The sequence below is a fragment of the Variovorax sp. 05L425 genome, from assembly GCF_056397705.1.
The window spans coordinates 1-55165 of record NZ_JBFTNY010000027.1 but is presented as its reverse complement, the minus strand read 5'-3'; the positions used below and the strand labels follow the sequence as shown (position 1 = coordinate 55165).

The window sequence follows — 55165 nt, the reverse complement described above, 5'->3', positions numbered from 1 at the left end:
GTCGGCGGCCCCGAGCTCGGCGTGCCTTCACTCAGCTTTCGCGCATGGTACGAAGCGCAGCACGGTGAAGGCAGCGCGATGTCCGACCAGGGCACGCCCGGCTGGCAGGCGCTGCACAAGATCGGCCGTGTCGACTGGCGCGACTACCTGCTCTGGGTGCGCGACACGGTCGGCCTTCCGGTGGAAAACGGCGTGTCGCTGCGATCCGTCTCGCACACGCAGGACGGGCGGGTGCTGCAAATCGAACTCGAAGACGCCCATGGCCGGCGCGAATCCGTGCGTACGCGCCAATTGGTCCTGGCGCTGGGACGCGACGGCAGCGGCGCGCCGCGCTGGCCCGCGTTTCCTTCGTTACGGCGCGACGATCCGTTTGCGGCCGGGCGCGTATTCCATTCCGCCGACACGATCGACTTCGCGGCCCTTGAAGGGCGACGCATCGGCGTGCTCGGTGCCGGCGCCTCTGCCTTCGACAACGCTGCATGCGCGCTCGAAGCCGGCGCGGCGAACGTCACGCTGTTCGCGCGCCGCGCGCAACTTCCGCAGGTCAACAAGAGCAAGGCCGCGTCCAGCCACGGCTTCCTGCGCGGCTTCGAAGGACTGGACGACGCGCGCAAGTGGCGCGTCTATACCTACATCTTCGACGAACAGGTTCCACCGCCCTGGGAAACCGTGCGCCGTTGCGACGTGCACGACGCCTTCGAACTGCGCCTGGGAACGCCCTGGGATGATGTCGCGCCTGACGAAGACGGCGTGACGATCACCATGCCGAACGGGGGCCTGGAGCGCTTCGACGCGGTGATTTTCGGCACCGGCTTCGACGTCGACCTGCTCGACCGGCCGGAGATCGCCGCCTACACGTCGCAGATCGACACCTGGGCGAGCCACGTTTCGGCGACGGAAGCCGAACATCATCCGGAGCCGGCGCGCTTTCCGTACCTGGGCGCCGGCTTCGAACTGCGCAGCGCCGATCCGGCCGACCCACAGGCCGACGCATTGGCGCGCATGCGTCTCTTCAACTGGGGCGCGACCATGAGCCATGGCGCACTGGCCGGCGACATCCCCGGCCTCGCGATCGGCGCCACGCGGCTCGCGCAGGCGATCGCGCGCGACCTCTTCGTGGAAGACGCCGATCGGCACTGGGAGCGCCTGCAGGCGCACGATGAGCCGGAACTGATCGCGACCCGGTGGTACGTGCCGGGCTCGTCGGACGAATAAGTCAGCCCGGCGCCGAACGGCTTTCGATCAGCTTGACCAGCGCATGCAGCACGCGATTGACCGGCGTCGGCACGCCGAGCAATTCACCCTTGCGCATCACATAGCCGTTGAGATGGTCGATCTCGCTGCGCTTGCCGCGCGCCAAATCCTGCGCGGTGGATGAATACTGCGTCGGCATGGTCTGGACGAGCCCCGCGACGGTCTGCCAGGCATCGCCGGGAAGCGCCACGCCGCTGGCATGCGCCACGGCAATGCATTCCTGCACCACGTCGCGCATCACGCTCTCCACGCCCACGCCCTGCACCACACGGCCATAGGGCAGCTGGGCGATGGCGGACAAGGCGTTGTAGGCGCAGTTCAGGATCAGCTTCATCCACAGCGCGCCGATCACGTTGTCGGAGACCTGCGTCGGCACGCCCGCCTTCTCGAACATCGCTGCGACCTCATTGCTGGTTCTTGAAGGCGCAATGACCAGTTCGCCGCGACCGTGGTGCTTGAGATGGCCGGGCCCCGCCATTTCGGTCGCAACGTAGACGACCGCGGGCGCCACCTCCTGCGGCAGCACCGCCTGGAGCCGCTCGGCGTTGTCGACGCCGTTCTGCAGCGTGAGCACGAACGCAGCGGGCATGAGGTGCGGCTTCAATTCAGCGGCAGCGCTCTCCGTGTCAGTGGACTTGACGCAGAACAACACCAGGTCCGCGCCTTCCACGGCGGCGACGTCCGTGCTGGCATCGATCGGCACATGGGCCTTGAACGTCCGTGTGTCGAGAAGCAACCCGTCGCGACGAATCGCTTCCACATGCTGCGCTCGGCCGATCAGCGTCACCGAATGTCCGGCACGCGCGAGCATGCCCCCGTAGTAGCAGCCGACCGCGCCGGCGCCCATCACTGCAATCTTCATGGCGGGTGTCTGCCTACGCTTGCTCGATCGAATCGACGCGATCCGGATAGAAGGCCAGATGGTCCTTGATCTGCGCAACCGCAGCGTAGGGCGCCTCGTAGGTCCACACGGCATTGACGGCACGCTCGCCGCCCGCGGGGATGCTGTAGTACGCGCAGTCGCCCTTGAACGGGCAGTACGTCGCATGGTCCGTGCGCGCCAGCAGGGACATGTCGACATCCTTGCGCGGAATGTATTGAACCGCCGGATACGACGCCTCGCGCAGCGACAACGCGTGCGTCGTATCGGCGATCACGCGGCCGGCGGCCTTCACGACGACGCGTTTGGGATTCGCCTCAATGGTGATCGGGTGATCGGGTCCGGGGACTTTGATCGGCTTGGCTGTCATGGCTTCTGTCCTCAATCAATCGTGAAATTTGCGCGAGAACCGCTCTTCTTTTCGACGAGATCGGCACCGCGCGCTGTTTATATTTTGAGCCCGGCTCGCGTACGACGCAGGCCGTCTTGAAATCAGAGAGGAATCAAAACGAAACACGCTTCAAGCGGTGGGCAACGCCTGCCCGTCTCATCTCGGCACACGCCAAGGCCAATGCATGCATGGCCACTGCGGCGATGGTCGCCATCTTTCCCCTTCTTCCATTGAAAGCTCTCATGCACAACAACAACTTCAAAGTCTGGTCCGCTGAATTCCTCGGCACGTTCTGGCTCACCTTCGGCGGCTGCGGCAGCGCAGTGCTCGCCGCCGCATTTCCCGAACTGGGCATCGGCTTTCTCGGCGTGTCGCTCGCATTCGGGCTCACGGTGGTCACCGGCGCCTATGCATTCGGTCCGATCTCCGGCGGCCACTTCAATCCCGCGGTCTCGCTCGGCCTGGTGGCGGCGGGCCGCATGCCGGCCAACAAGCTCGCCGGCTACATGATTTCGCAAGTGGCGGGCGCATGCGTTGCTGCGGCCATCCTGTACGTCATCGCCTCCGGCAAGCCCGGCGCGGAGCTCGGTGGTTTTGCGGCCAACGGTTTCGGTGAACACTCACCGGGGCAATACGGCATGAACGCCGCATTGCTCTGCGAGGTGGTGATGACGGCCGTCTTCCTGATCGTGATCCTCTGCGCGACCGCGAAACGCGCCGCCAACAGCTTTGCGGGGCTGGCGATCGGGCTTTGCCTCACGCTCATCCACCTGGTTTCGATTCCCGTGACCAATACGTCGGTCAATCCGGCGCGCAGCACCGGGCCGGCATTGTTCGCGCCGGCATGGGCGATGGATCAGCTCTGGATGTTCTGGGTTGCGCCGCTGGTCGGTGCCGTGCTGGGTGCGCTGATCTACAGGGTGGCACTCGCCGACGAGCAACCGAAGGTGCCTGCAACGCAGACCGCCTGAGGCTGTCTCAGGACTTGCCGGGCCGGCGGCCGTCGGCCCACGCCTCCAGCACGGCCACGGCTTCGCAGTCCAGCCGTTGCTCGGAAGGCGTGGCGCGCCCCGCCGGAGGCGCGCCGGCCTCCGCTCGGAGGTCTTCCACGTCGATCGGATGCCGCGCCGCGGTTGGCACACCGGCAAAGGCTTCGGCCGATTGCGCCAGCGAAGCCGCGTAGTAGAGCTTCCCGATGCCCGCAATCCGCATGGCGGCAACGCACAAGGCACAAGGTTCACAAGACGTGTACAGGTCGCAGCCGCTCAGATCCACGCTCTTCAGATTGCGACAGGCATCGCGGATGGCCTCCACCTCGCCGTGCGAGGTCGGGTCGAAATGAGCGACCGAATGATTGAAGCCCTCGCCCACCACCACGCCGTCTCGCACGACGACCGCGCCGAAGGGCTCGGTTCCGGGCGTGCGCAGCGCTTTGGACGACAAGTCGATGGCGCGCTGCATGAACTGTTCCTGATACATCGTCGTTCCTTTTTCTCGATTCACTTGGCTGCAGCCGAAGCCGGCTGATGTATGGCTGCGCCCCCCGAAGGTCGGCGCGCATCGAAGAGCCCGGCCGTCACTCGCGCGTAACGCCGTGGATCAAAGAACCAGGTCAGCGGCAGCAGAAGCACGACGATGGCCCCCAGATAGATCCACGCCGATCCGAAGCCGCCGCTGGACTCGCGCACCCAGCCTGTCACGAAAGGCGCCAGCGCCGCGATCATGAAGCCGAAGCCCTGCATGAAGGCAGCCAGGGTGCCTGCTTGCCTGGGATCGGGCAAATGGTCGAGCGCCAGCACCATGCACAGCGCGAAGGCGCCGCCCAGCCCGAAGCCAAGCAGCGCGACGACGCCCGAGGCGGGTGCGTTGAGCCACAGGCCCGCGAAGCCGGCCAGCTGGGCCAGCAACATGGCAGCGAGCCAGGGCCGCAGATCGCGGCGACCACGCGCCAGCGCAGGCATCACCAGCGCGGCGATCAATTGCGCCACGGTCATCCATGCCAACGCCGCGCCTGCGCGTTCCGTGCTCCAGCCTTGCTGCGCGTAGAAATGCGGCAGCCAGGCGACGAGGCTGCTGTAGCCGCCGTTGATCAGACCGAAGTACGCCGCCAGCAACCAGGCGCGGCGATTTCCGAAGCATTGGAGCCAGCGCGCATCCTTGTGCCGGCCTCTCGGACGGGCAGCCTCAGCCGGCGTCACGAGAAACCACACCAGCCATGCGAGCGCAGCCGGCAGCGCCCATGCCGCGAGCCCCGCTTGCCAATCGTTGGCGACACGCGCGATCCAGGGACTGCCCACGGCGCCGAGCCCGCCACCCCCCATGAGCGCTGCGGAATACAAACCCATCGCCCATCCCACGCGCGTCGGCCAGGTGCGCTTGATGACGGCAGGCATCAGCGCCTGGACCAGTCCGACGCCGATGCCCGCGAGTGCCGCACTGGCGAGCAACGGGAGCGCCGCGTCGGCGACAAATCGGCTCGCACAGGCCACGGCGATGGTCGCCAACCCCAGCAGAATGCCCGCCCGATCACCCAGGCGCTGCCCCACCGCGACGCCGAGCAAGGACATCGGCCCCATCGCCAGCATCGGCAGCACGGTGAGCATCGCGGCCCAATGAAAACCCAGCCCCGTGGCGGCGCGGATGGCTTCGAGCAGCGGACTCGTCGATGTCAGGAACGCACGCAGATTGAGCGCCACCAGCACGATCGCAAGCGCGAAACCAAATCCGCTTTCGCTTGCGCCCGCTTCTTGCCGGCCCTTTCCGGCCCGGGTCACGCGGACACCACACCCGGCAGCAGTTCGCCGTTGCGCGCGGCGATGCGACCGCCCGCCACGACGAGCCGCCGCGGCGGCCGCGACACGACCGCTTGCGCGACGGTCTGCGCATCGATGAGCACCAGGTCAGCACGGCTGCCGGGTACCAGTCCATACGCTTCGAAGCCACAGCCCCGCGCACCGGCGTGCGTGACGCAGTCGAGCGCGATGTCGAGTTCATCGTCGCGGCGCAGGTTGTAGCGCAGACCGATGAGCATGGCGCGCTCCAGCATGTCCGGATTGCCGTAGGGCGACCACGTGTCGCGGATGCCGTCGTTGCCGCCGAGCATCGTCACGCCGGCCTGCCGGCAGGCCATGAGCGGCGGCACGATGCGCGATGGCGGCGCGCTGGTGATCAGCACCACGTCGAGCTTCGCCATGCGTGCGAGCAACACGTCGCGCTCGCGTTCGGGCAGCTCACCGAGGCAGAAGCCATGGCTGATCGCTACCTTGCCCTGCATGCCGAGCGCGGCCGTGCGCTCCAGGATCAGTTCGAGCGAGAAGGCACCCATCGCGCCCGGCTCGTGCAGATGGATGTCGATCGGGCAGGCATGGCGTTCGGCGATGCCGAAGAGCGTGTCGAGCGAACGCACCGGATCGGCATCGATCGCACAGGGGTCGAGGCCGCCCAGCACATCGGCGCCTTCGGCCATCGCACGGTCGAGCAATTCCGCCGTGCCGGGTCGCTGCAGGAGCCCCGACTGCGGAAAGGCCACGATCTGGATCTGCTGCAGCGCCTGCATCGCGCCGCGCGTGCGAACCACGCCTTCGAGATGGCGCAGGCCGGCCTGCGTGTCGATATCGACATGCGTGCGCAGCCGCGTGGTGCCGAGCGCGAGAAAGGCCTTGGCGAGTGCGAGCGACTGCCGCGCCGCGTCATGACCACTCGCCGCGCGGAAGGCGCGCTCGTTGTCGATCTTGTCGACGAGTCGGGTGCCCACTTCGTTGCGATACCAGTCCATGCCCCACATCGTCTTGTCGAGGTGCGTGTGGCCCTCGACAAGTCCGGGCATCAGCAAAGCGCCCCCACCCTCTTCCACCGCGCAGCCGTCTTCCATCGGCAGCGCCGCACCGATGGCGGCGAGCCTGTCACCGTGCACCAGCACGTCGACCGGGGCGGCCCCCAGCGGGCGCACGTTGCGGATGAGAAGGGAGGAAGACTGGGGCATGGAAAGCTCGATCCGAAGAAAAAGTGGCGAGGGTCAGGCCGGGACAACCGCAGCATCGCGCGCCACCGGACGCCGGCCGAGCAGCGTGACGAGCGTGAACACCAGCGTGTTGGTCGCCAGAGCCACGAGCCCGATGTTCATCGATTTGAAGCCCGCCGGCGCGTTCGGGAACATCTGGCCGATGCTGGTGTTCGCGATCATCACGTAGCCCAGGACGGCGCCGCCCGAGAGGATGCCGGCGAAGGCGGCCTGCTTGTTGCCGAAGGACCGCTTCGGCAGGCTGAACAGAAGCGACGGCAGCAACTGCGTGAGCAGGCTGGACGCGAAGATCGCGATCGACACAATGGTCGTGCCGCCGCGCAGCACGAAGTACACCGCCACCAGCGCGAACAGAGGCAGCACGGCGCGAGCGACCCTCGACACCTGCTGGTCGGTCGCACGCGGCGAGAAGCCTTCCTTGTAGATGTTCTTGCCGATCACGGTGGATGCGGTCAGCAGGATCATCGAGCCGGGCACCAGCGCGGTGAGCACGCCGGTGCCGCCGATGATGCCGACAAACCATGGGTCGAATGTCGCCTTGGCAAGTCCGAACAACGCCAGGTCGATCTCAGCGCCCTTGAGTCCCGGCACCTTCAGGATGGCCGCGAAACCCACCAGGAAAAGGAAGGCGATGACGATCTGGTAGAGCGGCATCAGGATCGTGTTGCGGCGCACCGCGCTCGCGCTCTTCGCCGCATAGACCGAGGTCAGGTTGAAGGGATACAGGTAGTAGCCCAGCGCCGTGAGCAGAATCGTGGAGTTGTACCAGGTGAGGGTCAGGCCCTCTTTCGGGAACTCGAAGAAGGTCGGGTTCGACGCGTGGATGGCGGTGAACATCGGCGCGACGCCACCGTAGTAGTGCCAGGGCAGGTAGACGCCGAGGAAGATCGCCAGCGCGAGGATCAGGATGTCCTTCACGATCGCGATGCTGGCCGAACCGTGGATGCCCGAGAACAGGATGTAGACCACCATCACCGCGGTGCCGATCCAGATCGAGACCTGCGGGGCGATCGTGCCGTACGAGGCCTCCGAGACGATGATGCCCAGCCCGCGCAACTGGATGGTGAGCAACGCCACCATGCCCATCAACGCCACGATGGAAACCAGCACGCCGAGCGCGCGGCTGTCGTACTTGCTCGCGAAGAAGTCGGAGAACGACACCAGCTTGTGCGCCGTCGCATAGCGCCAGATGGCCGGCAGCATCCAGAACGCGATCAAGTACGCGAGGCCGCCGTAGGCCAGGATGTAGAAGGCCGGCGCACCCTTGCTGTAGGACCATCCGCTCGCACCCAGGAAGGTGAAGGTGGAGAACGATTCGCCCGCCATCAGCAGGAACACCATGATGGCGCCGAGGCCGCGTCCGCCCAGCGCCCATTGCTCGAGGCTCATCTTGCGGCCACGGCGCGCCAGCACCGCCAGCGCGAGCGCACCGACGACGAAGAGGGCAATGATCAGCAGTGCGGCGTTCATCGTGCGTCTCCTGCTGCTGCGTCGGGCGCGTCGAGGTCGCCCTCGCTATGGTCAATGACGACCATGATCAGCGAGGTCAGGACCAGCCAGGACACGTTCCACACCATGAGGAAGGGCATCCCGAGGACGAAGGTGGGGGCGAAGGCGGACAGCCATCCGCCGCTGAAAAAGGCAATCACCGGCAGCAAGGCCAGCCATTTGACGGGGTTCACTTGAGGCCTCGCTCTCTGTGAGGGTTGGATTATATGGTTGACTAAACAAAACATGTTTGGTTAACCAAAACTAAATGGTATGGGTGACGATCTGCGGCGTCAATCTCGCGTTAATACCTAGACGCCGGGTCCGACAGGGGCTGCGCGAATCCGCATTGCGCCTCGATTGAGGAGAGATCTTGAAGGCCCGTCACGCGGCCCGGGAGCTGTTGCGCGCAGCGCGGCGGCGGGGGTTAATGCGGTCCATCGCAACCCACACCGCATCGAATGAACCCAGCGCAACTCGGCATCGCCGTCTTTGTCAGCCTCCTGCTTTTCGTGTTATGGCGCATCCTCCAGCAGCGGACTGATGCCGTTCGACGGCCGCCTCGCCCCGTCTTGAAGCCGCACACGGCGGGGCCGCGCAACCAGGCCGACATCCGGCAGTTGCTCAGCCAGATGTCGGAATCCCTGCGTGCCCGCCTGCAAGCCGCCGGAATGGCGCTGGAACTCAGGCTTCCCGCCGATCCCCTGCCCGTCCTCCTCGATCGTTCGGGCATGCAGGAGGTGTTCGGGCAGATCGTCGACCTGGCGTGCCGCGCCATGCACGCCGGCAGCACGCTGCGTGTGCTCGGCCGCATCGAGGGCACGCACGCGGTCGTCAATTTCATGGACACGACACCCGACACCAGCGAGCCGCGACTGGCGCGCTGCTTCGACGCGGCCTCCGCCGGCGTTGCGCGACAGCGCGAAGACACCGACGCCGTAGCAAGCGTGGCGCTCTGCACGCAGATCGTGGCCGAGCACCGCGGTCGCCTCTACGCCGCCCCCTCGCCGCTGGGTGGCCTCGGCATCACCCTGCGGTTGCCGCTGCAGGGCGCCATCGCCAACGTGTATTGACAAAACGGGGACTCCACGTTTTCTCCCAGATCGCCACGCAAAGTCGGCGCTTCGCGCGATTGGCGCTGGAGAGAAATGAACATGGCAAAGACCCATCCCCGGATCGGCCGGCCCGACGTCGCGCGGCGCCACGCGCTGGGCGCCATCGGCTCGCTCGGACTCTGCGCCTTGGCCGGTTGTGGCGGCGGCGGCAGCGGAAGCACGACCTCGTCCGGCGCATCGACGCTGTCGCCGATCCTGGCGACCGGTTCCTCATCGGCGGCGACGACGGCCACGGGCACGACCGCCACCACAGGCAGCGCTGCCACGTCCACGACATCCTCCACATCCGCAAGCACCAGCGGTTCCGGCAATTCGGGCAGTTGCCAGGTCGTGCCTGAAGAGACGGCGGGCCCGTACCCCGCCGACGGCTCCAACGCGAGCAACGCCACTTACAACGTGCTTGCGCTGGACGGCATCGTCCGCTCGGACATCCGCGCCAACATCGGCAGCACGATACAAGTGGCTGGCGCGCCGTTGACGATCACGATCACGCTCACCAACACGACGAGCAGCTGCGCGCCGCTCGCGGGCTACGCCATCTACCTGTGGCATTGCACCCGCGAGGGCACCTACTCCGTCTACACCACGCAAAGCCTGACCGACAATCACCTGCGGGGCGTGCAGGAGACGGACGCGAACGGACGCGTGAGTTTCACCACCGTCGTGCCGGGCTGCTATTCGGGACGCATGCCGCACATGCACCTGGAGATCTATCCGAACCTCTCGACGGCGAAATCGGCGAGCGGCAAGGTCAAGACGACGCAGCTGGCCTTTCCGACCGAGACCCTGCGCGCCATCTACACCGGCACCGCCGGCTATTCGCAAAGCGTGGTCAACCTGAACGCGATCAGTTTCGCCACCGACAACGTCTTCAGCGACGGCACCGCGCTGGAGATGGTGAACTTCAGCGGCGACGCCACGAGCGGCTACAGCGCCGAGATCGCGATCTCGATCGCGGCCTGATCCGGTTGCCGCTTGCGCCGCACGTGCCGCGGCATCCCGCAAAATGCGGCACGCCCGTCCATCGCCCCATGCCCCGTCTGACGCTCTTCCGAAAGATCTTCCTCGCGCTGGCCGTGCTCCTTCTGGCGTTGCTGCTGATCTTTGCGGCCTTCTCGCGCCTCGGCTTGCAGCGCGGACTCGGCCCCTACGTTGCAGAGATCGAGATCCGGCGCATGGACTGGCTCGCCGATCTGTTGAAGAAGCGCCATGCGGCGCACGGCAACTGGGATGACCTGCGCGGTGACGAGGGCGCCTGGCATCGGCTGCAGATGGGCATCTTCGCGCCGCCGCCCGAGCGCGCCTCGGAGATCGGGGGACCGCCCCCCGATGGCGCCTTGCGGCGCGTGCCCCCCTGGCCGCCGCAAGATTTCCGCCCACCGCCGTGGGAGACAGGGCCACCACCCAATGAATCTCCCGGTCCGCCGCCACTGCCGCCCGACCTGCTGCCTCCGCGACGAACTGCATCGTCGCAGCCGGGATCGCGCGACGATCCGCGGAGCAATCCGGATTCGGTCTATCGCCGCCTGGGATTGGTCGACGCCAAGGGTGACTGGGTCGCCGGCGCGAAGGTCGATCCTGAGTCCGCCGCACGCCTTCCATTGCGCGACGGCGAGCACCTGATCGGCACGCTGCTGCTGGCGCCGCTGGAGGGACTGGCGAACGACGCCGACCGCGCATTCGTCGCGCAGCAATCCAGCTTCGTCGTCTGGACCGGCGTCGCGGGCCTCGCCATCGCGCTGCTTCTTTCCTGGCTGCTCGCGCGCCGCTGGTTTGCACCCATCGATGCGTTGACGCAAGGCGCACAACGCATTGCGCAAGGCCGCCTGGATGCGCGCGTGCCGGTGCACGGAAGCGATGAACTTGCGCTGCTGGGCCGCACCTTCAACGACATGGCAGAGAGGCTGGACGGCATCGAGTCGTCGCGCCGCGCCTGGCTCGCCGATGTTGCGCACGAACTGCGTACGCCGCTGGCGGCGATGCGCGCCGAAATCGAGGCCCTGCAGGACGGCGTGCGCAACTTCGACGACAAGACCGCCCTTCGGCTGCACCGGCAGGTGATGCGGCTGGGCCAACTGGTCGACGACCTGCGCAGCAGCATGCGCGAGCAGGACGGAGCCTCGCCGCTCCTGGTCCCGGTGTTTCCGCTGGCCCTGTTGAAAGAAGCTCTCGCGCTGACGCGGGAGCGCTTCGCGCAACGCCGCATCTCGCTGGATGCGACCGAGATCGATGCACTCGCCGCCCAGCGCCAGCCGCAAGCACGCGGCGATACGCGCGGCCTGCATCAGGCCTTCATCAACCTGCTCGAAAACACCCTGTCGTACACCGACGCCGGCGGTCGCCTGCGCATCGGGGCACGGATTGAGAGCGGCAACGAGACGGAACGCCTCGTTCTTCACTTCGACGACAGCCCGCCCGGCGTTTCGCCCGACGAACTGCCTCACCTGTTCGAACGGCTGTTCCGCGGCGAGGCATCGCGCAGCCGGGCACTCGGTGGCTCCGGTCTGGGGCTGGCCATCTGCCGCGTCACCTTCGAAGCGCATGGAGGTTCGATCGACGCAGCGCCGTCGCCGCTCGGCGGCTTGCGGATCATCGTGACCTTGCCATTGGAGAATGCCGCATGACGCGCATCCTGGTCGTCGAGGACGAAGACGACATCGCTTCGGTCCTCGTGGACTATCTGCGGCACGCGGGCTATGAGCCGGAGCGCGTCGCCGATGGCGAGAGCGCACTGGCGCGAATGGTCGCCGATCCGGCGCCCGATCTCACCCTGCTCGATGTGATGCTGCCGCGGCTCGACGGCATGGCCGTTCTGAAGCAGGCGCGGCTGCACACGACGCGCCCGGTCATCATGCTCACGGCCCGCATCGAGGAAGTCGATCGCCTCCTCGGCCTCGAACTCGGCGCGGACGACTATGTGTGCAAGCCTTTCTCGCCGCGCGAAGTCGTCGCGCGGGTCGCTGCGGTACTTCGTCGCAGCACGGCAAACACGGTATCGCCCCCACCCCCGCGACGCCTCCAGTTGGAAGACACCCAATGGCGCGCCACGCTGGACGGCACCCCGCTCGCCCTCACCCGCCTCGAATTCCGCCTTCTCCAGGCGCTGTCGCGACAACCGGGCCGGATCTTCTCGCGCGCGCAGTTGCTGGACCTCGCCTACGACGACACGGCCGACGTGACCGAACGGGCCGTCGACAGCCACGTCAAGAACCTTCGCCGCAAGATGGCCGCCGCCGGGCCGGGGCACGACTGGATTCGTTCCGTCTACGGCGTCGGCTTCGCGTTCGAGGAACCCGCCGACTGAGCGCCGCGCGGGTATCCCGCCCTCCCACATTCCTCCGAAGTTGCGCGCGACCATGACCGCCTCCCGCAACGACAAGGAAACCGACAATGATCCGAACCCGGGGATGGGGCCTGCTTGCCCTCGCCGCGATTCTTCAGGGCTGCATGATGCCGCCGCCACCGCCACCGCCTCCTCCTCGCCCTCACGGCGGCCGGCCGTTGCCGCCCGAGTTCATGCAGGCTTGCGAAGGCCAGGCGGAGGGTGCCGCGCTGCAGATCCCCGGCCGCCACGGCGAAGCGCTGCAGGGGACGTGCCAGCGCACCCCCGACGGACGGCTGGCCTTCATGCCGGGTCACCCGCCACGCTGAACGCCGCCGCCAGACACGCCAGCGCCACGGTTAACATTTCCGGTGACGGTCGGCCTCCGCCGACGCCACCCACCGGATCTCCATGCCCACGTCCGTCCGCCGCCGCACCACCGACCCCGCCACACCACCGAGTCCGGCGGAATCCGCCGACAACGCGAGCGACGACGCATCGACCACCGATGCGAGCGTGGACGAACGCGTCTACGCGGCGGTCTCGAAGGCGCTCCTCAGCGGGAAGCTCCGGCCTGGCACGCCGCTGCGCGAGCGCGCGCTGGCCGAAGCGCTCGGCTGCACGCGCGGCGCGATCCGCAAGGTGCTGGCACGGCTGGGCGCCGAAAAGAAGCTGGACCTCGAATACAACCGTGGCGCTTTCGTGCCGAACCCGTCGATCGACGACATGCGCGGCATCTACCGCGCGCGCCGCATCGTCGAGGCCGGCCTGATCACGACGCTGTTCGGCCAGCTGTCGCGCGAGCAGACCGCGGCGCTTCGCAAGCATGTCCTGGCCGAGCAGCGCGCCTTCAAGGAAGGACGGCGCGAGGACTCGATCCGGCTGGCGGGCGACTTCCATCTCCTGCTCGCGCAAATGGCGGGCAGCGACGAACTGCTCTCCTACATCCAGCGGCTGGTGTCCAACACCGAGCTCTACAAGGCCCTCTACGACTCAGTGGAAGCTGCAAGCTGCGCGCCGAGGGAGCACGAGGAAATCATCGAGGCGCTGACGGGTCCGTCGCTCGAAAGCGCCGTTTCCGCGGCCATGGCGCATCTCGACGAACTGGAGCAGCGCGTGATCGCCGGCGCCGCGGCGGAGCAGGAAGTCGATCTCGCGAGCCTTTTCGCCGAAGGCAACGCGGCGCCGCCTCAGACCCAGCCGGCGCGCCGGAAGCGGTAATACAGATAGCCGCAGAGCGCCACGATGACCACCAGCGCGGCCGGGTAGCCAAAGCGCCAATCCAGTTCCGGCATGTTCTTGAAGTTCATGCCCCAGATGCCCGCGAAGGACGTGCACACCGCGAAGATGGCTGCCCATGCGGCCAGGCGCTTGGTGACTTCGTTGTCCTCGATCGTGACCATCGACAGATTCACGCTGATCGCCGTCCCGATGGTGTCGCGGATGGCGTCGATGGACGCGTTGATGCGCCCCAGATGGTCGACCACGTCGCGAAAATACTCCTGCGAACCCATGCAGATCTGCGGCACGCGACCCCCATGCAGCTTGCCGACGCCTTCGAGCAGCGGCGCGACGGCATGCTTGAGAAGGGTGAGCCGCTGCTTCAGCTCATACAGGCGCCGGACGTTCTCGCGCGCCTCGCCCTTGGTGAAGATGCGCTGCTCGATGGTCTCCAGCTCGACCTCGAACGCATCGATGATCGGGAAGTAGCGGTCGACCACCGCATCCATCAGCGCATACAGCACAAAGCCCGGGCCGTTCCTCAACAGCTCGGGCTCGCGCTCGCAGCGCTCGCGCACTTCAACGAAACCGTGCTCGCTGCGGTTGCGCACCGAAACGACGTAATTGGTGCCGACGAAAACATCGACCTCCCCGACGTTCAGCTCCAACTTGTCGTGCTTATCGGGCTCCAGCAGGTGCATGACGACGAACAGCGAGCCTTCGTACTCCTCCACCTTCGGCCGCTGATGACCGTGCTGGGCGTCCTCGACCGCCAGCGGATGCAGGCCGAATTCGATCTGCACCTCGGCAAGTTCCTCGGGCGTGGCATCGTGCAATGCCACCCATACGAAGCAGCCCGGCAGCGACACGTACTCGCTGATGCTGGAGACGGGAATGTCGGCAAGCTTGATGCCGTTTTCGTAGACGACGCAATTGACCAGCATGCGATGGCACCGGATCGAGACAAAGACGGGGCATCTTGCCACGGCCCGATGCCACCGGGGGTGCCGATCAAAGCTGGCTCATGCCTCCGTCGACCACGATCTCGGTGCCCACGATGAAGGCGGACTCCGGCGCGGCGAGGTGAAGCACGGTGGCGGCGATTTCTTCCGGCGTGCCGAAGCGGCCGAGCGGAATCTGCGCCTGAATCTGCGCCGCGGTGGCTTCCAGCGTGGGGGCGTCCAGGCCGAGCTTGCCGTAGATCGGCGTCCGCACGGGGCCGGGACTGAGGACGTTGACGCGCGCGCCGCGCGGCAGCAGTTCGGCCGACAGCGTCTTGGCGAGCGAGATGACTGCCGCCTTGCTGGCCGCATAGACGGCCGTGCCGGGCATGCCGATGTGTGCGTTGATCGAGCCGTTGATCACGATCGACGCGCCCTGCGCGAGCAGCGGCGTCACGGCCTGGATCTGGAAGAACAGGCCCTTGACGTTGATGTTGAAGATGTCGTCCCAGAAGGCTTCCGTCACATCCGACAGGCCTGCGAATCTCGCGACGCCGGCGTTCAGGAAGACGGCGTCGAGCTTCAGGCCATGGCCGGCAATGGCGGCGGCCAGCTCCTTCGCCGCCGACGGCACCCCGGCGTCATTGCGAATGGCGATGGCCTTCGGCCCGAGTTCGGCTTGCGCCTTTTCGAGCGCCGCGGCGTCGCGGCCCGTGACGACGACGCGCGCGCCCTCCGCCACGAAGGCCTTGGCGGCGGCCAGGCCGATGCCGCTCGTGCCGCCGGTGATCAGTACTGTCTTGTCTTGAAAGCGTTCCATGATGTGCTCCATTGAGTTCCGGTGAAATGACCGTGACTGAATGGTCGGCTTCGGGCGCACTTTTGACGTGCCGGTTTCCGGTGCGGACATGTGCGAAAACTTCGAACGTCTTGGGCCGTCGTGGCATCATTTCGCCGAACTTGTTCGAAGGACTCGACGATGCTCTCAGACGACGAACTCGCGCTCCTGGAGGCCATTCGGGTGAGCGGAAGCCTATCGCGCGCCGCCGCGCGGCTCGGCAAGGCGCCTTCAACCGTTTCGCACGCAGCGCGCCAGCTCGAAGAGAAGTTCGATGCACTGCTGTTCGACCGGCGCCGCTACCGGTTGCAGCTGACGCCCGCCGGGCAGCTCCTTGCCCAGGAGGCCGCTCGGCTGGCAGTGGACGTGTCGCGGCTGTCGCAGCGGGTTCGGCAGGTCGCCAGCGGCTGGGAAGACCGCCTGTGGATCGTGACCGACGAGATCATCGAATTCGAAACGCTGCTCCCGGTGATCGGCGCGTTCGATGCGCTCGAATCGGGCGTTCCGCTGCGCGTGACGCACGAAGTCCTGCGAGGCACCTGGGAGGCCTTGCGCGACGGCCGTGCCGATATCGTCATCGGGGCGACGAACGAGCCGCCGTCGATCGAGGGGCTGCGCTGGTTCGAACTCGGCGTGATGGAGTGGGTCTTCGCCGTCTCGCCGCGTCATCCCCTCGCTTCGGCGAAAGAGCCGCTCGGCCGGGATACGGTCACCGGCCACCGTGCAGTGGTCGTCGCCGACTCATCGCGCACCACCGCGGGCAGCGCCTACGGCATCCATGGCGGCCAGCCCGTGTTGGCGGTGCCGACCATGCGCGCGAAGATTCTTGCGCAGCGCGAGGGCCTCGGCGTCGGCTGGTTGCCTCGCCAACGCGCCGGCGCCCTGCTCAAGCGCGGCGAACTGGTCGAAAAGCAGACCGCCGACCCGCGCGAGCCGAACATCCTCTACGTGGCCTGGCGCGGCGAGCACGAAGGCCGCGCGCTCGAATGGTGGCTGGAGCAGCTCCGGCAGCCCCGCCTGTCGAAGCGGCTGGTGCAGGGCCTGGACGCATTCGGCACCTGAACGACAAGCAGCTATGAACCAGACCCGCCGGGCGGCCCGGGCTTCCGGTCCAGCCACGTCATCAACGGCCCGATCAGTTCGAGTGGCAGCGGAAAGACGATGGTCGAATTCTTGTCGGCCGCGATCACAGTCAATGTTTCAAGGTAGCGCAACTGAATCGCCTGCGGCTGGCGACCCAGGATCTCGGCGGCCTCGGCCAGCTTGACGGAAGCTTGCAGTTCGCCCTCGGCATGGATCACCTTGGCCCGCCGCTCGCGCTCCGCCTCAGCCTGCCGGGCAATCGCGCGCACCATGTTGTCGTTCAGGTCCACGTGCTTGATCTCGACGTTGGTCACCTTGATGCCCCAGAGGAAGGTCTGCGCCTCCAGCGTCTTCTGGATGTCGAGGTTGAGGCGCTCGCGCTCCGCCAGCAGGTCGTCGAGTTCGTGCTTGCCGAGCACCGCGCGCAAGGTTGTCTGCGCCAACTGGCTGGTGGCCTCGAAGTACTTCTCGACCTGGATGATCGCCTTCTCGGGGTCGATGACGCGAAAGTAGAGCACCGCATTCACCTTCACCGACACGTTGTCGCGCGTGATCAGGTCCTGGCTGGGAATGTCGAGCACCATCACGCGAAGCCCCACCCGCACCATCTGCTGGACCCCGGGGATCAGGATCACCAGCCCCGGCCCCTTGACCTTCCAGAAGCGCCCGAGCTGGAACACCACGCCGCGCTCGTACTCGCGCAGGATGCGCAGCGACGCGGCCGCGAGCATCGCCACCAGCAGCACGATGAAGCCGATGAAAAAGAGGCTGAAGTTGATGAACATGGTCAGGCTCCGGCCGGGCTTTCCTTGTCCTCGGCGACCTGCAGCGCCAGGCCCTGCACGCGCGTGACGCGAATGCGCCGTCCGGGGCTCAGGCCCTCCGCGCCGCGCACCTTCCAGTAGTCGCCCTGGATCTGCGCCCAGCCCTCGCCGTCCGCGAACTCGATCAGTTCGCCCGTGGCGCCGACAAGCGTCGAGACACCGACCGCCAACGGCCGTCGTCGCGTTTTCGCCGCGATCCCGCCGACGACGAGGATGAACGCCGCGGACCCGAGCGCCAGCAGCCCCACCAGCCACAGCGGCACGCCGAAGCCCGGCACGTCGTTGTCGATCAAGAGCAGCGCGCCGACACAGAACGCCGCAATGCCGCCCACGCCCAGCACGCCGAAGGTCGGCAGGAAAGCCTCGGCGATGAGGAAGGCCACACCCAGGAAGATCAGCCCCAGCCCCGCGAGATTGATCGGCAGCATCTGCAGGCCGAAGAGCGCGACGATCAGGCTGATGGCGCCCACCACGCCAGGCAACACGAAGCCCGGGTTGGAGAACTCGAACAGCAGGCCATATACGCCGACCATCAGCAGGATCAGCGCCAGGCTGGGTTCGGTGATCACCGACAGCAGACGAGTGCGCCAGTCGGCGTCCACCACGAGCACTTCCGAACGCAGCGTGGCCAGGCGCACCTTGCCCTTGGCCGTTTGCACTTCGCGCCCGTTCACCTGCATCAGCAGGTCGGACACGTCCTGCGCGATCAGGGTGATGACGTTCTTCTCCAGGGCCTCCTGGGCCGACAGGCTCACCGATTCGCGCACCGCCTTTTCACCCCAATCCGCATTGCGCCCGCGCAGTTGCGCCAGGCTGCGGATGTAGGCCGACGCATCGGCAAGGCGCTTGGCGGTCATGGGATCGCCCGCGGCTTCTCCCTTGGCCGGCGACTCGGGCTTCGCGGTCGGCGCAGCCGGGGTCGGCATGCCGATGGCCACCGGCGTCGCGGCACCGAGATTGGAAGCGGGCGTCATGGCCGCGATATGGCTGGCGTAGAGGATGTAGGTGCCGGCACTGGCGGCGCGGGCGCCATTGGGCGCGACAAAGCTTGCGACCGGAACCGGTGACGCGAGGATGTCCTTGATGATGTCGCGCATCGAGGCGTCCAGCCCGCCGGGCGTGTCGATCTGGATCACCACCAGCCGCGCGTTTTCTTTTTCGGCGAGCTTGAGTCCGCGGTGGATGTAGTCGACCGTCGCCGGGCCGATCGCGCCATCGAGTTCCATCAGGACCACCGTCCCGGCATTCGCCGTGGCGGGCGAGGCGTCGTCGGGCACGGCTTGGGCATTGGCCGCTCCCACCACAAGGGCGAGGAGGATCCATACCGTCAACCATGCTCTGGCGGACCTCATCGTCCGATTCTAGGGAGCGCGGAGGACGCTGTCACATTGCGTCGCAGCAGATACCTCCCCGCCCTGTCCCCGTAGGGACGAGCCCGGCCAACTCAGTCGATGTGGATGTTGGCCGCCTTGGTGACCTCGGCCCACTTCACGCGGTTGGCGTGAACGGTCTGCTTGAACTGCGCGGGCGACTCGATGCGGATGGTGTTGCCCTGGTTCTCGAACTTTTCGCGGATCTCGGGCTGTTCGAGCACGGACTGGATGGCGGCATTGAGTTTCTCCACGATGCGCGGGTCGGTGCCCTTTGGCGCGAAGACGCCGAACCAGATCGAGCTGTCGAAGTCCTGGGTGCCGGGCAGTCCGCTCGACGCGATGGTCGGCACCTCCTTGATGGCCGCGACGGGCTTCGCGGTGGTGACCCCCAGCAACCGCACCTTGCCGGCCTTGTACTGCGGCAGCACGGTCTGCACCTGGTTCATGATGCAGCAGGTCTCGCCGCGCACAACCGAGGTGATCGCCTCGGGGCCGCCCTTGTAAGGCACATGCACCATGCTCAGGCCGAGCCGCGAATTGAACTCGGCAAAGGCCATGTGCGTGCCGGCGCCGTTGCCGGTGGACGCGTAGTTGTACTTGCCGGGGTTCGCCTTCACCACGTCGACGAACTCCTTGAGCGTCTTCACGTTGATCACATCAGGATTGATCGTGAGCACGTTCGACACGTCGAGCACCGGCGCCACCGGGACGAAGTCGGCCTCGACGTCGAAGGGCAGCTTCTTGTAGAGCGCTGCGTTGCTGCCGTGCGTGGCAGCGGTGCCGAAGGCCAGCGTGTAGCCGTCGGGCTTGGCATGCGCGACGTATTCGCTGGCGATGTTGCCGGCTGCGCCCGACTTGTAGTCGATCACCACCGTCTGGCCGAGCTTGCGCTGCAGCGGCTCCTGGATGATGCGCGCGACGACGTCGACGCCCGAGCCGGCAGGGAAGCCCATGATCAGCGTGACGGGTTGCTGCGGCCAGTCGGCTTGCGCAAAGGCCGGTGTGGCGGCGCACAGGGCAAGTGTCGAGAGCATCAGGAGACGACGTGCGCGTCCGGTGAAAGATTCGGTCATGAAGGCTTTTTCGTGACAAGTGAGGAAGGGCGGAATTGTGGCGTCTTGCTCATGAAGAATCGCACAGAAGCTTATGCCCCCCGAAACAGCGCCGCACGCGCCGGCGGGCTTCTCCCGATAATCCCGGATCATGGTCCGTCCTACCCAACTGCTTCATCCCCAACGCGAACCGGCTCCGCTGCGCGCCGCCGCCACCGTGCTCCTGCTGCGCGATACACCGGGAGGCATCGAGGTGCTGATGACCCGGCGCTCCGCGACCGCGAGCTTCGCGCCGGGCGCCTACGTCTTCCCGGGAGGACGCATCGACGAAAGCGACACCACCGCCCGCCCCATCGCAACGCGCCGGCGCACCCAGAGCCGCACGCAACTCACGCAGGCCATCGCCGCCGTCCGCGAAAGCTTCGAGGAACTGGGCGTTTTGCTCGCCCATCACCCCGACGGCCGGCCGGTGAGCGCCGAAGAAGTCGCGTCGATGGATCGCAGCACGGCCACGACGACCGTCGCGTTCGCGGACCAGTGCGCCGAACGCGGCCTGCTGCTGTCCACCGACCGCGTCTATACCTTCGCTCACTGGATCACCGATCGCGACCTGCCCAAGCGCTTCGATGTGCCCTTCCTGGTGGCGCGGATGCCCGAGGGCCAGACACCCACGGCTGACGAGACCGAGCAGTTCGAGCCCTGCTGGGTGCGTCCCGAAGACGCACTCGCACGCCACGCGGCGGGCAGTTTCTTCATGATCTTCCCGACGCTGCGCACGCTCGAAAGACTCGCCGCCTACAAGACGGTGGACGCCGTGATCTACGCCTGCGCCAACCGCCACGGCGGCGAGGGCCCGCTATGGACCAGTTGCCCGCGCGCCGGAATGCTCAAGGGACAAGAGGCGCGCTACATGGAGACCGATTCGCCCTTCGGCGAACTCGCGATGGTCAGCCCCGACGGCCAACTCGTGCATGCGCTCGACTGGCAAAGCGAGCACCCTGTGCCGCTTCTGAAGAACGTGCAGCGCCTGACCGCGCCCAACCCGAGCGCCATGACCGGCCCCGGCACCAACACCTACATCGTGGGCGATACCGCGACCGGCTACATCGTGATCGACCCGGGACCGAACGACTTCGACCACATCGGCCGCCTCTGGCGCGCGACGCACGGCGACATCCGCATGATCGTCTGCACGCATTCGCACGCAGACCATTCGCCCGGCGCCCTGCCGCTGCAGAAGCTGTGCAAGACCGCTCCGCCCATCCTCGGATTGGCCTCGGCGCCCACGGCGCGGGCCACGGCCCGCTTCACGCCCGACCGCGTGCTCAAGGACGGGGAGCACATCGTGCTGACCTCGGCGGCCCACACCCACACGCTGCGCGCCATCCACACGCCGGGCCACGCGGCCAACCACGTCTGCCTGGTGCTTGAAGAAGACGGCCTGCTGTTCTCCGGCGACCACGTGCTGAACGGCAGCACGACCGTGATCGACCCCCCCGACGGCAACATGAACGCCTACCTCGCATCGCTCGACAAGCTCGACGCCGCGTGCGCCGAAGGCGGACTCTCATTCATCCTGCCCGCCCACGGCTACGTGCTGGGCGAAGCGCGCGCGGCCCTGGCCTACCTGAAGGCACACCGCCTCAAGCGCGAAGCCAAGATCGCGGCCGCCATGCGCAGGCTTCCCCAGGGCACGCCGGAGGACTGGTTGCCGATCGCCTACGACGACGTGCCACAGCGCATGTGGCCCGTGGCCGCACGCTCGCTGGCCGCGCACGTCGAGCGCATCCGGCACACGGCGAAGGAATGAGGATGCCCACGTGACCGACGCCGAAGACGGCATACGCCTGGCCAAGCGCGTCGCCGCGCTCGCCGGCTGCTCGCGGCGCGAAGCCGAACTCCTGATCGAGAACGGCGCCGTGCGCGTCGACGGCGAACCCGCGCTCCTGCCGCAGTCGCGCGTGCATGCGCACCAGCACGTCGAAATAGAAGCCGGCGCGCGCCCCGAGCCGGTAGTCCCTGTGACCCTTCTCCTGCACAAGCCCGCCGGCATGGCGACCGACCACGCGCACCGCCTGCTGGTGGCCGCCAACCACCAGGAACCCGAACGCGCCGGCCTGCGCTTCCTGCCACGCCACGTGGCCGCACAGCGTTGCATGACGGCCCTGGAGACCGGCGCAAGCGGCCTGCTCGTCTATACCCAGGAATGGCGCATCGAGCGCAAGTTGCAGGAAGACGCCGGAATCCTGGAGCATGAAGTGATGGTCGACGTAGCGGGCCCCGTTGGCCCCGAGACGCTGGGGCGCTTCGAACGCACGCCCGCCCGCGTCAGCGTCAGCCAGCAAGCCGAAGGCCACACCGGCCTGCGCTTCGCCCTCAAGGGTGCCCGCCCAGGCCAGATCGCGCACCTGTGCGACGAAGCGGGCCTGCAAATCCTCTCCATGAAGCGCATCCGCATCGGCCGCGTACCCCTGGCAGGCCTGCTGCCAAACCAGTGGCGCTACCTCTCCCCCCAAGAACGCTTCTGAACGAGGGCCGGCGAAGCCCGGCCAGTTCGTGAAACACCGCGGAACCGGCTTTGCCGGGCCGCCGGTGTTGCCCCCGGTAGGGGGTGGGCGCCCGGACACGAAGTGCCGGGCAACCTGGGGGCGAGCCAAATGAAAATGTGAAGCACACCTATAAGCCGGATTCTGTGCACTGAAGTCCCTTCCGGGCGCTTCAGCGTGACCGCCATTACTCTGGGCCGTTTGTCGCCAAACGGCTCGGTGCCACCTACCCGCCAGCTCTGCGGAACCACATCGACGCTGGCCTACTTGGTGTTGCTGCGCGCAGAGATTGCCCGTTTCACCCGGCCTGGGTTGCCCCCGGCCGACTCGTCTCTGTTGCTCTGATCCTCACCTCGCGGTGGGGAGCCGTTAGCTCCTGCGCTGTCCTGTGCAGTCCGGACGTTCCTCCAGTGCGCTCTTTCGAGACTTGCACCAGCGGCGGTCCAGCGTGCTTCACCTGGCGATTATCGCCACAATGGCGCTCCGATTCATTCATTGGCCCGGTACCAGTCCACCGCTCTTCGCAAGCACGCCAAATCCAGAAATACCGCGGAACCGGCTTCGCCGGGCCGCCGGTATTGCCCCCGGCAGGGGGTCGGCGAAGCGACACGAAGTGCGCGAAGCCTGGGGGCGAGCAACGATCATGAGAGCTGACAACATCCTGCAAACCATCGGCAACACGCCGCACATCCGCATCCAGCGCCTGTTCGGCCACGCCACGCAACAGGTCTGGATCAAATCGGAACGCGCCAACCCCGCCGGCTCCATCAAGGACCGCATCGCGCTGTCGATGGTCGAGGATGCCGAACGCTCCGGCGCGCTCAAGCCCGGCGGCACCATCGTCGAGCCGACCTCGGGCAACACCGGCATCGGCCTCGCGATGGTGGCGGCCGTCAAGGGCTACAAGCTGATCCTGGTCATGCCAGACAGCATGTCCGTCGAGCGCCGCCGGCTCATGCTGGCCTACGGCGCGAGCTTCGATCTCACGCCGCGCGAAAAGGGCATGAAGGGCTCCATCGCCCGTGCGGAAGAGATCGTCGCCGGCACGCCCGGCGCATGGATGCCGCAGCAGTTCAACAATCCGGCGAACGTGGAGGTTCATGAACGCACCACGGCCCGGGAAATCGCGGACGACTTCCCCGAAGGCATCGACGTGCTGATCACCGGCGTGGGCACCGGCGGGCACATCACCGGTTGCGCCAGGATCCTCAAGCAGAAGTGGCCGAAGCTCAAGGTCTTCGCGGTGGAACCGGTGGCCTCGCCGGTGATTTCCGGCGGACAGCCCTCGCCCCACCCCATCCAGGGCATCGGCGCGGGCTTCATCCCCAAGAACCTCGACACCTCGCTGCTCGACGGCGTGCTCCAGGTCGATGCCGAACCCGCGCGCGAGATGGCGCGGCGCTGCGCGCAAGAGGAAGGCATCCTCGTCGGCATCTCTTCCGGCGCGACACTGACCGCCATCGCGCAGAAGCTGCCCTCGCTGCCGCCGAATGCGGTGGTGCTGGGCTTCAACTACGACACCGGCGAGCGCTACTTGTCGGTCGACGGATTCCTGCCCGCGTGAGCAGGGACAACCAAGACACCACGCCTGCATGCGCATCCTGCTGGTAGAAGACGAAGCCGAACTCGCCGCGTGGCTGGTGCGCGCCCTGAAGCAAAGCGGCTTCGTCACCGACCATGCGCCCGATGCGCGCACGGCCGAGGCCCTGCTGGCCGGCAACGAATACGACGCCGTCGTGCTCGACCTTCGCCTGCCCGACAAGCACGGCCTGACGCTGCTCTCCACCATGCGCGACGAAGGCGACCGCACGCCGGTGCTGGTGCTGACGGCCGAAGGCTCGCTGCAGGACCGGGTGCGGGGCCTGCATCTGGGCGCAGACGATTTCCTCAGCAAACCCTTCGCGGTCGAAGAAGTGGAAGCGCGTCTCACGGCGCTGGTGCGGCGCAGCCGCGGCACGCAGCATCCGCGCATGCACTGCGGCTCGCTGACCTACGACAGCGAAAGCCACGCCTTCATGCTCCAAGGCAACCTGCTGGCGCTCACGCCGCGGGAGCACGCGGCCCTCACCGCGCTGTTGCTGCGCAGCGGCTCGCCGGTCGGCAAGCAGCGCCTCTCGGGCAAGGTGTTCCCCCACGACAGCGAGGTCGGCCCGGCGGCGATCGAACTGGTGCTGCACCGGCTGCGCCGCAAGCTGGCAGACAGCGACGTGCGCATCACCACCGTGCGCGGCCTCGGCTACATGCTGGAAGACGTCTCCGCGGTCTCTGACGATGGCTGAGTCCCGCCGCATCGGCATCCGGACGCTGCTGCTCGCGATGCTGCTGCCGGTGATCGTCGCACTGCTGGCGATCGATACGTGGATCGACTACCGCACCGTTTCGCGGGTCGTCGTGGACGCCTACGACCAGACACTCATCGAACCGGTCGAAGCACTGAACGACAGCATTGCGATCGGTGACGACCTGAAGCCGCGTGTCGATGCCGCGTTTTCGGTGCAGTCGATGTTCGAATCGACCCGGTCGATCCACAAGCATCTGCACGTGGGCTACACGCCACTGTCGAGCAAGGGCGGCGGCAATACGGCGCCTGCCGAGGAGACGCTGGTGGGCGTCTCCGATCTCCCGCCCCCGCCACCCGGCCTGGACGACATTCCGCAGTTCTACGACGCGACCTACCGCGGCTATCCGGTTCGCATCGCGGCGATACGCCGCACCGTCCGCATCGACGAAACCGAGGGATACCGCGTGCTCAGCCAGGCTGCGGAAAGCACGGGCTTCCGCCAGCAGGCGCTGGCGGATTCATGGCACCAGGCGATGTGGAACGACGTGCGGGTCGTGGCCGTGATGGTCGTGCTGGTGTGGCTGGGCGTGGCGCTCTCGCTGCGGCCACTGGAGCGCCTGCGCCGGTCCCTCGCGACACGCGCGCCGGGCGACCTCCAGCCGCTCGACGCGCGCGACGTGCCTTACGAAGTCGCACCGCTGGTCGAGGCGGTGAACCACCACATCGCCAACCAGGGGGACCTGCTGGCCAAGCAATCGCGCTTTCTCGCCGATGCGTCGCATCAACTGCGCACGCCGCTCGCCATCATGCTGACGCAGGCCGGCTATGCGCTGCGCGAACGCGATCCCGAAACCACGCGCGAGACGTTGCGCGCCATCGTTGCCCAGCTGGTGCGCGCCCGTCGCCTGAGCGAGCAGCTGCTGGCCCTCGCCCACGCGAGCGAGGCCGCATCCGACGCCGGCCCCATGCCCATCGCCGATCTCAACGCCGTGGCCAGGGAGGTCGTGCTGCAGCACCTGCCGCTCGCGCACGAGAAGAACCAGGATCTCGGCTGGATCGACGCACGCGGGGATGCCGTTTCCGAAGACGCGGACCACGAACCCGACGAGAGCGGCGCTGTCCAGCCACCGGTCGCGCCGGTCGCCGCGAACGCTGCCGAGCTGCACGAGGCGCTGTCGAACCTGGTGCACAACGCGATCAAGTACACGCCCGCTCGCGGCCATGTCAACGTGGCGGTTCGTTTCGACGGCGACTGGGTCGAAGCCGAGGTCTGCGACACCGGCCCCGGCATTCCCGAGAGCCGGCGCGCCGCGGCTTTCGAACGCTTCCAGCGCTCGGATACGGCCGGTCCCGAAGAGCGCCGCGGCGCCGGCCTGGGGCTCGCCATCGCACACGCCTATGCGCAACGCAACGGCGGCGAAATCACGCTCGGCGATGCCCCCTCGCTCGATGGTCTGCCGGGTGGATTGCGTGCCGTACTGAAGTTACCGTGTGCGGTTCAACCCGATAAGTGATAACACGTATTTTGAAGAGGCCGCCTCGCACTGAAAGCAGATTGGAAGCCTTGATTCCTAGACTGCCGTTCGCTCAGCGTGCACACCGCATGCGACAAAGGAGACAAACATGCAGTGCCAACGCAGGCATACGGGCCACAGGCTCGGGGGGCAGCAATGAAGCCTCTCACATCGAAGGTCAAGAAGGACTACTACGGCGGCGCCTTGATGGTGTTCGTCGGGCTCATCGCGGTCTACGCGGGGCTTGATTACCGGACCGGCACGCCGGCCCGCATGGGCCCCGGCTTCTTTCCGGTCGCCATCGGCGCGTTGCTGGCCATCACCGGCCTGCTGATCGCGATCACCGCCCGGTCCGACAGCGGCAGTTCCTCCAAGATCGCCGTCGGCCATGGCCATGGAGCGGGCCTTCCCGACCTGCGCGGCGGCATCTGCATCATCCTGAGCGTGCTGGCCTTCCTGCTGGTGGGCGTGTATGGCGGGCTGGTCCCGGCGACTTTCGCCATCGTCTTCATCTCGGCGCTGGGCGATCGCACGAACACCATCACGCAGGCCATCCTGCTGGCGCTGTCGATGTGCATCGTCGCGGTGATCGTGTTCTGGTGGGCGCTGCGCTTGCAGCTTCCGCTCTTCCAGTGGGGGATGTAAATCATGATGCAGTCTCTCCATGATCTCTGGTTCGGGTTCGGCGTCGCCTTCCAGGGCACGAACCTGATGTGGTCGTTCTTCGGCGTGCTGGTCGGCAATCTGATCGGCGTGCTGCCCGGCATGGGGGCGCTGTCGGCGATCTCGATCCTGCTGCCGCTGACCTACGCGATGCACCCGGTTCCGGCCATCCTGATGCTGGCCGGCATCTTCTACGGCTCGCAATACGGCGGCGCCATCGGCGCCATCCTGCTGAACCTGCCCTCCCATCCGCCGCACGCAGTGACCTGTCTCGACGGCTATCCGATGACGCGGGCAGGCAAGGGCGGGACGGCGCTCGGCATCACGATGATCGCGTCCTTCTTCGCGGCGTCGGTGGGCATCCTGGTGATGATCTTCGCGTCGCCGCTGCTGGTGGCCGTGGCCTTCAAGTTCGGACCGACCGAGATCTTCTCGATCATGCTGCTGGGCCTGCTGGCGGGTTCCACCATGTCGCGCGGCTCGCCGCTGAAGGGCGTCGCCATGACGCTGTTCGGCCTGCTCTGCGGCGTGGTCGGCACTGACGTGAACTCCGGCAGCTTCCGCTTCTCGTTCGGCATTCCCGAACTCAGCGACGGCCTGGAACTCGTGGCGATCGCAATGGGCCTGTTCGGCGTGGCCGACTTCCTGCTGAACGTGAACCGCATGACGGTCATCAGCGCCAACACCACGCTGCGCATGCGCGACATGCGGCCGAGCCTGGCCGAGCTGAAGGAAGCCTTCTGGCCGATGGTCCGCGGCACGATGGTGGGTACCGTCTTCGGCGCTATGCCCGGCACCGGCCCGACGATCACCACCTTCATCGCCTATGCGCTCGAGCGCAAGGTGTCGAAGACGCCGGAGAAGTTCGGCACCGGCATGATCGCCGGCGTGGCCTCGCCCGAAGCTTCCTCGCACTCGAAGACGCAGGTCGACTTCATCCCGACGATGAGCCTGGGCATTCCGGGCGACGCGGTGATGGCGCTGATCCTCGGCGCACTGATGATCCAGGGCATCGCCCCCGGACCGCAGCTCATCACCGAGCATCCGGACATCTTCTGGGGCCTGATCGCCAGCTTCTGGATCGGCAACGTGCTGCTGATCATCCTGAACGTGCCGATGATCGGCGTGTGGGTCAAGATGCTGCAGGTGCCCTACCGCTACCTGTTCCCGTCGGCGATGTTCTTCATCGCGGTGGGCGTCTTCAGCACGCAGAACAGCCTGTTCCAGATCTGGGAAGTGCTGGCCTTCGGCGTCATCGGCGCGCTGCTGATCACGCTGGAGTTCTCCGTGGCGCCGATCATGCTGGGCTTCGTGCTCGGGCCGATGGTGGAAGAGAACTTCCGCCGCGCCATGCTGCTGTCCCGCGGCGACGTCGGCGTGTTCGTGCAGCGTCCCATCAGCGCCGCCTTCATCGCGCTGTCGGCCTTGCTGCTGATCGGCGTGACCTGGTCGAGCTTCCGTGGCCGTGCGCTCAAGCGCGTGGAGGCGGATGCCGATCGACTGGGTTCGGAAGCCGTTTCGGAAGCGTGATCGAAGTCTGATCGCACCATCCCCCGACCGAATGCCCTGCGGCGCAATATGCGCGCCGCAGGGCATTTTTCATTCAGTTCGGGGATTTATGATCCGAGCCTCTGCTTGATAGACCCAAGCCACCCCACATGTTGCGAATCTCCGAAATCAAACTGCCGCTCGGCCACGACGAAGCGGCCCTCCCCGCAGCCATCGACGCCGTGCTCGGCACCCCGTCCGGCACCGTGCGCGAGTTCAGCATCTTCAAGCGCAGCTTCGACGCGCGCAAGGCGCAACTGCTGCAGGTCTACATCGTCGACGTGACGCTCGCCGACCCGGCCACCGAAGCCGCACTGCTTCGCAAGTTCGCCGAAAACCCCCGCATCGTTGCGACGCCGGACATGACATGGCAGGCGCCGGCGCAAGCGCCGGCGGCGCTGCCGCTGCGGCCGGTGGTGATCGGCTTCGGCCCTTGCGGCATCTTCGCCGCGCTCGTGCTGGCCCAGATGGGCTTCAGGCCCATCGTGCTGGAGCGCGGCAAGACCGTGCGACAGCGCACCAAGGACACCTGGGGCCTCTGGCGCAAGAGCGTGCTGAATCCGGAATCGAACGTGCAGTTCGGAGAAGGCGGCGCCGGCACCTTCTCCGACGGAAAGCTCTACAGCCAGATCAAGGACCCACGCTTTCTCGGCCGCAAGGTGATGGAAGAGTTCGTCAAGGCCGGCGCACCGCCCGAGATCCTCTATGTCGCGCATCCGCACATCGGCACTTTCAAGCTCGTGAAGGTGGTGGAGAACATGCGCGAGCAGATCACCGCGCTCGGCGGCGAGATCCGCTTCGAACAACGCGTGACCGACGTGCTGATCGAAGACGGGCCCGAGGGCAGGCACCTGCGCGGCCTCACCGTGCTCGACCAGCGCACCGGTCAGACCAGCGAGTTGCGCGCCGATCACGTGGTGATGGCGCTCGGCCACAGTTCGCGCGACACCTTCGCCATGCTGCACGAACGTGGCGTGCACATCGAGGCCAAGCCCTTCTCGATCGGCTTCCGCGTCGAGCATCCGCAGGGCCTGATCGATCGCGCGCGCTGGGGCCGGCACGCCGGCCACGCATTGCTGGGCGCGGCCGACTACAAGCTCGTGCATCACGCGAGCAACGGTCGCTCGGTGTACAGCTTCTGCATGTGCCCCGGCGGCACCGTCGTGGCCGCGACCAGCGAACCGGGCCGCGTGGTCACCAACGGCATGAGCCAGTATTCGCGCAACGAGCGCAACGCCAACGCGGGCATCGTGGTGGGCATCGACCCGCACGACTATCCCGGATGGGAAGAAGGGCGCACCGGCTCGCCGCTGGCCGGCATCGAGATGCAGCGCGCGCTGGAGTCCACCGCCTTCGTGCTCGGCGGCGGCGACTACCGCGCGCCGGGGCAACTGGTCGGCGACTTCGTTGCGGGCAAGCCGTCGACGGCGCTCGGAAGCGTCGAGCCCTCGTACAAGCCGGGCGTGACGCCGGGCGATCTCCATGCCGCCCTCCCCGCCTATGCGATCGAAGCCATGCGCGAAGCCTTCCCGGCCTTCGGACGCAAGATCAAGGGCTTCGACCTGCACGACGCGGTGCTGACCGGCGTCGAGACCCGGACCTCGTCGCCGATCAAGATCACGCGCGGGGAGGACTTCCAGAGCCTCAACGTGCGCGGGCTGTACCCCGCGGGGGAAGGCGCGAGCTATGCGGGGGGGATTCTGTCGGCAGGGGTCGACGGGATCAAGGTGGGTGAGGCCGTGGCGCTCAGCGTGGCCTCGCAAAATTGATCCGGCGGACTGTCCAACTGGGACTTCGGCACGATTCACTTTCCCTCCTTGGGCGAACTCGGAAGCGTGCGCTTTCCTCCTGCCCGCAGTGTTTTCACGCCGATGTACCTTGGCGTACCCTAGTGGAGCGCTCGGCGCTCGTCGTCAATTTCCGCGCCGGTAGCGCCGCACCACGCCATCGCCCCAATTGCCCACGGCGACTTCCGAGCCTTCGGGGGACCGAGCCATCGCCACCGGGCCGCGCAGGTCCTGAATCAATGCCCTCGCGGAGCCGTCTCTGGTGACACGCCACACCGAAGTGCCGCCGTAATCAGGCACAAGTACAGCATCGGGCCCGTCTGCCACGATGCCAACCGCGGGTGCGCCTAGCTTTCCAGTTAGCTCGCGCCGCGTAGCATCGGGTCGAATCTCCAAGACGCTGCCAGCCAAATTTGCGACAACCAGCGCGCCATCGGCAAACTCCACGGCACCAACGGGCGTCGGCAGCCCATCCGCTATGACCCGCGTGTTACCCGTCGCATCCGCGCGCAAAACTTGGTTGAGCCCCCGATCGGCGACAAGCAAGGTATCGTCTTGTCCGATGGAGAGGCCCGCCGGAGTGCGGAGACCTCGAACAAACACCGCGGGTTTTCCGCCCGGAGACAAGCGATGGACCACTCCGCCCGAGTAGGACGACACATAAATCACCCCGTGGCGATCCACCGCAATGCCAGAGGGCGACTGGATCTGGTCAGTGATGAGCCGCTTGACGCCTGCCAGGTCAACGTGCATGACTCGATGCGCTGACCATTCAGTGATATACAAGCCCCCGCCGGCATCGTACGCCAAGCCAGTCGGCGCAGAAAAAGCGCCAACTGTTGCAATGCTGGTCCACGGTTTGGTTGGCTCTGCCGCGAAGGCAGAAACTGCGATAAGCGCGGCAAGGCCGGCCGATGCGAAGCGCTTGAAAAAGACCATAGGTCCTCGAAATTGGGGTTAACTACCGTGCCAATCTATCGGGTGGAGGCTCGCCGCCCGAGATTCAGTCGATGCGTGCAGGCGATCCGTCCACCTCGCGTACGCGGCGCCGACAAGGCGGGAGCGCGCCGTGCGCGACAGACCGCTCAGGCGACCACTGTCGCCCTCTGGACCAGCGAGACGGCCCGTGCCCGTGCAACTTCGTCCACCGCTGCGATCAGCCGCTGCGGCCAGCCGCGCGTCCGGGCAAGCTCCCCCAGCCGTGGATCACCGATCACGGCTACAGGGTGCCCGACCGCCTCAAGCATCTGGGCGTCTGACAGATCGTCGCCAAATGCCCAGCAATCGGCCGCCGCAACGCCTTGCTCCGTGAGGAACTGTCGGATCGCGATGGCCTTGCCCGCTCCGATGGTCTGCGGTGGCACGAACTTCCCTGTGTACTTGCAACCGTCATGGACCAAGCGAGTCGCCAGCACATGGGAGACACGAAGGTACTCCGCGATCGGCCGCAGGAGTTCCTCGAAGGAGCCCGAGACGAGCACTGGCTCGATGCCTTGCGCGCGCAGGCGCTCCAGTTCAGCGAGCACCTCCTGGTGGAAGCTCGACGGTTGACGTGCATGGCGCGTGGCCCAGGCTCGCCCGCAGGACTCGACCAAGTCTACGGGGCGGCCGGCGAAGAAGTCGTAGTAGCGGCGGTTGACAACCTCGCGCGGCACGTCTGACTCGATCAGCGTGCTTAGGATGGCGACCACATCCTGCGGTTCGAACTCCGGATGCGGCGACTGCATCTGGCTCCAGCCGCTGTACCAGGCCTGGTTGAACTCGAACATGCTCTTGCCTTTCAGCAAGGTGCCGTCTACATCGAAAAACGCGAAAGCTTTTGTCATTTTTAATTCCTCCTTGGATAGGTCTGCCGGAACGGGTACTTCAGGGCGATCGGCGCCGGCTCAGGGTAGCGAAATCCGGGTCGCTTCCGAGCGTGCCGCCTTCACCCCAGCGGTTTGTTTGGATCTCTTGAATCAGCACGGTGATCTTGTCAAGCGGTGCGCCTGTGACCTCGCGGGTGGCTCGCGTGAGCGCCTCGATGAGCGCCTTGCTGCTGTCGTCGCCGAGAGTCGGCCAGGTCATGACGGAAATGATGGGCACGGGACTCTCCTCAGTTCGATTTGGTCGTGAATTGCTCGAAGCCCGGGTCTTGGAGCTTGAGCTGCGCATGGATGTCGCCGCCGAGGCCGTAAAGCCCAATGGCGCCGCCGTAGTTCATCTGATAGCTCATCCACAGTACGATGACGTTCACGATACGGTTCGCACCACCCAGACACGCGTCTGGGAATGGATTCGGCAGCGTCACCTTGTAGCGTCCCCGGCCGCGCTCGTCGCTTACGAACACGTTAGGCACGCCGAGCGGGCCGGGGCGGGTTGGCGCGGCCTGATCGAGGTCGCGGCTGCGCAGACTCATCACGGTGTAGAGGCTGTCGGGGATCAGTCCGGACATTTCCAGTTCGAACGTTGCCGTCCTGCCGGAAGCGTCAGTGCCCACGCGCAGTTGGCCGGTGGCCTCGACCCATTGACCCAATGTCACCGGATCATTCCGGCGGCGTCCATCTTCAAGACGCAGATCTGGAATCGGAACGAGGTGGAACGGATAACTTGGTCGCCGTTCGGTGGCGGCGTGCGGTCGCTGAACGGGTGCAAACGTCATTGGATAGTTGTTGCAGGGAAGCGGCACCGGTAGGGTGTGCAGGACCATGGCTCGGTCGACCTCGTCCAGGCGATCGGGAAGCCAGCGCACGATCTCGTACGGAACGTTGCTGCCGAACGCCGGCACCGGCGAACGTGCCGAAACAATCGCGCGCCTCCAGGTCGAGCGGACGCCGCCGTCCACGCTGGACTCGTTCACCCGGCCAATGACGACGAAATCGCCGTCGACGTTCATGACCTCGCTCGGCGGGTAGGAAGGGCCCTGGGTAGTGACGCTGAGGTCGTAGGTCGCGTTCATCGTGCGACCTCAGCCCTGCGTCCTGCACCGCCTGAGTCTGCGCCCCGGGCAACTGGCGCCGCCGGCGAGCAGGACGCGCGGCTTGCGCAATAGACGCCCATCCATTCGCCCACGGTATCGAGCACCCTCGCCGCCTGCTCGGTCTCCTTCACCTCGATACGGCTGGCCAAGAAGGCCGTGAACTCGAAGCCGATTCGGGTTGCGCGCTTTCCCGCCTGGCCGACCTCGATTGCCACCTTGAAGTGCATGCGAGCCCGGTTATCCACGCGCTTGTCCAGGATTTCGTAACGAAGGCTCGCGCCGACCGGAAAGACGAATCTCTGGAACGCGACCTCCATGTTGTCAATCACGAAGTAGTAACCCGAGTTGTCGTCGCAGCCAATGAAGAATTCTTCGGTCACGGCAAGGAACATCTGGCGCGCTGCCTCGATTAGCACCATGCCCTGGATGTGCTGCCCGGTTTGGTGGTCTCCCATCAACTCAGAGCGCTCATCCAACAATAGCTCGGCCTCGAATGAGTCGGGGCCGAGGCGCACAGGAGTGGAAATGATGGCGTTCTCGATGCGACGCTTGTGGGTCAGCAGCCGGCTCGCCCGCACTGGGCGCTGCGAGAGGCCCCGCAGGCGTTCGACCCCAGGGACACCGTCCTGGGCCTGCATCGCCATCTGTTTGACCTGAAGGACTTGCGACTCAGAGAGCCCCTGCCCCGGCACGACGACGGCATCTGAAAGCACGCGGCCCAACGCCATTGTTCTCGATAGCTGCTCGAACTGCGCAAGCGTCAGGACGCAATCATGCTTGGCGAATTCGCGAAACTTATCGCCAACAACGAATATGGATTTCATGGGTTCTCTCCTCGGTTTGAAAATGTCTCTCTCATGAGATCAGTCGCCTGTGTGCTGCGGCGATCCAAGAGCAGTGCGGCAATCGCGCCCCCGACCGACAGGGTGGCTGCGGCGATGACTCCTGACCAGCCGGAGGCGGTCCAAAGGGGTCCGAGAGCAGTGCTTGCCAAGCTGCCCGCGCTCAAACAGGTCAATAGGTAGAGCGATGAGGTAGCTCCTCGGCGGGTCGGTTCAACGTGCTGCGTGATTCGCATGAGAAGTGCCGGTTGGCTCGCGAAGACGCCGAGGAACAGCAAGACGAGCCCCGTGCCGAGCGCCGCGCTACCAGCGGCGGCGCCGAGCGTGAGTACCGCGCACAACACGATCGACAAGCCGCCGAGCGCAACTGACAGCGAGCCGAAGCGGCCCGCAAGACGGCCGGAAAGCGGCGCCCCCAAGAGCGCGCTCAATCCCAGCAAGCTGAAGGCGCCGATCGACGCAGCGTCGTAGCTGAACGGTGGCTGATGCAGACGCAGAGTCAGAAAGGTCAGCGTGCCGAGATAGCCGAAGAACATCAAGAAGCCAACCAGGAACAACCTTGCCGTCGAGGCGTTGGTCAGAACCGAGACGCTGCGCATGTATGCCACAGCTAAAGAGCCCGCCTGGCGAGGCGGCGCCAGCGTCGGCAGTGCCTGGTTGACCGCGGCCGCAAGCAGCAACAGGACAGCGAAGGCCCGCAGAGCACCGTCTACGCCCAGGTGCGCGGCGAACAGTCCCATGCTCGCGCGCCCTGTGGTGATGCCGGCCACGGTAGCAGCGAGGACGAGACCGAAGTAGGTCCCGATCTGCTCCTTGGGAACGATCCGAGGCACGATGGCGAACATCGCCGCGGGCACCATCGCCGCAGCGACGCCCTGCACGAGAAGGATCACGAGAAACAGGTGGAAGTCGGAAGTGCACCAGCCTGCGGCATAGGTCGCTGCGGCGCAGGCCAAGAGGCCTGCGCGCGACATGGCACGCGCGTCCCAACGGTCGGACAAGGGGCCGACGAAATAGAAGGCGACGGCATAAGCGAGACTGACAATACCGAACGCCAGGCGGGCATCGGCAGGTGCGATGCCCATGTGCGCCGCGAGTTCGGCGAGCACCGGTTGCAACAGGTATACCGCGGCCACGGCAATGCAAGTCGTCATGCAGGCCGCGATGGAAATTAACATTGAGCCCGGTTGCGGCGCGGCGGGATGATTTGTCGACATGGCGAAAGTCATCGTTGGTCAGAGGGCGGCGGTGAGGCCACCGTCGACATCGATAACAGCGCCGTTCAGGTAGTCGCTGCACGGGTTCACCAGCATCTCCACGGCGCTTGCCACGTGGTCAGGCGAGGCCAGCATACCTAGCGGGATGCGGTCGATCACGGCGCGGTCCGCTTGTTCTAATGTTGTGCCCAGCCGCCTTGCGAGTGCCGCGATGGTGTCACGCCAAAGCGGGCTCTCCACAGGGCCAGGGCTGACCACATTGACGCGCACGCCACGACGAGCGATGTCCCGCGAGATCGCCTTCGCGAATCCGAGCAGGGCACAGTTCACGGTGCTATTGATCGGGAACAGCGGATCCGGCTCCTTCGCAAACACGCCGTTCACGAGGATGACCTGACCGCCTCCCGCGGCGGCCATTGGCCGGCACACGGCACGCGCGAGGCGCACCGCGCCCATCAGCTTGCCCTGAAGGCCATCCTGCCACTGCTGCTCCGTGCTTTCCAAGAGGTCGCCCAACGGGCCGGACCCAGCGGCATGCACGAGCAGGTCGATGCGTGGGAAACGCGCCAAGATTCCGGCGAACGCGGCGTCAAAGCCGTCGCTCGCGCCGATGTTGATGACTGCCGTGTGTACGCGTTTCCGCGAGATCGCGTTTGCCCCAAGTGCATCGCGGGCCACTCGCAGGCGCTCTTCATCGCGCCCGAGCATTACCACCTGCATGCCTGCGTTAGCCAAGCGAGCAGTAACGGCCGATCCAATTGCCCCGCTTGCGCCGCTGACCAACGCAACACCGGCCGGATAAAGCCGATTGATAGTCGATTTCATAGCGACCTCAGAGGTCCATCCGGCGATAGAACCGCGTGTACAGCCCCCTATCCCCACCGGTGATGAAGCGCGACCCAGCCTGGCGCACGATGTCGACGTAGCGTTCCGACTGGAACACGGATTGATAGGCTTCCAACTCGCAGCTGAAACCGGAGAAGAACATCACCCCTGGCTCCGAACTGATCACGGAGTGGTAAGCCAAAAAGGTCTTAACCTCTGGCGCATGGCGTACCACATCGAAAATGGTGCGATCACGCCAAGCCCTGTAATCCGCGTGGACAGCCGGCGGCACCTCGACGTGGCGTAGTTGCAGCCACGGCGTACGCGGCAGTGGCTCGGCGCAGTCTTTCGGGGCTTCGACAAACTCGAAGACCTGCCGGTTGAAGTCGCTTGCCGCGTCAGGCGCCAAGGCTTGCCATTCCTCGCGCCAGGTTGCATGAAATGAGCTGACCGAGTCGAGTTCATCGAGGGCGATGAGTTGCAGCACGCTATTCCCTTCGGTGCATGCATAGAGCTCGCTTCTTTCCGCGGGCATTCGAGACGCGACTTGGGCCCATGCGGCCGCGAGAGATGATTGGCGACCTGGCAAGGCCTGGATTTCGCTAGCGATGATGATTTTGGAGGACATGCTTTTCCCTGAGCAAAGTTGACTGATTGAAGGGGAACTGTTTGGCGACGCTCATTGCCCGCGTTCGCGGAGGGCGTCCTGGACGACCAGCATCCCATTGATGGCCGCGGGAAACCCGGCATAGGCCGCAACATGCGTGACGGCCTCGACCACTTGCGCGCGCGTGCCCCCGACGTTGAGCAGCCCGTGGACGTGCACCTGCAGCTGCGGCACAGCTGTGCCCAGGGCGACGAGCGAGGCGACGGTCACAAGTTCGCGATCGAGCAGGTCGAGCCCGGCACGACCGTAGATCTCGCCGAAGCTGAACTCGATGATCATCCGCCCGAGGTCAGGGCAGATATCGTGCAACGACTGGATGACACGCTCTCCGGCCTCGCCGTCGATGCGCTGCAGGGTCGCCCAGCCGGTGTCGTAGCGTCTGGAACTGGAGTCCGCTGCGGGCGACGCTGGCGCCGTGATGCCACGTTCCGCGAAGATCTCCTTCAACACGAACATCCCGTTCAAGCAGGCCGGGAAGCCGGCGTAGACGGCCAGATGAATCATCGTCTCGACCAGCTGTGTCGGAGTGCATCCGGCAAGCAGGGCACCAGTCAAATGGAATTTCAGCTGCGGGCGGGCATTGCCCAGAGCGGCGAGCACAGCAACGGTTACCAACTGGCGTCGCGCGAGATCGAGTCCGTCCCGGCTGTAAATCTCGCCATAAACGAAGCGAATGATCATCTCGCCCAAGTCGGGCGCGATGTCGTCCAGCGTGTCGAGGATGGCCGGAGTGTTGTTGCCCTCGATGCGGCGCAAGTTTTCAAGGCCGCAGAGGTAAGTAGGGTTGTCAGTCATGGTGGCTCGGTGATTCGACGTAGGTCAACGTTAGTCGACACCGCGCTGGTCAACCAATGCCACTTTTGTTGATACCCTTTTGGACATTCGCTCCGCCCTTAGGGGAGCAACAACAAGAGATCAGGGAGTCGTCATGAGTCGGGAATTCAGCCTCAAGCAGCTGCGCAGCTTCGTTGCCGTCGCAGAGGAACTCAACTTCAGGCGCGCCGCCGCGCGCCTGTTCATAACGCAGCCGCCACTCAGCCGGCAGATCCGTCGCCTGGAGGAGTTGCTCAAGTCACCACTATTCGTCCGCGATCGTCAGGGCGTGCTCCTGACCGAAGAGGGCCGGCGCTTTCTCGAGAAGGCACGGCTACTGCTGGAGCACTCGTGCGAGGTGTTCGAGTCCGTACGCTCGAAAGCGCCGATGGTTCGCGCCAGCCTCCGTGTCGGCGTGACGGTGGCCCTTGATCCCGACTTCTTTTCAGCGGTCGGCCAGATTGTCGAATCTCGCTTTCCTTCCAGCGAAATCATGATCAAGCGGCAGATCTCGATCCGTTGTATCAAGGACGTCTTCAAGGGGGTACTCGATCTTGCACTAATCGGAACACCCGCCGACATGGAGGGCATGCTGAGCCGCCAGTTGTGCAAGGACCCGCTCGTGGTCGCGATGTCGACGTCTCATCCACTCGCTTCTCGACGCCAGGTTTCGCTCACCGAGATCCAACAGGACACTCTGTTCTGGTTCGACCGCAAGCTCAACCCGGCCTTTTACGACCATTGCGAGCGCGGCTTCCGCCGCTTCGGCTTCTCGCCGGAGCGCGCGCCTGAGCCGGCAGAGCACCATGTGCTCCTGGCCATGGTAGCCGCAGGCCAGGGAGTGGCGCTCATACCGGGCTCACTTCGCGCCGTCCGTCGCAAGAACGTCGTCTACAAGACGATCAAGGAGGCGTCTTATTTTCAGATCGGGGTAGCAGCGATTTGGCGTGAGAATGCGCCCGAAATCGTAGAACTCGTCAATGCGCTCGCGGCGCACTACGAAGCCCTGTTGCGCTAAGCCAAGAGGTTCAGCACAGGCTGTCGTCGAATCAACCCTGCGCGTTCTGCAATGCGGCAATGCGCTGTTCGATCGGCGGATGCGTGGCAAACAAGCTGCCAAGCTTGCCCGTAATGCCCATCGCTTCGACAGACTTCGGCAACTCGCCCGGAGTCAGTCCGCCCAACCGGGCCAGCGCGTTCATCATCGGCTGCTTGCGGCCCAGCAGTTGCGCAGAGCCCGCATCGGCACGGAATTCGCGCTGGCGCGAGAACCAGGCCACGACGATCGCGGCGGCGAAGCCGAGCACGATGTCGAGCACGATCGTGGTCACGAAGTAGCCGATGCCGGGGCCCGAATTGCGATCGTCGCCGCGGCGCAGGAAGCTGTCGACCGCATAGCCGATCACGCGCGAAAGGAACACGACGAAGGTGTTCATCACGCCCTGGATCAGGGTCATCGTGACCATGTCGCCGTTGGCGACGTGCGCCACTTCGTGGCCGATCACGGCCTCGACCTCTTCGCGGGTCATGTTCTGCAGCAGGCCGGTCGACACCGCAACCAGCGACGAGTTCTTGAAGGCGCCGGTGGCAAAGGCGTTGGGATCGCCTTCGAAGATGCCGACCTCGGGCATGCCGATGCCAGCCTTGTCGGCGAGCTTCTTCACGGTCTGCACGATCCAGGCTTCGTCGGGCGACTGCGGGTCGTTGATGATCCGCACGCCTGCCGACCACTTGGCCATCGGCTTGCTGATGAGCAGCGAGATGATCGCGCCGCCGAAGCCCATGACCAGCGCGAAGCCGAGCAGCGCAGAAAGATCGAGTCCGTTGGCGGTGAGGAAGCGGTTGACGCCGAGCAGGCTTGCGACGACGCCCAGCACCGCCACCACCATGACGTTGGTCAGCACGAACAGAAGGATGCGTTTCAAGTTGGATTCTCCGTGAGGAAACGTGTGCACAGTTGGGGGCCGGACGGCCCCGATTCAAGCGGTGCGGAACAGCAGGGCCTATGGATTTGAGCTTGGTTCTGCGACCCTGCGAGGACGAAAAACATCCGAATCATCATAGAAGGAAAAGTTCTCATTGGGCACCCACCACCCGGGCACGCCGAGCACCGGCAGCGGCACGAAGGGCTTGGCCACGAGGTGTGCGGGATCCAGTGCCGAGACTATGCCGGCGTCGTGGGGCGCGATCGAGGCATTTCCCCCCGGCGCGATGAGGACATGAGCCGTCGCGGCCTTGCGGGGCGAGGTGAGTTTTTCCAGCAGTGCGTGGCCGAAGACCAGGAGCCGTGCGTGGCGCCAGAGTACGCGCCGGCTCACGAAGAGGCTGTGCCAGTCGCGGGCGAGCAAGGCGTCCCACAACGCCGGTGGCGCGTCGAGTACCGCGCCGTTCTCGTCGAAGAGCGTGAGCGCGTCGCGCAGCGGTCCGCGTATCGCGCCGACGCCGGCGCGAGCGATCTCGGCAGCCTGCAATTCGTTGAGTCGCCGCTTGGCCTGCGGGAAATGCAGCCACGCCAGGCCGTTGAACAGATCGTGCAGGTTGTCGCGCGTAGGGACGCACGCCGTGCGATGGATGAAAGCTTCGTACGCTTCGCCCGGCGGCGCACTGTCCGCGGCGACGAAACGCAGCGTGCCTGCGCGCAGGTCGATGGCGGCCGCTTCCGCCGCCAATGCTTCGGCAACGCTACCCTCTTGCGCCGCCCTCGCGGCTACGCGTTCCGCGCGCGGCGCATAGGGCGCCAGCCAAGGCTGCGCGGAATCGAACTGCCAGCGGGCGGCAGGCGGATTCACGACGGCATGGGGCCGACGTACTGCACCTTGTTGGGTCTCTTTTCCGGCGTCAGCGCGAACAGCTCGGGGTGCTTCTTGAAGAACTTCGGTGAACTCACGCTCGTGCCGAGCAGCTTCGCAGCGCGCAGCCGTTCGGCAGCGACGTTGAGTTCCACCTTGCGACCCATGCCCAGTTCAGGAACCGCGTCGAGGATACGGATCACGTCCTCGGGCAGGACCGGTGCGCGCGGCGCTGCGGGCGCCTCGGCCTTGGTGCGCCGTGGTGCCCGCGCGGCGCGCTTGGCGACGGGCGTGGCAACGGCCGGCTTCGCCGTCTGGTGATGCTGGAGATCGACGAAGCTGTCGTACACAGCCACGGTGTCGTCACCGGTCTTGCCTTGCTGGCCGATGCCGCAGACACGGCAGCCCTTCTCGCGCAGCCGGATCACGAGCGGTGCGAAGTCCGAATCGGACGACACGAGCACGGCGATGTCAGGCCGCTCGGCGATCGCGAGGTCGATGGCGTCGACCGCCAGCGCAATGTCGGTGCTATTCTTGCCGGCGGAAAGATTGACCATCGGCCGCACCGAAAGACGCTTGAAAAGCGCCTGCTGCTTGAGCGCCGTTTCCGCGTTGCAGTAGGCGCGCCGCACGTGGACGCTGCCATGCTCTTCCAGGGTGCGCTGCACGGCCTGTTCGATCACATCGGCCGAAACGTTGTCGGCATCGATCAGCAGCATCACGCGCGGTGTGCCGTTCATACGGGAACCTCCGTGCTGCGCACTGCGGTGCGAGCGCCTTCGGGCGGCCGAGCGGCGCTCATGCGAGCTTCCAGCCGACGGTTTCGCCGCCGCGCAGCGGCTTCAGCGTCGCATCGCCGTACGGCACCGTTTCAGGCACGGTCCAGCTTTCGCGCCGCAGGGTCACGGCGCCCTTGTTGCGCGGCATGCCGTAGAAGTCGGCGCCGTGGAAGCTGGCGAAGCCTTCGAGCTTGTCCAGCGCACCGGCGTTGTCGAAGGCTTCTGCGTAGAGCTCCAGCGCGGTGAGCCCGGTGTAGCAGCCGGCGCAGCCGAGGGCGTGTTCCTTCAGGTGCGCGGGGTGCGGTGCGCTGTCGGTGCCGAGGAAGAATCGGTCGCTGCCGCTGGTGGCCGCTTCGACCAGCGCCACGCGATGGGTCTCGCGCTTGAGCACCGGCAGGCAGTAGTAGTGCGGGCGGATGCCGCCCGTGAAGATGGCGTTGCGGTTGTAGAGCAGATGGTGCGCGGTGATGGTGGCTGCCGTGAAGCGGCTCGCGTCGCGCACGTAGTGGGCGCCTTCCTTCGTCGTCAGGTGCTCGAACACCACCTTGAGTTCGGGGAAGTCGCGGCGCAAGGGGATCATCACGCGGTCGATGAACACAGCCTCGCGGTCGAACAGGTCGACGGCCGGGTCCGTCACCTCGCCGTGCACGAGCAGCAGCAGGCCATGCTTCTGCATGGCTTCGAGCGTGGCGTAGGTCTTCCTGATGTCGGTCACGCCGGCATCGCTGTTGGTGGTGGCACCGGCAGGGTAGAGCTTGAGTGCGCGCACGCCCGCTACGGCAGCACGCTCGATCTCGTCGGGCGGCAGCTTGTCGGTCAGGTAGAGCGACATCACGGGCTCGAAATCAAAGCCGGCGGGCACTGCGGCGCGGATGCGTTCGCGGTAGGCCACGGCCTGGTCGGCAGTCGTCACGGGAGGACGCAGGTTCGGCATGATCAGCGCGCGCCCGAACTGGCGTGCGGAGTGCGGCACCACGGCTTCGAGCGCGGCGCCGTCGCGCACGTGCAGGTGCCAGTCGTCGGGGCGGGTGATGGTGAGGGTGTCGGCGTGGCTTGTCATGGGGAGAGATTGTCCCATCGCCCTGCGGGGCCACGCGAAACAACATCGCGAAGGAGCCGGTTGATACCATTGAACCGCGGAACCCGGCGGGAGGGCCTTTCCTCCGCTCGTGAATTACCGAAGAGACAGGCAAGATGGCTTATTTGAAGGAACTCAAGGTCACGTTCAGCCGCAAACGGGTGGACGATGACCTGTTGAACAAGCCCGTGGAGAACCCCAGGCAGGTCTACGAGCTGTTCAAGGACATGCAGGACGAAACGAAGGAGAAGGTCGTTGTCCTGCATCTGAATCCTCAACTGGAAGTTCTTTCCTATGAGGTGGCGTCCATGGGTACGGCGCATCACGCAGTGCTCGAGCCCGTGGAAATATTCAGGAACGCCATACTCGCGCGAGCCTCGACGCTCATCGTCGTCCACAACCACCCGTCCGGTACATGCCGGCCGTCGGAGGCGGATATCGAGGTGGCGTTGCGTATGCATGAACTCGGCAAGCTGCACAACATGTTGCTGCAAGACTTCATCATCATCGGCTATGGCGAGTTCTACAGCTTTCGGGAGCATGGGCAGTTCTGATCCGTTTCACCCCAGCTCCGACGATCAGTCCGCCGTTTTGCTTTTTCGACGCCGCCGAATTTCACAGCGTTCTACGTCTACAGGGCGTGCGCCGCCGCCAGGACGAAGGGAAGAAGCAGTTCAGGAACGAGATAGCCGATCCAGACCCCGGCCGGCTTCGGAAGCCCTACCTTGGCGATCGACAGGAGCCGCCCGCAGCCGGCGATGAAAACCCCCAGGGCAATCAGATAGACCAGGAAGCCCTGCTCGCGCACGGTGATCCCCGCCCACAGGCAGATGAATCCCATGGACAGGTAGATCCCCGCCATGAATCGATGGACGTTGTCCAGACGCGGACTGGTGTCCGGCTGGCCGAGGACCATCTGCAAGGTGCCGCCGAACATGGCGATCGCGGCAAAGATGAAAAGGCAGACCCTGACGACGATCTGGCTTGCGAGGAGCGCGTCGGGCGCCATGCTCAGACCGCGCTCTTCACGACGCCGCCGTCCACGCGCAGCGCAGCGCCGGTCGTCGCCGACGAGAGCGGGCTGGCGATGTAGGTGACCATCGAGGCCACTTCCTGCGGCGACGCGAAACGCTTGATGAGCGAAGTCGGCCGCACTTTCTCGAAGAATTCCTTTTCGAACTCATCGAAGGTCTTGCCGTCGGCCTTCGCCAGCGCGTCGACGAAATCGCCGACGCCGCGCGACTTGGTGGGCCCGGGCAGGATGCTGTTGACCGTGATGCCAGTCCCGGCCACCGCTTCGGCCAGCCCGCGGGACACGGCGAGTTGCGCGGTCTTTGTCATGCCGTAGTGAATCATCTCGGCGGGGATCTGGACCGCGCTCTCGCTGGAGATGAAGATGATCCGGCCCCAGTTCGCGCGCCGCATTGCGGGCAGGCAAAGGCGGGCGAGGCGCACCCCGCTCAGTACGTTCACATCGAAAAAGCGCAGCCAGTCGGCATCGTCGATCGCCTCGAAGGGCTTGGGCTCGAAGATGCCGAGGTTGTTGACGAGAATCTCGATGCCCGGGAAGCGCCTCAGCAGCGCCTCGGCGACGTCAGGCTTGCTCAGGTCGCCCGCGAAGCCGAGCACCTCGCCGCCCGGTCCGGCGCTGATTGCAGCGACCGCCGCATCCACCGATGCCTGCGAGCGGCCGTTGACGATGACGCGCGCGCCTTCGGCAGCGAGGGCCGTCGCGATGGCGTGGCCGATGCCGGCGGTGCTGCCGGAGACCAGTGCGAGCTTGCCTGCGAGCTGGGTATCCATGTGAAGACCTCGTGTGAACCGTTGCGGGAGGTCGGATGATTGCCCGGGATGTCGGCGCGGTCAACGCTTCTAAGTGCGAGCGCCCGTCGCATCGACGGGCCGCGCACCGCGCGCCCGCTCCAGGATGAAATCGATGAAGGTGCGCGTCGCCCGCGTGTGCTGCCGGTTCGGCATGTAGAGCATGTACATCTGCGTGCCGAAGATGCTCAGCCGCCAGTCGTCGAGCGTGGTCACGACGTCGCCGCGCCTGACATCGTCGTTCACCACATAGTCGGGCACCAGTCCGACGCCGAGGCCCGCGAGGATGGCTTGCCGCAGGAAGAGGAAGTTCTCCGAGATCAGCGTGGGTTCCAGCACCACTTCCCGCCGCTCCTCGCCCTGGTAGGCGGACACGCGCAGTTGACGCCCGATCACGGCTGCGGTGACCACCGGCGCGCCCCGCAGCGCATCGAGTTGCGTAGGCAGGCCGTGCTGCTTCGCATAGTCGGTCGACGCACAGGCCACGTAGCGCACCGGCCCGAGTTCGCGCGCGACCAGGTTCTGCGGCGGCTCGGGAATCACGCGGATCGCGATGTCGACTTCGTCGCGCAGCAAGTCCTGGATGCGGTTCTCGAACAGCACGTCGAGCACGATGCCGGGGTACTGCCGCTTGAAGTCGAGAAGCCATTCGGACATCACGAGCTGCCCGTAGCCGCTGGGCACGCTCAGGCGCACGCTGCCCAGCAGGCTCTGGCCCAGCGTGGCGACGGACTCCCTCGCCGCCATGAGTTCGCCCTGGATGGCGATGCCGTGCTGGTACAGGCGCAGGCCGATCTCTGTCGCTTCGGCGCGTCGCGTGGTGCGACGCACGAGCTGCGCGCCGACGGAGCGTTCGAGCTGGTTCAGGTGGTAGCTGACGTTGGCGCGGCTCATCTTGAGCCGGCGCGCGGCCTCGCTGAGGTTGCCGGCATCCAGGATTTCGACGAGAAGAGTGAGCGATTGCAAGTCCATGGCTTGGGCGCCATTTTGTCAAAAATTCTTTGACAGTCTGTCAACGAGCAATGCAATTGTCAAAGCGGCACGCCGGATGAAGAATGCCAAGTTCGCCTTCGGAGACACATACAGCATGGCCGCTTCCTCATCTTCTTCTGTTCCCCTGCCCGTCACCTTCCGCCGCGATGCCGACGTGATGGTGGTGACCGTCGACAACCCTCCCGTCAACGCGCTCGGCGTCGATGTCCGCCGGGGCCTGGTGGCCGCGATCGAGGCGGCCAAGGCCGACAGCGGCGCTGCCGCGGTGCTGATCGTGGGCGCGGGACGCAACTTCATCGCCGGCGCCGACATCCGCGAGTTCGGCAAGACGCCACAGCCGCCGTCGCTGCCCGAGGTCTGCAAGCGCATCGAAGACTGCACCAAGCCTGTGGTGGCCGCGATCCACGGCGCCGCGCTCGGCGGCGGCCTGGAGATCGCGCTGTCAGCGCACTACCGGCTCGCCGTGCCTTCAGCCAAGCTGGGCTTGCCTGAAGTGGCGCTCGGCCTGATCCCCGGCTCCGGCGGCACGCAACGCACGCCCCGCCTGATCGGCGTGAAGCCGGCGATCGAGTTGATGCTGAGCGGCCGCCACGCCGGTGCCAAGGAAGCGCTGGCGCTCGGCCTGATCGACCGGCAGGGCGTTGGCGCCGATGCGCTGGCGGAAGGCCTCGCCTACGCCAAGGAACTCGTCGCCGCCAAGGCACCCGTGCGCCGTACGCGGGACGCACAAGCCCTGGCCGATGCCGAAGCAAGCCGCGCCGCGCTCGAAGCCGCCCGTGCCGACACCGCCAGGAAAAGCCGCGGCCTCTTCTCGCCGATGAAGATCGTCGAAGCCGTCGAGGGCGCGCTCTCGCTGCCCTTCGACGAAGGCATGGCGCTCGAACGCAAGTTGTTCATGCAGTGCATCGAAAGCCCGCAGCGCGCCGGCTTGATCCACGCCTTCTTTGCCGAGCGCGAAGTGCTGAAGGCGCCCGAAACCAAGGCCGCCAAGCCGCGGCAGCTCGACTCCGCCGGCATCGTCGGCGGCGGCACGATGGGTGCCGGCATCGCGGTGGCCATGCTCGATGCGGGCATCCCGGTCACGATGATCGAGCGCGACGAGACCCAGCTCGCACGCGGCCGCGCCAATGTCGAGAAGGTCTACGACGGCCTCATCCAAAAGGGCCGCATGACGCCCGAAGCCAAGGCCGCCGTCATGGCGCGCTTCTCGGGATCGACCTCCTACGACGCATTGGCAAAGGTCGACATCGTGGTCGAGGCCGTCTTCGAAGAGATGGGCGTCAAGAAGGCCGTCTTCGCCGAGCTCGATCGCGTGTGCAAGCCGGGCGCGGTGCTCGCCACCAACACGTCCTACCTGGACATCGACGAGATCGCCGCAAGCATCTCACGCCCTGCAGATGTGGTGGGCCTGCACTTCTTCTCGCCCGCCAACATCATGAAGCTGCTGGAGATCGTGGTGCCCGCCAAGGTGAGCGCCGACGTGGTCGCGACCGGCTTCGAGCTTGCCAAGAAGCTCAGGAAGGTGCCGGTGCGCGCCGGCGTGTGCGACGGCTTCATCGGCAACCGCATCCTCGCGGTCTATCGCCAGGCGGCCGACCACATGATGGAAGACGGCGCATCGCCCTACCAGATCGACCAGGCGGTGCGTGACTTCGGCTATCCGATGGGCCCGTTCCAGGTCTCCGACCTCGCCGGCGGCGACATCGGCTGGGCCACGCGGAAACGCAAAGCTGCAGCACGAAAGTCGGGCGACCCGAAGGCCCGCTACGTGCAGATCGCCGACCGCATCTGCGAGCGCGGCTGGTTCGGCCAGAAGACGCAGCGTGGCTACTACCTCTATCCCGAAAGTGCGCGCACCGGCACGCCCGACCCCGAAGTGCTCGCCATCATCGACGCCGAGCGCCGGCGCGCGGGCATCACGCCGCGCAGCTTCACCGACGAGGAAATCATGCGCCGCTACATGGCCGCGATGATCAACGAGGGCGCCAATGTCGTGCACCAGCGCATCGCGCTGCGGCCGCTCGACGTCGACGTGACCTTCTTGTGCGGCTACGGCTTTCCGCGCCATCGCGGCGGCCCGATGAAGTACGCCGACACCGTGGGCCTTGCCAAGGTGCTGGCCGACATCCGCGAGTTTGCCAAGCAGGACCCGGTGTTCTGGAAGCCCTCCCCGCTGCTGGTCGACCTGGTCGAACGCGGCGCCGATTTCGCAAGCCTCAATCAAGACTGAAAGCCAATCACCATGCGCGAAGCTGTCATCGTTTCCACCGCCCGCACCCCGCTCACCAAGGCGCACCGCGGCGAATTCAACATCACGCCCGGCCCCACGCTGGCCGCCTTCGCGGTGAAGGCCGCGGTGGAGCGCGCGGGCATCGATGCCGCGCTGATCGAGGACGCGATCCTCGGCTGCGGCTACCCCGAAGGGACGACGGGCCGCAACATCGCACGCCAGAGCATCATCCGCGCGGGACTGCCGATCTCGATCGCCGGCACCACGGTCAATCGCTTCTGCGCATCGGGCCTGCAGGCGATCGCGATGGCGGCGGGGCGCATCGTGGTGGACGGCGCGCCGGCCATGATCGCGGGCGGCGTGGAGAGCATCTCGCAGATCCGCACCCGCAGCGCGACCGACACCGGCGACAGCGGCATGGACCCGTGGATCGTGGAGCACAAGCCCGCGCTCTACATGGCGATGATCGAGACCGCCGACATCGTGGCGCAGCGCTACGGCATCAGCCGCGAGGCGCAGGACCGCTTCTCCGCCGAAAGCCAACGCAAGACCGAAGAGGCGCAGATCGCAGGCCGCTACAAGGACGAGATCGTGGCTTGCACCACCACGATGGCCGAAACGAACAAAGACACCAAGGAAGTCACGCAGCGCGAAGTGACGATCGACCACGACACCTGCAATCGCCGCGGCACCACCTACGACGCGCTCGCCAAGCTGCAACCCGTGATGGGCCCGGACAAGTTCATCACCGCAGGCAATGCCTCGCAGCTTTCCGACGGCGCATCGGCCTGCGTGCTGATGGAAGCCAAGGAAGCCGAACGCGCCAACCTCAAACCCCTGGGTGCGTTCCGCGGCCTCGCTGTGGCCGGTTGCGAGCCCGACGAAATGGGCATCGGCCCTGTGTTCGCGGTGCCGAAACTGCTGGCGCGCCACGGCCTGAAGGTGAGCGACATCGACCTGTGGGAACTCAACGAAGCCTTCGCCTCGCAGTCGATCTACTGCCAGGACAAGCTCGGCATTCCGTCGGAACGGCTCAATGTCAATGGCGGCGCGATCTCCATCGGCCACCCCTTCGGCATGACGGGCTCGCGCCTCGCGGGGCATGTGCTCATCGAAGGCAAGCGTCGCGGTGCGAAGTACGCGGTCGTGACGATGTGCATCGCCGGCGGCATGGGCGCGGCGGGCCTGTTCGAAATCTATTGATCTGTTGATTCATTGAGGAGTCCGGCATGGACCTGAATTTCACGCCCGAAGAGGAAGCGTTCCGCAGCGAAGTGCGCGCCTTCCTGGCTGCCAAGCTGCCCAAGCGGCTTTCCGACAAGGTCGCCACCGGCAAGCACCTGAGCAAGGCCGACATGCAGGAATGGCACGCCATCCTGAATGAACGCGGCTGGCTCGCGAACCATTGGCCCGAGCAGTACGGCGGCCCGGGTTGGACGGCCATCGAGAAGTTCATCTTCGAGAACGAATGCGCCCTGGCCCACTCGCCGCGCATCGTGCCCTTTGGCGTGAACATGCTCGGCCCGGTGCTGATCAAGTACGGCAACGAAGCGCAGAAGCGCTACTGGCTGCCGCGCATCCTCGACGGGTCCGACTGGTGGTGCCAGGGTTACTCGGAGCCGGGCGCAGGCTCCGACCTTGCCGCGGTCAAGACACAGGCCGTGCGCGGGCACGACGCGCAGGGCGACCACTACATCGTCAACGGCCAGAAGACCTGGACCACGCTGGGCCAGCACGCCGACATGATCTTCTGCCTGGTGCGTACCAACCGCGAGGCCAAGAAGCAGGAAGGCATCAGCTTCCTGCTGATCGACATGAAGTCGCCCGGCGTCGAGGTGCGGCCGATCATCACGCTCGACGGCGAGCACGAAGTCAACGAGGTGTTCTTCTCCGACGTGCGCGTGCCGGCGGAGAACCTTGTCGGCGAGGAAGACAAGGGCTGGACCTGCGCCAAGTACCTGCTGACCTACGAGCGCACCAACATCGCGGGCGTGGGCTTCTCGGTCGCGGCGATGGAACAGCTCAAGAAGATTGCCGCGAAGCAGACGAAGAACGGCCGCCCGCTCGCGGAGGATCCGGCCTTTGCTGCACGCATGGCCCGGGTCGAGATCGACCTGGAGAACATGAAGACGACCAACCTGCGGGTGATCGCTGCCGTGGCCGGCGGCGGCGTGCCGGGCGCGGAAAGCTCGATGCTCAAGATCCGCGGGACCGAGATCCGGCAGGAGATCTCGTCGCTCACGCGCCGCGCGATGGGCGCCTATGCACGGCCCTTCGTCGCCGAGGCGCTGAAGGAAGGCTTCGACGGCGAACCCTTCGGCCCAGCCTATGCCGCGTCCGCGGCAGCGCGCTACTTCAACAACCGCAAGCTGTCAATCTTTGGCGGCTCCAATGAAATCCAGAAAAACATCATCTCCAAGATGATCTTGGGACTCTGAGAGAACTGCCATGAACTTCGAACACACCGAAGACCGGCGCATGCTGGCCGACAGCCTGAACCGTTTCATCGCGGAACAGTACGGCTTCGAGACGCGCGACCGCATTGCACGATCGGCACACGGTTACAGCACCGAAATCTGGCAACAGTTCGCAGAGCTGGGCGTGATCGGCGCGCTGTTCAAGGAGGCCGACGGGGGCTTCGGCGGCGCGGGCTTCGATGTCGCCGTGGTCTTCGAGGCGCTCGGTCGCGGCCTTGTGGTCGAACCGCTGCTCGGCGCCGTGATGGCCGGCGAGGCGATCGCTGCCGTTGGCAACGACGCGCAGAAGGCCGTGCTCGCGGACATCGTCGCCGGCACCACCGTCGCAGGCTTCGCGCACGACGAGCCCGAATCGCACTATGAACTTTCGCGCGTGCAGACGCGCGCTGTGCGCAGCGGCGACGGCTGGGTGCTCGACGGTGCCAAGGCGGTAGTGGCTCAGGGCGAGCAGGCCGGGGTCTTCGTGGTCTCGGCCCGCACTTCGGGCGCCGTGGATGACGAAGCCGGCATCTCGCTCTTCCTCGTTCCCGCGAACACACCGGGCCTGAAGGTGCGCGGCTGCCCCGGCATCGACGGCGGCCGCGTGGCCGAACTCACTTTCGACCATGTCAAGCTCGGCGCCGATGCGCTGCTGGGTGCCGAAGGCCGGGGCTTCGCGACGCTCGAGCGCGCAATCGGCCGCGGTGTTCTCGCGCTGTGCGCCGAAGCCCTCGGCGCCATGGAGGCGGCGAAGACCGCCACGCTCGAATACCTGCGCACGCGCAAGCAGTTCGGCATGCTCATCGGCAGCTTCCAGGCACTGCAACACCGCATGGCCGACCTGCTGCTGGAGATCGAGCAGGCACGCTCGGCCGTGATCAATGCCGCAGCGGTCATCGATTCGGACCGGCTCACCCGAGAACGTGCGCTGTCGGCTGCGAAATTCAGCATCGGCCGCATCGGCACATTGGTCGCGCAGGAGAGCATCCAGATGCACGGCGGCATCGGCATGACCTGGGAACTGCCGTTGGCCCACTATGCCAAGCGGCTCGTGATGATCGACCATCAGCTCGGCGACGAAGACCATCATCTGCAGCGCTACGTCGAACTCGGCAGACAACCGTCATGAGCACGACAGCCATGCCCACTGCTGCCCCGTTCAGCCAGGCATTCCCGGTCCGCGGCATGGCGGATATCCGCAAGCTCGAGGAAACGCCGTTGAGCAAGGCGCTGACGGTCCGCAGCACGTACGAGATCTTCCGCAATTCGGGCGCGGCCTTCGGTGACAAACCGGCACTGACTTTCCTGCGCACGGGCAATCCCGCCGACGAACCGATCCGCTGGTCCTATGCCGAGCTGCTGGCCGGCATCCACCAGACCGCGAACCTGCTGCACGGTCTCGGCGTCGGTCCGGATGATGCGGTGGCGGTGTTGCTGCCGGCATGCCTCGAATACCACCTCGCGCTCTGGGGCGGCGCGGCGGCGGGCATCGCGCAGCCGCTCAACCCGCTCCTGACCGACGAGAAGCTGGTCTCGCTGATGACGGCGGGGCGCGCCAAGGTGTTGATCGCGTACGGCTCCGAGTCCGATTCGGGCATGTGGTCCAAGGCGATGCGGCTGCGCTCGCAGGTGCCTATGCTCACCACCGTCCTGCGCGTGTCACCGCACGACGAAGTGCCTGGCAGCGCCGGTCCGCTCCCAGAGGGCGTGGCCGACTTCAACGCACTGCGCACAAGGGAGCCCGCCGACCGGCTGGTGAGCGGGCGCGACATTCAGACCGGCGACATCGCGGCGTACTTCCACACCGGCGGCACCACCGGCGCGCCCAAGCTCGCACGGCACAGCCACGGCGCGCAGGTGTTCACGGCGTGGGCCAGCATTCAGATCACCGGCCAGGGTCCGAAGGACGCCGCCATCAACGGCTACCCCCTGTTCCATGTGGCGGGCGTGCTGCCGGCCTCGCTGGCGTTGCTCTCGGCGGGCGTGGAAATGATCATTCCGACCACGACCCTGCTGCGCAACAAGGAGGTGCTCGCCAACTACTGGCGGCTGGTCGAGAAGTATCGGCCGACCTCGCTGTCGGCGGTGCCGACGGTGCTGGCTGCGCTGGCCAACGTGCCGCTCGACGGCGCGGACATCTCGTCGATCAACTACTGCCGCACCGGCGCCGCCGTGCTGGCGCCGGAACTCGCGGCCCGCTTCGAGCGCCTGTTCGGACTGCACGTGCATGAAAGTCTTGGCATGACCGAGATGGCCGGCATCTCGACCATCACGCCGCCGGGCGTGATCGGGCCGGCCGGCTGCGTCGGCTTCCGCCTGCCCTATTCGCAGTTGCGCATCGTGGCGCTCGATGAGAACGGCAACGCCAGCGATCGCGACCTGCCACCCGGCGAGCAAGGCATGGTGCTCTTCAAGTCGCCAAACGTGTTCTCGGGTTTCGTCGACCCGGCCGACAACGCCAAGGCATTCACTGCCGACGGCTGGCTCGCCACGGGCGACCTGGGTTGGCTCGACAGCGAAGGGCGGCTCAACCTGAGCGGCCGGTCCAAGGACCTGATCATCCGCAGTGGCCACAACATCGATCCGAAGACGATCGAAGATGCGCTGGGCGCGCACCCGGCCGTTCAGTTGTGCGCCGCGGTCGGTGCGCCCGATGCCTATGCGGGCGAACTGCCGGTGGTCTTCGCGACGCTCGTCCCCGGTGCATCGGCGAGCGAAGCCGAACTGCTGGCCTTCACGGCCGAGCACGTCGACGAGGCGCCGGCCAAGCCGAAGGCGGTGATCGTGATCGAGACCATGCCCATGACCAACGTCGGCAAGATCTACAAGCCCGAACTGCGCGCGATGGCCGCGCGCAAGGTGGCTGCCGCGATGGTCGATGAAGCTTGCGCGGCGCTGGGCATCGATGCCGCTGCGCGGCCCGAAGTGCAGGCAGCGGGCGAGAACGCGCTGCGGGTGGTCATCCACGCGGCGGCTGCCGGCGCGCACGCGGCACAACTGCAAGACCGTTTGCAGCAGGCCCTCGGGCGGCTTCCCTTCAAGACCCAAGTGGTCTTGGCATAGCGCCTTTTCGCCGGGAGGGAGACCGGCGAAAAGGCGCGGCAGCTAAGGAAACCCCCGATGAGCGAAGTGGTCATCGATCGTTACGATTCATCATCGCTTCGCTGTCGAGGTGCACGGATCCCGTCCCGGCGTCCGCCCGGTGACACGGCCTCTGCCTCATCTGCCCGCAATCCCGATGACCACTCCCAACGAGTCCGGCCCCGTGCTGGACGCCGCCAGCCCCATTCCCCCTGAACTCGAAGCCGCCGACGAACCCACGCGCGTGCCGCTTGCCATCGAGGACTGGGCGACGGTGATCATCATGGGCCTGCTGGCCTGTATCACCTTCGCCAATGTGCTGGTGCGCTATTTCACCGATTCGTCCTTCGCGTGGACGGAAGAGTTCTCGGTGTTCCTCATGATCCTGCTGGCACTGGTCGCGGGCTCCGCCGCCGTGGCGCGTGACAGGCACATCCGAATCGAATACTTCGCCGAAAGCGGCTCGATGTCGCGCCGCAAGCGCCTCGCACAGTTCGGCGCTGCCACGGTGGCGGTCCTGTTCTTCCTGATCGCCGCACTCAGCGTGCGCGTGGTGTGGGACGACTACCGCTACGAGGAAACCTCGCCGGGCATCGGCGTGCCGCAGTGGTGGTATTCGATCTGGCTGCCGATCGTGTCCTTCGCGATCGCGCTGCGCGCCGTGGGCCTGTTCGTCCGCCGTGGCCGCAAGACGAACTACGGGTCGAATGACAGGGACGTGGACCGATGATCCCCACCCTTCTCTTCGTCGCCTTCATCCTGATGATGCTGGTCGGCGTGCCGATCGGCGCCGCGCTCGGGCTCGCGGGCGCGGCCTGCATTGCGCTGGCCAACGGCGACGCGCAGTGGTTCGGCCTGCTGGCCGTACCGCAGAACTTCTACGCCGGTCTTGGCAAATATCCGTTGCTCGCGATTCCGATGTTCGTGCTGGTCGGCTCTATCTTCGACCGCTCGGGCGTGGCGCTGCGGCTGGTCAACTTCGCGATCGCCATCGTCGGTCGCGGGCCCGGCATGCTGCCCCTGGTGGCGATCGTCGTGGCGATGTTCCTCGGCGGCATCTCGGGTTCGGGCCCGGCCAATGCGGCGGCAGTCGGTGCGGTGATGATCACGGCGATGTCGCGTGCCGGCTATCCCGATGCGTATTCGGCGAGCGTGGTCGGCGCAGCGGCGGCGACCGACATCCTGATCCCGCCCTCGGTGGCCTTCATCGTGTATTCGGTGCTGGTGCCAGGTGCTTCGGTGCCCGCGCTGTTCGCCGCGGGCATGGTGCCGGGCATCCTGGCCGGCATTGCGCTGATCGTTCCGGCAGTGTGGCTGGCACGCAAGCACAAGATGGGCGCGCTCGAATCGAGCCTCCCGCGCCCGCCGTTCTGGAAGAGCTTCCGCGAAGCGACCTGGGGCCTGGCGGCGCCGGTTCTGATCCTCGGCGGCATGCGCGCAGGCCTCTTCACGCCGACGGAAGCGGCGGTGGTGGCGGTGTTCTACGGCCTCTTCGTCGGCATGGCGATCCATCGCACGATCAAGGTCAAGGACCTGTTCATGATCCTGCGCGAGTCGGGCGAGTTGTCGGCGGTGATCCTGCTGGTGGTGTCGCTGGCGGGCATCTTTGCGTACTCGTTGTCGACACTGGGCGTGATCGATCCCGTCACACGCGCGATCGTGAATTCGGGGCTTGGTGAATACGGCGTGCTGTCGCTGCTGATCCTGCTGCTGATCACCGTGGGCATGTTCCTCGACGGTGTGTCGATCTTCCTGATCTTCGTGCCGCTGCTCTGGCCGATCGTGCAGCACTACAAGTGGGATCCAGTCTGGTTCGGCGTGATCCTGACGCTCAAGGTTGCGCTCGGACAGTTCACGCCGCCGTTGGCCGTGAACCTGATGGTGTCTTGCCGGATCGCCAATGTGCGCATGGAAGAGACCGTGCGGTGGGTGGGCTGGATGCTGTTCGCCATGTTCCTTGTGATGGTGGCCGTCATCATCTGGCCGGAACTGGCATTGTGGTTGCCGCGGAAGTTGGGGTACTAGGAATGAGTGAAGAGTGCGTTGGGGGGCGATGGCGGGCGGTGTGCGCTGGGCCGGCCGACGTCACCGGCCGCTTCGCGGCTGCCCTGCGCTGCTCACGGTACGCGGGGTCCGCGCGAAACTCGCTTCGCTCAAACACGCGCGGCCCTGATCCGCGTACCGCTGCGCTGCTCGGCGGTGCCTCAACGGCCGCCCCAGCGCACACCGCCCGCCATCGCGGAAAGGGTGGGGGTGGACTGTCCGCCGCCATCGCCGTGACCAACGCGCAGGCTGTCGACGTTCGAGGCGCGCGCATTCGTCGCCAACAACGGAGCCCGGTATGCGGTGCGGGCTGTGCGACCCTTCTGCGCCGCCGAAGCGCGCAGCCTCAGGCGGATCAGGGCCGCGTGTGTCTGAGCGAAGCGAGTTTCACGCGGACCCCGCCTGAGGCGAGCACTGCAGGGAAGCCCGA

General features: G+C 66.1%; 54 protein-coding genes and 1 other RNA gene (1 of these 55 cut by a window edge). 26 read left to right on the top strand and 29 right to left on the bottom strand.

All coding sequences use genetic code 11. The features are described from left to right. Window positions 1-1215, top strand: the 3' portion of a protein-coding gene (locus AC1DN9_RS25020; protein ID WP_478104512.1) for a SidA/IucD/PvdA family monooxygenase. Its footprint begins 363 nt before the window's first position; the window shows 1215 of its 1578 coding nt (coding positions 364-1578); the start codon falls outside the window, past its left edge; its stop codon occupies window positions 1213-1215. 1 nt (window position 1216) lies between these two features. On the opposite strand, the gene AC1DN9_RS25015 is transcribed toward AC1DN9_RS25020, so the two are convergent. Beyond that, window positions 1217-2116 (bottom strand): ketopantoate reductase family protein, encoded by a 900-nt coding sequence (locus AC1DN9_RS25015; protein ID WP_478104511.1) that lies wholly within the window; start codon window positions 2114-2116, stop codon window positions 1217-1219. 13 nt (window positions 2117-2129) lie between these two features. Beyond that, window positions 2130-2504 carry a DUF427 domain-containing protein gene (locus AC1DN9_RS25010; protein WP_478104510.1) on the bottom strand — a complete coding sequence of 125 codons (375 nt, stop codon included), beginning with the start codon at window positions 2502-2504 and terminating at the stop codon, window positions 2130-2132. A 263-nt stretch (window positions 2505-2767) separates the two neighbouring features. Between AC1DN9_RS25010 and aqpZ the strand changes: the two genes are divergently transcribed. Further along, on the top strand, window positions 2768-3496 hold the full coding sequence (gene aqpZ / locus AC1DN9_RS25005; RefSeq protein ID WP_478104508.1) for an aquaporin Z: 729 nt from the start codon (window positions 2768-2770) through the stop codon (window positions 3494-3496). Window positions 3497-3503: 7 nt separating this feature from the next. Here aqpZ and AC1DN9_RS25000 read toward each other — a convergent pair whose 3' ends face one another. From AC1DN9_RS25000 to AC1DN9_RS24980, 5 genes are read right to left on the bottom strand one after another with little or no spacing between them, the layout of a single operon-like run. Then, complete coding sequence (locus AC1DN9_RS25000; RefSeq protein ID WP_478104507.1) at window positions 3504-4004, bottom strand: nucleoside deaminase; 501 nt, start codon at window positions 4002-4004, stop codon at window positions 3504-3506. 20 nt (window positions 4005-4024) lie between these two features. Next, complete coding sequence (locus AC1DN9_RS24995) at window positions 4025-5299, bottom strand: cyanate transporter (RefSeq protein ID WP_478104505.1); 1275 nt, start codon at window positions 5297-5299, stop codon at window positions 4025-4027. Next, window positions 5296-6507 carry an amidohydrolase family protein gene (locus tag AC1DN9_RS24990; RefSeq protein ID WP_478104503.1) on the bottom strand — a complete coding sequence of 404 codons (1212 nt, stop codon included), beginning with the start codon at window positions 6505-6507 and terminating at the stop codon, window positions 5296-5298. The genes AC1DN9_RS24995 and AC1DN9_RS24990 overlap by 4 nt, the downstream gene beginning before the upstream one ends. Before the next feature lie 33 nt (window positions 6508-6540). Further along, window positions 6541-8016 carry a sodium:solute symporter family protein gene (locus AC1DN9_RS24985; RefSeq protein WP_478104501.1) on the bottom strand — a complete coding sequence of 492 codons (1476 nt, stop codon included), beginning with the start codon at window positions 8014-8016 and terminating at the stop codon, window positions 6541-6543. Then, window positions 8013-8228 (bottom strand): DUF3311 domain-containing protein, encoded by a 216-nt coding sequence (locus AC1DN9_RS24980; protein ID WP_478104500.1) that lies wholly within the window; start codon window positions 8226-8228, stop codon window positions 8013-8015. The genes AC1DN9_RS24985 and AC1DN9_RS24980 overlap by 4 nt, the downstream gene beginning before the upstream one ends. A gap of 267 nt (window positions 8229-8495) precedes the next feature. On the opposite strand from AC1DN9_RS24980, the gene AC1DN9_RS24975 reads away from it, so the two are divergent. From AC1DN9_RS24975 to AC1DN9_RS24950, 6 genes are all read left to right on the top strand, one after another. Beyond that, window positions 8496-9107 carry an ATP-binding protein gene (locus tag AC1DN9_RS24975; protein WP_478104498.1) on the top strand — a complete coding sequence of 204 codons (612 nt, stop codon included), beginning with the start codon at window positions 8496-8498 and terminating at the stop codon, window positions 9105-9107. Window positions 9108-9188: 81 nt separating this feature from the next. After that, window positions 9189-10112: a dioxygenase family protein gene (locus tag AC1DN9_RS24970; RefSeq protein WP_478104496.1), complete on the top strand. Its 924-nt coding sequence runs from the start codon at window positions 9189-9191 to the stop codon at window positions 10110-10112. Between the two features lie 68 nt (window positions 10113-10180). Further along, on the top strand, window positions 10181-11773 hold the full coding sequence (locus tag AC1DN9_RS24965; protein WP_478104494.1) for an ATP-binding protein: 1593 nt from the start codon (window positions 10181-10183) through the stop codon (window positions 11771-11773). Then, window positions 11770-12453 carry a response regulator gene (locus AC1DN9_RS24960; RefSeq protein WP_478104493.1) on the top strand — a complete coding sequence of 228 codons (684 nt, stop codon included), beginning with the start codon at window positions 11770-11772 and terminating at the stop codon, window positions 12451-12453. The genes AC1DN9_RS24965 and AC1DN9_RS24960 overlap by 4 nt, the downstream gene beginning before the upstream one ends. 86 nt (window positions 12454-12539) lie before the next feature. After that, a complete protein-coding gene (locus AC1DN9_RS24955; RefSeq protein WP_478104492.1) occupies window positions 12540-12800 on the top strand; it encodes a hypothetical protein in 261 nt (86 codons plus the stop codon). A gap of 82 nt (window positions 12801-12882) precedes the next feature. Next, entirely contained in the window at window positions 12883-13692 is an 810-nt protein-coding gene (locus tag AC1DN9_RS24950) for a GntR family transcriptional regulator (protein ID WP_478104490.1), read from the top strand. Here AC1DN9_RS24950 and corA read toward each other — a convergent pair. Both corA and AC1DN9_RS24940 read right to left on the bottom strand, forming a co-directional pair. Next, complete coding sequence (corA, locus tag AC1DN9_RS24945; protein WP_478104489.1) at window positions 13662-14636, bottom strand: magnesium/cobalt transporter CorA; 975 nt, start codon at window positions 14634-14636, stop codon at window positions 13662-13664. The genes AC1DN9_RS24950 and corA overlap by 31 nt on opposite strands. 67 nt (window positions 14637-14703) lie before the next feature. Continuing rightward, entirely contained in the window at window positions 14704-15453 is a 750-nt protein-coding gene (locus AC1DN9_RS24940; protein WP_478104488.1) for an SDR family oxidoreductase, read from the bottom strand. Between the two features lie 159 nt (window positions 15454-15612). Between AC1DN9_RS24940 and AC1DN9_RS24935 the strand changes: the two genes are divergently transcribed. Continuing rightward, window positions 15613-16533, top strand: coding sequence for a LysR family transcriptional regulator (locus AC1DN9_RS24935; RefSeq protein ID WP_478104486.1), 921 nt, complete (start codon window positions 15613-15615; stop codon window positions 16531-16533). A gap of 11 nt (window positions 16534-16544) precedes the next feature. Here the strand turns inward: AC1DN9_RS24935 and AC1DN9_RS24930 are convergent, their stop codons facing one another. The 3 genes from AC1DN9_RS24930 to AC1DN9_RS24920 form a co-directional block, all read right to left on the bottom strand. Further along, window positions 16545-17339 (bottom strand): slipin family protein, encoded by a 795-nt coding sequence (locus tag AC1DN9_RS24930; RefSeq protein WP_478104485.1) that lies wholly within the window; start codon window positions 17337-17339, stop codon window positions 16545-16547. Window positions 17340-17341: 2 nt separating this feature from the next. Further along, window positions 17342-18730 (bottom strand): NfeD family protein, encoded by a 1389-nt coding sequence (locus AC1DN9_RS24925; protein WP_478104484.1) that lies wholly within the window; start codon window positions 18728-18730, stop codon window positions 17342-17344. Window positions 18731-18822: 92 nt separating this feature from the next. Next, the gene (locus AC1DN9_RS24920) at window positions 18823-19785 is read right to left on the bottom strand and encodes a Bug family tripartite tricarboxylate transporter substrate binding protein (RefSeq protein WP_478104546.1); all 963 of its coding nucleotides are present in this window, start codon (window positions 19783-19785) and stop codon (window positions 18823-18825) included. Between the two features lie 169 nt (window positions 19786-19954). Here AC1DN9_RS24920 and AC1DN9_RS24915 point away from each other — a divergent pair, with 169 nt between their 5' ends. Both AC1DN9_RS24915 and AC1DN9_RS24910 read left to right on the top strand, forming a co-directional pair. Next, the gene (locus AC1DN9_RS24915) at window positions 19955-21613 is read left to right on the top strand and encodes an MBL fold metallo-hydrolase (protein ID WP_478104482.1); all 1659 of its coding nucleotides are present in this window, start codon (window positions 19955-19957) and stop codon (window positions 21611-21613) included. Between the two features lie 10 nt (window positions 21614-21623). Further along, window positions 21624-22331, top strand: coding sequence for an RNA pseudouridine synthase (locus tag AC1DN9_RS24910; RefSeq protein ID WP_478104481.1), 708 nt, complete (start codon window positions 21624-21626; stop codon window positions 22329-22331). Between the two features lie 135 nt (window positions 22332-22466). Here the strand turns inward: AC1DN9_RS24910 and rnpB are convergent. Next, an RNA gene (rnpB, locus tag AC1DN9_RS24905) (RNase P RNA component class A) lies at window positions 22467-22804 on the bottom strand. Between the two features lie 188 nt (window positions 22805-22992). On the opposite strand from rnpB, the gene cysK reads away from it, so the two are divergent. From cysK to AC1DN9_RS24875, 6 genes are all read left to right on the top strand, one after another. After that, a complete protein-coding gene (gene cysK, locus AC1DN9_RS24900; protein ID WP_478104480.1) occupies window positions 22993-23913 on the top strand; it encodes a cysteine synthase A in 921 nt (306 codons plus the stop codon). 28 nt (window positions 23914-23941) lie between these two features. Beyond that, window positions 23942-24628 (top strand): response regulator, encoded by a 687-nt coding sequence (locus tag AC1DN9_RS24895; protein WP_478104479.1) that lies wholly within the window; start codon window positions 23942-23944, stop codon window positions 24626-24628. Next, the gene (locus tag AC1DN9_RS24890) at window positions 24621-26144 is read left to right on the top strand and encodes a sensor histidine kinase (RefSeq protein WP_478104477.1); all 1524 of its coding nucleotides are present in this window, start codon (window positions 24621-24623) and stop codon (window positions 26142-26144) included. The genes AC1DN9_RS24895 and AC1DN9_RS24890 overlap by 8 nt, the downstream gene beginning before the upstream one ends. Before the next feature lie 156 nt (window positions 26145-26300). Next, window positions 26301-26789 (top strand): tripartite tricarboxylate transporter TctB family protein, encoded by a 489-nt coding sequence (locus AC1DN9_RS24885; RefSeq protein ID WP_478104476.1) that lies wholly within the window; start codon window positions 26301-26303, stop codon window positions 26787-26789. Window positions 26790-26792: 3 nt separating this feature from the next. Next, window positions 26793-28337, top strand: a complete 1545-nt coding sequence (locus AC1DN9_RS24880) for a tripartite tricarboxylate transporter permease (protein ID WP_478104475.1) — start codon at window positions 26793-26795, stop codon at window positions 28335-28337. A gap of 128 nt (window positions 28338-28465) precedes the next feature. After that, window positions 28466-30124: an NAD(P)/FAD-dependent oxidoreductase gene (locus AC1DN9_RS24875; RefSeq protein WP_478104473.1), complete on the top strand. Its 1659-nt coding sequence runs from the start codon at window positions 28466-28468 to the stop codon at window positions 30122-30124. A 144-nt stretch (window positions 30125-30268) separates the two neighbouring features. Here AC1DN9_RS24875 and AC1DN9_RS24870 read toward each other — a convergent pair whose 3' ends face one another. From AC1DN9_RS24870 to AC1DN9_RS24830, 9 genes are all read right to left on the bottom strand, one after another. After that, window positions 30269-31081, bottom strand: coding sequence for an NHL repeat-containing protein (locus AC1DN9_RS24870; protein ID WP_478104472.1), 813 nt, complete (start codon window positions 31079-31081; stop codon window positions 30269-30271). Between the two features lie 146 nt (window positions 31082-31227). After that, the gene (locus AC1DN9_RS24865) at window positions 31228-31968 is read right to left on the bottom strand and encodes an HAD family hydrolase (protein WP_478104470.1); all 741 of its coding nucleotides are present in this window, start codon (window positions 31966-31968) and stop codon (window positions 31228-31230) included. A 40-nt stretch (window positions 31969-32008) separates the two neighbouring features. Then, a complete protein-coding gene (locus tag AC1DN9_RS24860) occupies window positions 32009-32209 on the bottom strand; it encodes a tautomerase family protein (protein ID WP_478104469.1) in 201 nt (66 codons plus the stop codon). A 28-nt stretch (window positions 32210-32237) separates the two neighbouring features. Next, window positions 32238-33080: a hypothetical protein gene (locus AC1DN9_RS24855; protein WP_478104468.1), complete on the bottom strand. Its 843-nt coding sequence runs from the start codon at window positions 33078-33080 to the stop codon at window positions 32238-32240. Next, window positions 33077-33925 carry an AfsA-related hotdog domain-containing protein gene (locus AC1DN9_RS24850; RefSeq protein ID WP_478104467.1) on the bottom strand — a complete coding sequence of 283 codons (849 nt, stop codon included), beginning with the start codon at window positions 33923-33925 and terminating at the stop codon, window positions 33077-33079. The genes AC1DN9_RS24855 and AC1DN9_RS24850 overlap by 4 nt, the downstream gene beginning before the upstream one ends. Continuing rightward, window positions 33922-35097: an MFS transporter gene (locus AC1DN9_RS24845; protein WP_478104465.1), complete on the bottom strand. Its 1176-nt coding sequence runs from the start codon at window positions 35095-35097 to the stop codon at window positions 33922-33924. Before AC1DN9_RS24845 ends, AC1DN9_RS24850 begins: the two co-directional genes overlap by 4 nt. Window positions 35098-35178: 81 nt before the next feature. After that, on the bottom strand, window positions 35179-35985 hold the full coding sequence (locus AC1DN9_RS24840; RefSeq protein WP_478104464.1) for an SDR family oxidoreductase: 807 nt from the start codon (window positions 35983-35985) through the stop codon (window positions 35179-35181). A gap of 7 nt (window positions 35986-35992) precedes the next feature. Further along, window positions 35993-36613, bottom strand: coding sequence for a hypothetical protein (locus tag AC1DN9_RS24835; RefSeq protein WP_478104463.1), 621 nt, complete (start codon window positions 36611-36613; stop codon window positions 35993-35995). A 51-nt stretch (window positions 36614-36664) separates the two neighbouring features. Beyond that, window positions 36665-37447: a carboxymuconolactone decarboxylase family protein gene (locus AC1DN9_RS24830; RefSeq protein ID WP_478104461.1), complete on the bottom strand. Its 783-nt coding sequence runs from the start codon at window positions 37445-37447 to the stop codon at window positions 36665-36667. 133 nt (window positions 37448-37580) lie between these two features. On the opposite strand from AC1DN9_RS24830, the gene AC1DN9_RS24825 reads away from it, so the two are divergent. Next, window positions 37581-38483: a LysR family transcriptional regulator gene (locus tag AC1DN9_RS24825; RefSeq protein WP_478104460.1), complete on the top strand. Its 903-nt coding sequence runs from the start codon at window positions 37581-37583 to the stop codon at window positions 38481-38483. Window positions 38484-38514: 31 nt separating this feature from the next. Here the strand turns inward: AC1DN9_RS24825 and htpX are convergent, their stop codons facing one another. The 4 genes from htpX to pyrC form a co-directional block, all read right to left on the bottom strand. Next, a complete protein-coding gene (gene htpX / locus AC1DN9_RS24820; protein ID WP_478104459.1) occupies window positions 38515-39390 on the bottom strand; it encodes a protease HtpX in 876 nt (291 codons plus the stop codon). Window positions 39391-39468: 78 nt separating this feature from the next. After that, window positions 39469-40254 (bottom strand): DUF3025 domain-containing protein, encoded by a 786-nt coding sequence (locus AC1DN9_RS24815; RefSeq protein WP_478104457.1) that lies wholly within the window; start codon window positions 40252-40254, stop codon window positions 39469-39471. Then, window positions 40251-40994, bottom strand: a complete 744-nt coding sequence (locus tag AC1DN9_RS24810) for an NYN domain-containing protein (protein WP_478104456.1) — start codon at window positions 40992-40994, stop codon at window positions 40251-40253. The genes AC1DN9_RS24815 and AC1DN9_RS24810 overlap by 4 nt, the downstream gene beginning before the upstream one ends. Before the next feature lie 58 nt (window positions 40995-41052). Continuing rightward, complete coding sequence (gene pyrC, locus AC1DN9_RS24805) at window positions 41053-42093, bottom strand: dihydroorotase (protein WP_478104455.1); 1041 nt, start codon at window positions 42091-42093, stop codon at window positions 41053-41055. A 134-nt stretch (window positions 42094-42227) separates the two neighbouring features. Between pyrC and AC1DN9_RS24800 the strand changes: the two genes are divergently transcribed. After that, window positions 42228-42665 (top strand): JAB domain-containing protein, encoded by a 438-nt coding sequence (locus AC1DN9_RS24800; RefSeq protein WP_478104453.1) that lies wholly within the window; start codon window positions 42228-42230, stop codon window positions 42663-42665. 77 nt (window positions 42666-42742) lie between these two features. On the opposite strand, the gene AC1DN9_RS24795 is transcribed toward AC1DN9_RS24800, so the two are convergent. From AC1DN9_RS24795 to AC1DN9_RS24785, 3 genes are all read right to left on the bottom strand, one after another. After that, complete coding sequence (locus AC1DN9_RS24795; protein WP_478104452.1) at window positions 42743-43120, bottom strand: DUF4345 family protein; 378 nt, start codon at window positions 43118-43120, stop codon at window positions 42743-42745. A 2-nt stretch (window positions 43121-43122) separates the two neighbouring features. Next, on the bottom strand, window positions 43123-43914 hold the full coding sequence (locus tag AC1DN9_RS24790; protein WP_478104451.1) for an SDR family NAD(P)-dependent oxidoreductase: 792 nt from the start codon (window positions 43912-43914) through the stop codon (window positions 43123-43125). Between the two features lie 69 nt (window positions 43915-43983). Beyond that, window positions 43984-44904: a LysR substrate-binding domain-containing protein gene (locus tag AC1DN9_RS24785; RefSeq protein WP_478104449.1), complete on the bottom strand. Its 921-nt coding sequence runs from the start codon at window positions 44902-44904 to the stop codon at window positions 43984-43986. 115 nt (window positions 44905-45019) lie between these two features. Between AC1DN9_RS24785 and AC1DN9_RS24780 the strand changes: the two genes are divergently transcribed. The 7 genes from AC1DN9_RS24780 to AC1DN9_RS24750 all read left to right on the top strand — a co-directional run bounded on the left by AC1DN9_RS24780 (window position 45020) and on the right by AC1DN9_RS24750 (window position 54717). Further along, complete coding sequence (locus tag AC1DN9_RS24780) at window positions 45020-47155, top strand: 3-hydroxyacyl-CoA dehydrogenase NAD-binding domain-containing protein (protein WP_478104448.1); 2136 nt, start codon at window positions 45020-45022, stop codon at window positions 47153-47155. A gap of 12 nt (window positions 47156-47167) precedes the next feature. Beyond that, a complete protein-coding gene (locus AC1DN9_RS24775) occupies window positions 47168-48358 on the top strand; it encodes an acetyl-CoA C-acyltransferase (protein WP_478104447.1) in 1191 nt (396 codons plus the stop codon). 26 nt (window positions 48359-48384) lie between these two features. Further along, entirely contained in the window at window positions 48385-49593 is a 1209-nt protein-coding gene (locus AC1DN9_RS24770) for an acyl-CoA dehydrogenase family protein (RefSeq protein ID WP_478104446.1), read from the top strand. A 10-nt stretch (window positions 49594-49603) separates the two neighbouring features. Then, the gene (locus AC1DN9_RS24765; protein WP_478104444.1) at window positions 49604-50740 is read left to right on the top strand and encodes an acyl-CoA dehydrogenase family protein; all 1137 of its coding nucleotides are present in this window, start codon (window positions 49604-49606) and stop codon (window positions 50738-50740) included. 56 nt (window positions 50741-50796) lie between these two features. Continuing rightward, window positions 50797-52674 carry an acyl-CoA synthetase gene (locus tag AC1DN9_RS24760; protein WP_478104545.1) on the top strand — a complete coding sequence of 626 codons (1878 nt, stop codon included), beginning with the start codon at window positions 50797-50799 and terminating at the stop codon, window positions 52672-52674. A 175-nt stretch (window positions 52675-52849) separates the two neighbouring features. Beyond that, a complete protein-coding gene (locus AC1DN9_RS24755; protein WP_478104443.1) occupies window positions 52850-53422 on the top strand; it encodes a TRAP transporter small permease in 573 nt (190 codons plus the stop codon). Continuing rightward, the gene (locus tag AC1DN9_RS24750) at window positions 53419-54717 is read left to right on the top strand and encodes a TRAP transporter large permease (RefSeq protein ID WP_478104442.1); all 1299 of its coding nucleotides are present in this window, start codon (window positions 53419-53421) and stop codon (window positions 54715-54717) included. The genes AC1DN9_RS24755 and AC1DN9_RS24750 overlap by 4 nt, the downstream gene beginning before the upstream one ends. Window positions 54718-55165 lie beyond the last annotated feature (448 nt).

Coding starts and splice junctions, on each gene's coding strand:
- AC1DN9_RS24750 (WP_478104442.1), top strand. CDS start 53,419: ATGATCCCCACCCTTCTCTTCGTCGCCTTCATCCTGATGATGCTGGTC.
- aqpZ (WP_478104508.1), top strand. CDS start 2,768: ATGCACAACAACAACTTCAAAGTCTGGTCCGCTGAATTCCTCGGCACG.
- AC1DN9_RS24795 (WP_478104452.1), bottom strand. CDS start 43,120: ATGGCGCCCGACGCGCTCCTCGCAAGCCAGATCGTCGTCAGGGTCTGC.
- AC1DN9_RS24875 (WP_478104473.1), top strand. CDS start 28,466: ATGTTGCGAATCTCCGAAATCAAACTGCCGCTCGGCCACGACGAAGCG.
- AC1DN9_RS24955 (WP_478104492.1), top strand. CDS start 12,540: ATGATCCGAACCCGGGGATGGGGCCTGCTTGCCCTCGCCGCGATTCTT.
- AC1DN9_RS24915 (WP_478104482.1), top strand. CDS start 19,955: ATGGTCCGTCCTACCCAACTGCTTCATCCCCAACGCGAACCGGCTCCG.
- AC1DN9_RS24775 (WP_478104447.1), top strand. CDS start 47,168: ATGCGCGAAGCTGTCATCGTTTCCACCGCCCGCACCCCGCTCACCAAG.
- corA (WP_478104489.1), bottom strand. CDS start 14,636: ATGCTGGTCAATTGCGTCGTCTACGAAAACGGCATCAAGCTTGCCGAC.
- pyrC (WP_478104455.1), bottom strand. CDS start 42,093: ATGACAAGCCACGCCGACACCCTCACCATCACCCGCCCCGACGACTGG.
- AC1DN9_RS24850 (WP_478104467.1), bottom strand. CDS start 33,925: ATGAAATCCATATTCGTTGTTGGCGATAAGTTTCGCGAATTCGCCAAG.
- cysK (WP_478104480.1), top strand. CDS start 22,993: ATGAGAGCTGACAACATCCTGCAAACCATCGGCAACACGCCGCACATC.
- AC1DN9_RS24895 (WP_478104479.1), top strand. CDS start 23,942: ATGCGCATCCTGCTGGTAGAAGACGAAGCCGAACTCGCCGCGTGGCTG.
- AC1DN9_RS24810 (WP_478104456.1), bottom strand. CDS start 40,994: ATGAACGGCACACCGCGCGTGATGCTGCTGATCGATGCCGACAACGTT.
- AC1DN9_RS24860 (WP_478104469.1), bottom strand. CDS start 32,209: ATGACCTGGCCGACTCTCGGCGACGACAGCAGCAAGGCGCTCATCGAG.
- AC1DN9_RS24920 (WP_478104546.1), bottom strand. CDS start 19,785: ATGCTCTCGACACTTGCCCTGTGCGCCGCCACACCGGCCTTTGCGCAA.
- AC1DN9_RS24880 (WP_478104475.1), top strand. CDS start 26,793: ATGATGCAGTCTCTCCATGATCTCTGGTTCGGGTTCGGCGTCGCCTTC.
- AC1DN9_RS24760 (WP_478104545.1), top strand. CDS start 50,797: ATGGCGGATATCCGCAAGCTCGAGGAAACGCCGTTGAGCAAGGCGCTG.
- AC1DN9_RS24985 (WP_478104501.1), bottom strand. CDS start 8,016: ATGAACGCCGCACTGCTGATCATTGCCCTCTTCGTCGTCGGTGCGCTC.
- AC1DN9_RS24865 (WP_478104470.1), bottom strand. CDS start 31,968: ATGACAAAAGCTTTCGCGTTTTTCGATGTAGACGGCACCTTGCTGAAA.
- AC1DN9_RS24855 (WP_478104468.1), bottom strand. CDS start 33,080: ATGAACGCGACCTACGACCTCAGCGTCACTACCCAGGGCCCTTCCTAC.
- AC1DN9_RS24935 (WP_478104486.1), top strand. CDS start 15,613: ATGCTCTCAGACGACGAACTCGCGCTCCTGGAGGCCATTCGGGTGAGC.
- AC1DN9_RS24770 (WP_478104446.1), top strand. CDS start 48,385: ATGGACCTGAATTTCACGCCCGAAGAGGAAGCGTTCCGCAGCGAAGTG.
- AC1DN9_RS24800 (WP_478104453.1), top strand. CDS start 42,228: ATGGCTTATTTGAAGGAACTCAAGGTCACGTTCAGCCGCAAACGGGTG.
- AC1DN9_RS24825 (WP_478104460.1), top strand. CDS start 37,581: ATGAGTCGGGAATTCAGCCTCAAGCAGCTGCGCAGCTTCGTTGCCGTC.
- AC1DN9_RS25010 (WP_478104510.1), bottom strand. CDS start 2,504: ATGACAGCCAAGCCGATCAAAGTCCCCGGACCCGATCACCCGATCACC.
- AC1DN9_RS24970 (WP_478104496.1), top strand. CDS start 9,189: ATGGCAAAGACCCATCCCCGGATCGGCCGGCCCGACGTCGCGCGGCGC.
- AC1DN9_RS24870 (WP_478104472.1), bottom strand. CDS start 31,081: ATGGTCTTTTTCAAGCGCTTCGCATCGGCCGGCCTTGCCGCGCTTATC.
- AC1DN9_RS24990 (WP_478104503.1), bottom strand. CDS start 6,507: ATGCCCCAGTCTTCCTCCCTTCTCATCCGCAACGTGCGCCCGCTGGGG.
- AC1DN9_RS24790 (WP_478104451.1), bottom strand. CDS start 43,914: ATGGATACCCAGCTCGCAGGCAAGCTCGCACTGGTCTCCGGCAGCACC.
- AC1DN9_RS24925 (WP_478104484.1), bottom strand. CDS start 18,730: ATGAGGTCCGCCAGAGCATGGTTGACGGTATGGATCCTCCTCGCCCTT.
- AC1DN9_RS24940 (WP_478104488.1), bottom strand. CDS start 15,453: ATGGAACGCTTTCAAGACAAGACAGTACTGATCACCGGCGGCACGAGC.
- AC1DN9_RS24975 (WP_478104498.1), top strand. CDS start 8,496: ATGAACCCAGCGCAACTCGGCATCGCCGTCTTTGTCAGCCTCCTGCTT.
- AC1DN9_RS25000 (WP_478104507.1), bottom strand. CDS start 4,004: ATGTATCAGGAACAGTTCATGCAGCGCGCCATCGACTTGTCGTCCAAA.
- AC1DN9_RS24845 (WP_478104465.1), bottom strand. CDS start 35,097: ATGACGACTTGCATTGCCGTGGCCGCGGTATACCTGTTGCAACCGGTG.
- AC1DN9_RS24890 (WP_478104477.1), top strand. CDS start 24,621: ATGGCTGAGTCCCGCCGCATCGGCATCCGGACGCTGCTGCTCGCGATG.
- AC1DN9_RS24950 (WP_478104490.1), top strand. CDS start 12,883: ATGCCCACGTCCGTCCGCCGCCGCACCACCGACCCCGCCACACCACCG.
- AC1DN9_RS24765 (WP_478104444.1), top strand. CDS start 49,604: ATGAACTTCGAACACACCGAAGACCGGCGCATGCTGGCCGACAGCCTG.
- AC1DN9_RS24930 (WP_478104485.1), bottom strand. CDS start 17,339: ATGTTCATCAACTTCAGCCTCTTTTTCATCGGCTTCATCGTGCTGCTG.
- AC1DN9_RS24835 (WP_478104463.1), bottom strand. CDS start 36,613: ATGTCCTCCAAAATCATCATCGCTAGCGAAATCCAGGCCTTGCCAGGT.
- AC1DN9_RS24785 (WP_478104449.1), bottom strand. CDS start 44,904: ATGGACTTGCAATCGCTCACTCTTCTCGTCGAAATCCTGGATGCCGGC.
- AC1DN9_RS24755 (WP_478104443.1), top strand. CDS start 52,850: ATGACCACTCCCAACGAGTCCGGCCCCGTGCTGGACGCCGCCAGCCCC.
- AC1DN9_RS25015 (WP_478104511.1), bottom strand. CDS start 2,116: ATGAAGATTGCAGTGATGGGCGCCGGCGCGGTCGGCTGCTACTACGGG.
- AC1DN9_RS24965 (WP_478104494.1), top strand. CDS start 10,181: ATGCCCCGTCTGACGCTCTTCCGAAAGATCTTCCTCGCGCTGGCCGTG.
- AC1DN9_RS24830 (WP_478104461.1), bottom strand. CDS start 37,447: ATGACTGACAACCCTACTTACCTCTGCGGCCTTGAAAACTTGCGCCGC.
- AC1DN9_RS24780 (WP_478104448.1), top strand. CDS start 45,020: ATGGCCGCTTCCTCATCTTCTTCTGTTCCCCTGCCCGTCACCTTCCGC.
- AC1DN9_RS24960 (WP_478104493.1), top strand. CDS start 11,770: ATGACGCGCATCCTGGTCGTCGAGGACGAAGACGACATCGCTTCGGTC.
- AC1DN9_RS24885 (WP_478104476.1), top strand. CDS start 26,301: ATGAAGCCTCTCACATCGAAGGTCAAGAAGGACTACTACGGCGGCGCC.
- AC1DN9_RS24840 (WP_478104464.1), bottom strand. CDS start 35,985: ATGAAATCGACTATCAATCGGCTTTATCCGGCCGGTGTTGCGTTGGTC.